The 57,671-nt window shown below is 50.7% G+C and carries 51 protein-coding genes and 5 pseudogenes (2 of these 56 cut by a window edge); 8 read left to right on the forward strand and 48 right to left on the reverse strand.

Annotated features, from left to right (window positions below; all coding sequences use genetic code 11):
- On the reverse strand, nt 1-389 hold the 5' portion of the coding sequence (hypB, locus tag ACESZP_RS06565; RefSeq protein WP_178038805.1) for a hydrogenase nickel incorporation protein HypB. Its footprint begins 283 nt before the window's first position; only the first 389 of its 672 coding nucleotides appear in the window; its start codon is at nt 387-389; its stop codon lies beyond the left edge, outside the window.
- A gap of 300 nt (nt 390-689) precedes the next feature.
- On the opposite strand from hypB, the gene ACESZP_RS06570 reads away from it, so the two are divergent.
- The 3 genes from ACESZP_RS06570 to ACESZP_RS06580 all read left to right on the forward strand — a co-directional run bounded on the left by ACESZP_RS06570 (nt 690) and on the right by ACESZP_RS06580 (nt 3,356).
- On the forward strand, nt 690-1,397 hold the full coding sequence (locus ACESZP_RS06570) for a GntR family transcriptional regulator (protein WP_178038804.1): 708 nt from the start codon (nt 690-692) through the stop codon (nt 1,395-1,397).
- 58 nt (nt 1,398-1,455) lie between these two features.
- Nucleotides 1,456-2,112: a type II secretion system protein gene (locus ACESZP_RS06575; protein WP_499708454.1), complete on the forward strand. Its 657-nt coding sequence runs from the start codon at nt 1,456-1,458 to the stop codon at nt 2,110-2,112.
- Nucleotides 2,113-2,384: 272 nt separating this feature from the next.
- Nucleotides 2,385-3,356: a calcium/sodium antiporter gene (locus tag ACESZP_RS06580; protein ID WP_499708456.1), complete on the forward strand. Its 972-nt coding sequence runs from the start codon at nt 2,385-2,387 to the stop codon at nt 3,354-3,356.
- A 117-nt stretch (nt 3,357-3,473) separates the two neighbouring features.
- Here ACESZP_RS06580 and ACESZP_RS06585 read toward each other — a convergent pair whose 3' ends face one another.
- Entirely contained in the window at nt 3,474-9,392 is a 5,919-nt protein-coding gene (locus ACESZP_RS06585; protein WP_499708457.1) for an MBG domain-containing protein, read from the reverse strand.
- A gap of 191 nt (nt 9,393-9,583) precedes the next feature.
- On the opposite strand from ACESZP_RS06585, the gene ACESZP_RS06590 reads away from it, so the two are divergent.
- Complete coding sequence (locus ACESZP_RS06590; RefSeq protein ID WP_499708458.1) at nt 9,584-10,852, forward strand: sensor histidine kinase; 1,269 nt, start codon at nt 9,584-9,586, stop codon at nt 10,850-10,852.
- 12 nt (nt 10,853-10,864) lie between these two features.
- A complete protein-coding gene (locus ACESZP_RS06595) occupies nt 10,865-11,581 on the forward strand; it encodes a LytR/AlgR family response regulator transcription factor (RefSeq protein ID WP_499708460.1) in 717 nt (238 codons plus the stop codon).
- Here ACESZP_RS06595 and ACESZP_RS06600 read toward each other — a convergent pair.
- The 7 genes from ACESZP_RS06600 to ACESZP_RS06630 all read right to left on the reverse strand — a co-directional run bounded on the left by ACESZP_RS06600 (nt 11,578) and on the right by ACESZP_RS06630 (nt 19,502).
- Nucleotides 11,578-13,017, reverse strand: a complete 1,440-nt coding sequence (locus ACESZP_RS06600; protein ID WP_499708462.1) for a glycoside hydrolase family 1 protein — start codon at nt 13,015-13,017, stop codon at nt 11,578-11,580. The genes ACESZP_RS06595 and ACESZP_RS06600 overlap by 4 nt on opposite strands.
- A gap of 12 nt (nt 13,018-13,029) precedes the next feature.
- Nucleotides 13,030-13,929, reverse strand: coding sequence for a MurR/RpiR family transcriptional regulator (locus tag ACESZP_RS06605; RefSeq protein WP_499708463.1), 900 nt, complete (start codon nt 13,927-13,929; stop codon nt 13,030-13,032).
- Nucleotides 13,930-14,014: 85 nt separating this feature from the next.
- Nucleotides 14,015-15,400, reverse strand: coding sequence for a PTS transporter subunit EIIC (locus ACESZP_RS06610; protein ID WP_499708464.1), 1,386 nt, complete (start codon nt 15,398-15,400; stop codon nt 14,015-14,017).
- Between the two features lie 30 nt (nt 15,401-15,430).
- Complete coding sequence (locus ACESZP_RS06615) at nt 15,431-17,320, reverse strand: oxidoreductase (RefSeq protein WP_499708466.1); 1,890 nt, start codon at nt 17,318-17,320, stop codon at nt 15,431-15,433.
- 476 nt (nt 17,321-17,796) lie between these two features.
- A complete protein-coding gene (locus ACESZP_RS06620; RefSeq protein ID WP_499708467.1) occupies nt 17,797-18,345 on the reverse strand; it encodes a hypothetical protein in 549 nt (182 codons plus the stop codon).
- 40 nt (nt 18,346-18,385) lie between these two features.
- Complete coding sequence (locus ACESZP_RS06625) at nt 18,386-19,063, reverse strand: hypothetical protein (RefSeq protein WP_499708468.1); 678 nt, start codon at nt 19,061-19,063, stop codon at nt 18,386-18,388.
- A 1-nt stretch (nt 19,064) separates the two neighbouring features.
- Nucleotides 19,065-19,502 carry a MarR family winged helix-turn-helix transcriptional regulator gene (locus ACESZP_RS06630; protein WP_349165146.1) on the reverse strand — a complete coding sequence of 146 codons (438 nt, stop codon included), beginning with the start codon at nt 19,500-19,502 and terminating at the stop codon, nt 19,065-19,067.
- 158 nt (nt 19,503-19,660) lie between these two features.
- Between ACESZP_RS06630 and ACESZP_RS06635 the strand changes: the two genes are divergently transcribed.
- Together ACESZP_RS06635 and ACESZP_RS06640 are read left to right on the forward strand one after the other, a co-directional pair.
- Entirely contained in the window at nt 19,661-20,011 is a 351-nt protein-coding gene (locus ACESZP_RS06635; protein ID WP_499708470.1) for a hypothetical protein, read from the forward strand.
- A gap of 169 nt (nt 20,012-20,180) precedes the next feature.
- Nucleotides 20,181-21,569 carry an MATE family efflux transporter gene (locus ACESZP_RS06640; RefSeq protein ID WP_499708471.1) on the forward strand — a complete coding sequence of 463 codons (1,389 nt, stop codon included), beginning with the start codon at nt 20,181-20,183 and terminating at the stop codon, nt 21,567-21,569.
- Between the two features lie 159 nt (nt 21,570-21,728).
- Here the strand turns inward: ACESZP_RS06640 and ACESZP_RS06645 are convergent, their stop codons facing one another.
- From ACESZP_RS06645 to ACESZP_RS06700, 12 genes are all read right to left on the reverse strand, one after another.
- Complete coding sequence (locus ACESZP_RS06645; protein WP_499708473.1) at nt 21,729-23,471, reverse strand: recombinase family protein; 1,743 nt, start codon at nt 23,469-23,471, stop codon at nt 21,729-21,731.
- 120 nt (nt 23,472-23,591) lie between these two features.
- On the reverse strand, nt 23,592-23,714 hold the full coding sequence (locus ACESZP_RS06650; RefSeq protein WP_256318028.1) for a hypothetical protein: 123 nt from the start codon (nt 23,712-23,714) through the stop codon (nt 23,592-23,594).
- Nucleotides 23,707-24,324 (reverse strand): hypothetical protein, encoded by a 618-nt coding sequence (locus ACESZP_RS06655; protein WP_499708475.1) that lies wholly within the window; start codon nt 24,322-24,324, stop codon nt 23,707-23,709. The genes ACESZP_RS06650 and ACESZP_RS06655 overlap by 8 nt, the downstream gene beginning before the upstream one ends.
- Nucleotides 24,325-24,370: 46 nt before the next feature.
- Nucleotides 24,371-24,748 (reverse strand): hypothetical protein, encoded by a 378-nt coding sequence (locus tag ACESZP_RS06660; RefSeq protein ID WP_015565829.1) that lies wholly within the window; start codon nt 24,746-24,748, stop codon nt 24,371-24,373.
- Nucleotides 24,749-24,757: 9 nt separating this feature from the next.
- The gene (locus ACESZP_RS06665; protein ID WP_015565828.1) at nt 24,758-25,789 is read right to left on the reverse strand and encodes a hypothetical protein; all 1,032 of its coding nucleotides are present in this window, start codon (nt 25,787-25,789) and stop codon (nt 24,758-24,760) included.
- Between the two features lie 9 nt (nt 25,790-25,798).
- Nucleotides 25,799-28,231, reverse strand: a complete 2,433-nt coding sequence (locus tag ACESZP_RS06670) for a DUF6892 domain-containing protein (RefSeq protein ID WP_249234842.1) — start codon at nt 28,229-28,231, stop codon at nt 25,799-25,801.
- 30 nt (nt 28,232-28,261) lie between these two features.
- Nucleotides 28,262-29,017 carry a hypothetical protein gene (locus ACESZP_RS06675; protein ID WP_249234843.1) on the reverse strand — a complete coding sequence of 252 codons (756 nt, stop codon included), beginning with the start codon at nt 29,015-29,017 and terminating at the stop codon, nt 28,262-28,264.
- Nucleotides 29,018-29,030: 13 nt separating this feature from the next.
- The gene (locus ACESZP_RS06680) at nt 29,031-30,122 is read right to left on the reverse strand and encodes an ankyrin repeat domain-containing protein (protein WP_177957994.1); all 1,092 of its coding nucleotides are present in this window, start codon (nt 30,120-30,122) and stop codon (nt 29,031-29,033) included.
- An 18-nt stretch (nt 30,123-30,140) separates the two neighbouring features.
- Nucleotides 30,141-31,523, reverse strand: a complete 1,383-nt coding sequence (locus tag ACESZP_RS06685) for a DUF6138 family protein (protein WP_249235195.1) — start codon at nt 31,521-31,523, stop codon at nt 30,141-30,143.
- Nucleotides 31,520-32,992 (reverse strand): DUF6138 family protein, encoded by a 1,473-nt coding sequence (locus tag ACESZP_RS06690; protein ID WP_499708478.1) that lies wholly within the window; start codon nt 32,990-32,992, stop codon nt 31,520-31,522. Before ACESZP_RS06690 ends, ACESZP_RS06685 begins: the two co-directional genes overlap by 4 nt.
- Entirely contained in the window at nt 32,989-33,180 is a 192-nt protein-coding gene (locus tag ACESZP_RS06695; protein ID WP_097777473.1) for a hypothetical protein, read from the reverse strand. The genes ACESZP_RS06690 and ACESZP_RS06695 overlap by 4 nt, the downstream gene beginning before the upstream one ends.
- 107 nt (nt 33,181-33,287) lie before the next feature.
- Entirely contained in the window at nt 33,288-33,830 is a 543-nt protein-coding gene (locus ACESZP_RS06700) for an SLOG family protein (protein ID WP_249234845.1), read from the reverse strand.
- Between the two features lie 61 nt (nt 33,831-33,891).
- On the opposite strand from ACESZP_RS06700, the gene ACESZP_RS06705 reads away from it, so the two are divergent.
- Nucleotides 33,892-34,302 carry a helix-turn-helix domain-containing protein gene (locus ACESZP_RS06705; protein WP_499708480.1) on the forward strand — a complete coding sequence of 137 codons (411 nt, stop codon included), beginning with the start codon at nt 33,892-33,894 and terminating at the stop codon, nt 34,300-34,302.
- A 189-nt stretch (nt 34,303-34,491) separates the two neighbouring features.
- Here ACESZP_RS06705 and ACESZP_RS06710 read toward each other — a convergent pair.
- The 27 genes and pseudogenes from ACESZP_RS06710 to ACESZP_RS06840 all read right to left on the reverse strand — a co-directional run.
- A pseudogene (locus ACESZP_RS06710) lies at nt 34,492-35,170 on the reverse strand (relaxase/mobilization nuclease domain-containing protein).
- A 138-nt stretch (nt 35,171-35,308) separates the two neighbouring features.
- Entirely contained in the window at nt 35,309-35,608 is a 300-nt protein-coding gene (locus ACESZP_RS06715) for a CD1845 family protein (protein WP_215629888.1), read from the reverse strand.
- Nucleotides 35,605-35,907 (reverse strand): hypothetical protein, encoded by a 303-nt coding sequence (locus ACESZP_RS06720; protein WP_249234847.1) that lies wholly within the window; start codon nt 35,905-35,907, stop codon nt 35,605-35,607. Before ACESZP_RS06720 ends, ACESZP_RS06715 begins: the two co-directional genes overlap by 4 nt.
- A 151-nt stretch (nt 35,908-36,058) precedes the next feature.
- On the reverse strand, nt 36,059-36,397 hold the full coding sequence (locus tag ACESZP_RS06725; protein ID WP_249234848.1) for a plasmid mobilization protein: 339 nt from the start codon (nt 36,395-36,397) through the stop codon (nt 36,059-36,061).
- Between the two features lie 2 nt (nt 36,398-36,399).
- Nucleotides 36,400-36,906, reverse strand: coding sequence for a DUF3849 domain-containing protein (locus ACESZP_RS06730; protein WP_499708482.1), 507 nt, complete (start codon nt 36,904-36,906; stop codon nt 36,400-36,402).
- Nucleotides 36,848-38,269, reverse strand: a pseudogene (locus ACESZP_RS06735) (DNA topoisomerase); the annotation flags it as partial. The gene ACESZP_RS06730 and the pseudogene ACESZP_RS06735, both read right to left, overlap by 59 nt.
- Nucleotides 38,250-38,942 (reverse strand): conjugal transfer protein TraG, encoded by a 693-nt coding sequence (locus ACESZP_RS06740; RefSeq protein WP_499708484.1) that lies wholly within the window; start codon nt 38,940-38,942, stop codon nt 38,250-38,252. The pseudogene ACESZP_RS06735 and the gene ACESZP_RS06740, both read right to left, overlap by 20 nt.
- Nucleotides 38,939-39,133, reverse strand: a complete 195-nt coding sequence (locus ACESZP_RS06745) for a hypothetical protein (RefSeq protein ID WP_062807353.1) — start codon at nt 39,131-39,133, stop codon at nt 38,939-38,941. Before ACESZP_RS06745 ends, ACESZP_RS06740 begins: the two co-directional genes overlap by 4 nt.
- The gene (locus tag ACESZP_RS06750; protein ID WP_249234853.1) at nt 39,130-39,885 is read right to left on the reverse strand and encodes a DUF4366 domain-containing protein; all 756 of its coding nucleotides are present in this window, start codon (nt 39,883-39,885) and stop codon (nt 39,130-39,132) included. Before ACESZP_RS06750 ends, ACESZP_RS06745 begins: the two co-directional genes overlap by 4 nt.
- Entirely contained in the window at nt 39,875-40,126 is a 252-nt protein-coding gene (locus ACESZP_RS06755; protein ID WP_249234854.1) for a DUF4315 family protein, read from the reverse strand. Before ACESZP_RS06755 ends, ACESZP_RS06750 begins: the two co-directional genes overlap by 11 nt.
- A gap of 29 nt (nt 40,127-40,155) precedes the next feature.
- Nucleotides 40,156-41,892, reverse strand: a complete 1,737-nt coding sequence (locus tag ACESZP_RS06760; protein ID WP_499708485.1) for a C40 family peptidase — start codon at nt 41,890-41,892, stop codon at nt 40,156-40,158.
- Nucleotides 41,885-42,064 (reverse strand): annotated as a pseudogene (locus tag ACESZP_RS06765) (DUF3851 family protein); the annotation flags it as partial. The pseudogene ACESZP_RS06765 and the gene ACESZP_RS06760, both read right to left, overlap by 8 nt.
- Nucleotides 42,065-42,725: 661 nt before the next feature.
- Nucleotides 42,726-43,211: pseudogene (locus ACESZP_RS06770) on the reverse strand (VirD4-like conjugal transfer protein, CD1115 family); the annotation flags it as partial.
- Nucleotides 43,208-43,708 (reverse strand): PcfB family protein, encoded by a 501-nt coding sequence (locus ACESZP_RS06775; RefSeq protein ID WP_109625040.1) that lies wholly within the window; start codon nt 43,706-43,708, stop codon nt 43,208-43,210. The gene ACESZP_RS06775 and the pseudogene ACESZP_RS06770, both read right to left, overlap by 4 nt.
- 86 nt (nt 43,709-43,794) lie before the next feature.
- Nucleotides 43,795-44,199 carry a DUF4313 domain-containing protein gene (locus ACESZP_RS06780; RefSeq protein ID WP_499708558.1) on the reverse strand — a complete coding sequence of 135 codons (405 nt, stop codon included), beginning with the start codon at nt 44,197-44,199 and terminating at the stop codon, nt 43,795-43,797.
- A pseudogene (locus ACESZP_RS06785) lies at nt 44,194-44,445 on the reverse strand (ParB N-terminal domain-containing protein); the annotation flags it as partial. The gene ACESZP_RS06780 and the pseudogene ACESZP_RS06785, both read right to left, overlap by 6 nt.
- Nucleotides 44,402-45,223: a ParA family protein gene (locus ACESZP_RS06790; protein ID WP_148337531.1), complete on the reverse strand. Its 822-nt coding sequence runs from the start codon at nt 45,221-45,223 to the stop codon at nt 44,402-44,404. The pseudogene ACESZP_RS06785 and the gene ACESZP_RS06790, both read right to left, overlap by 44 nt.
- A gap of 450 nt (nt 45,224-45,673) precedes the next feature.
- Nucleotides 45,674-46,537 (reverse strand): ParB/RepB/Spo0J family partition protein, encoded by an 864-nt coding sequence (locus ACESZP_RS06795; RefSeq protein ID WP_148337529.1) that lies wholly within the window; start codon nt 46,535-46,537, stop codon nt 45,674-45,676.
- Nucleotides 46,538-46,852: 315 nt separating this feature from the next.
- Nucleotides 46,853-49,483: a pyruvate, phosphate dikinase gene (gene ppdK / locus ACESZP_RS06800; protein WP_499708487.1), complete on the reverse strand. Its 2,631-nt coding sequence runs from the start codon at nt 49,481-49,483 to the stop codon at nt 46,853-46,855.
- A 770-nt stretch (nt 49,484-50,253) separates the two neighbouring features.
- Nucleotides 50,254-51,642 (reverse strand): glycine--tRNA ligase, encoded by a 1,389-nt coding sequence (locus ACESZP_RS06805; protein WP_499708489.1) that lies wholly within the window; start codon nt 51,640-51,642, stop codon nt 50,254-50,256.
- A gap of 19 nt (nt 51,643-51,661) precedes the next feature.
- Nucleotides 51,662-52,249 (reverse strand): hypothetical protein, encoded by a 588-nt coding sequence (locus tag ACESZP_RS06810; RefSeq protein WP_349165137.1) that lies wholly within the window; start codon nt 52,247-52,249, stop codon nt 51,662-51,664.
- Nucleotides 52,250-52,338: 89 nt separating this feature from the next.
- The gene (gene recO / locus ACESZP_RS06815) at nt 52,339-52,992 is read right to left on the reverse strand and encodes a DNA repair protein RecO (protein ID WP_178038107.1); all 654 of its coding nucleotides are present in this window, start codon (nt 52,990-52,992) and stop codon (nt 52,339-52,341) included.
- Nucleotides 52,931-53,119 (reverse strand): hypothetical protein, encoded by a 189-nt coding sequence (locus ACESZP_RS06820; RefSeq protein ID WP_499708490.1) that lies wholly within the window; start codon nt 53,117-53,119, stop codon nt 52,931-52,933. The genes recO and ACESZP_RS06820 overlap by 62 nt, the downstream gene beginning before the upstream one ends.
- A 106-nt stretch (nt 53,120-53,225) precedes the next feature.
- Nucleotides 53,226-54,140, reverse strand: a complete 915-nt coding sequence (era, locus tag ACESZP_RS06825; protein ID WP_178038106.1) for a GTPase Era — start codon at nt 54,138-54,140, stop codon at nt 53,226-53,228.
- A 53-nt stretch (nt 54,141-54,193) separates the two neighbouring features.
- The gene (locus tag ACESZP_RS06830; protein WP_499708492.1) at nt 54,194-57,118 is read right to left on the reverse strand and encodes an insulinase family protein; all 2,925 of its coding nucleotides are present in this window, start codon (nt 57,116-57,118) and stop codon (nt 54,194-54,196) included.
- A gap of 78 nt (nt 57,119-57,196) precedes the next feature.
- Nucleotides 57,197-57,481: a hypothetical protein gene (locus tag ACESZP_RS06835; protein ID WP_499708494.1), complete on the reverse strand. Its 285-nt coding sequence runs from the start codon at nt 57,479-57,481 to the stop codon at nt 57,197-57,199.
- On the reverse strand, nt 57,444-57,671 hold the final stretch of the coding sequence (locus ACESZP_RS06840) for a transglutaminase-like domain-containing protein (RefSeq protein WP_499708496.1). Its footprint extends 1,374 nt past the window's final position; only the last 228 of its 1,602 coding nucleotides appear in the window; its start codon lies off the right edge, out of view; the stop codon is at nt 57,444-57,446. Before ACESZP_RS06840 ends, ACESZP_RS06835 begins: the two co-directional genes overlap by 38 nt.

The following is a 57,671-nucleotide window of genomic DNA, read 5'->3' on the forward strand; positions in this document are numbered from 1 at the left end:
GCCGGACAAACCAGATTGCCCACATTTTCCAGAATCACCAACTCCGCGTCGTCGAGGCCGAACTCGTAAAGCCCCTGTCTCGTCATATCCGCGTCCAGGTGGCACATGCCGCCGGTGTGGATCTGGATGGACTTTACTCCCGCTTTTGTCATGGTCTCCGCGTCCACCGCCGAGTCAATATCAGCCTCCATCACGCCCATTTTGATACGGCCTTCCAGGGCCTTCGCCAGCGCCAGCAGTGTGGTGGTCTTCCCTGATCCCGGTGAGGACATCAGATTCAGCAGGAATACCTTCTTCTCCTTCAGCTCCTGCCGGAGTCTCTCCGCGTCCGCGTCGTTGTCCGCGAAGATGCTGCGCTTCACTTCTATGATTCGAATTTTATCTTCCATTTCATAACGCTCCCATTCTTTTTGATCGTATATTATCATTTTCTGACATTATTACACACTTGTAAAGTGGCAAAATTGCCAAAAAAATCACAATCTCTTTTATGGTCGTGGTCTGACCAGATTTTATACATCTTTTCCAGGAAGCCTTCCGTTATTCTCTGGTTTTGGTCTGACCAATTTTCATTGACTTACCCATGATTCCATGCTATATTGAAGCTGTTGAAGCCGCAGGGTTCAAAACCATCTGCGGTTGTTTTCTGTCCTGCTTTACAGGAATTTTATAGGAAATGAGGTGCTTACTTGGCTTTTAGGAAAATTGACGCGCCTTCGATTAAGGAGTTGTTTCTGAGCCAGATGGAGGAAATGATTCTCTCCGGCGAGCTGAAGCCGGGAGACAAGCTGCCGCCGGAGCGGGAACTGGCAGATACCATGGGAATCAGCAAAACTGTAGTACACGAAGGCATCCGGGAGCTTTCAAGACGGGGCTTTCTCGACGTGCTGTCCCGGAAAGGCGTCCATGTGGCCGACTATACCCGTACCGGCAACCTGGATACGCTCTTTGCCATGATCCGTTACCGGGGCGGTATGCCGGATCGGAAAATTCTGATCAGCCTTCTGGACACCCGCCTTTACCTGGAATGCCCTGCCCTGCGAATTCTCTGTGAGCGGCAGGATCCGGCAGACCTTGCGAAGCTCTCCGAAATTCTGGATGCTGTCCGGAAAGCCTTAGACCTGGATATCACGGACTTCGCGTCAGCCCTGTTCCTATATCGCCGGACCATCGTAACGCTGACCGGCAACTGCATCTCGCCGCTGGTGATGAACGCGTTTTTCCAGTCTTCCATTACGGCCTGGACCGATTGCTGCGAATACATCGGGCGGGAACGGCTTCTGGAGATTTTGTCAGAAACCAGTGATTGCATCCGTCAGGGCAATGCAGATCGGGCTGTGGAGCTTTTCACCGGGTGCATTGAACAATTTAAAGCGCATCTGAACGATGCTTATTAACCATGTCATTTATGAAAAATAGAAACACCAAAGACATACGCAAAAAAGGAGATTTTTTATGAAGCTGTTACATTGGATACAAAAGCAACGGAATCGAAAAGCTGGCTTTACACTGGTGGAGCTCATCGTAGTACTGGTCATTCTGGCTATCCTGGCTGCGCTGCTGGTACCGGCGCTGACCGGATATATGGATAAAGCGAAGGAGAAGCAGGTGATAGCGGAAACGCGGTCGCTTTTGACGGCGATTCAGACGGAAGCTTCTGAATTGTATGCAGAAGACAAAATTCCACAGGATAACCTGTCGCTTCAAAAATATCCTGCCCTTGCTTCGAAAAACGGCGCCGCCTCAGACGCCGGCACCTATTTTCTTACATCAAATGAGTTAAAAGAAAACTACAATAAGATAGTCTCTTTAAGCGAATTAAAAAGTCTTGAAAATGGCAAAGGCTCTTTTACCTGTGCCGTAGATGGTAAGGGGAAAGTACGCTCTATTATTTATAATGCTGGAAATGGTTATACCGGGTTATATTTTGCCGAAACAGCTGAATATATGGCTGTTAAAGCTTCAACAAGTGAAAATGCGGGCGCTTATGACCTTTATTTTAATAAGGTTATTGCGACCCATTATTATGCGGCTAATCCACAATTGGATCTCTGGGGACGCACTATGATTCTGTTTCAACTGGGATATGGAGATTCTCCCGAATATAATTAAATTCGACCGTGCGCTGCCTATTGAAAATATTTATTGACAAGCCCCGCCTCGTCTGCTATCATAGACCCAACATAAAAAAGGATTCCGTGAGGGAGTAGTTTGCACGCAAGTGTGGTTTGTCAACAACCTCGGTGCCTGTGGCACCTGGCAAATCTTAAAAAATGAGACTCATGTATACCGTTCTTTTCGGGAAAGGTATATAGGAGTCTTTTTTATGTGCCGGGGTTGTATCTGTGATACGGTTCCGATTCCATTTCCAAGGAGGATTTTCTATGAACACATTTTTTCAGAGCGTACCCTTCGCTGTGGTACTGCTCATCATTGGTTTTGCGTTTCTGGTAAAAGGCGCCGACGCCTTTGTGGAGGGCAGCAGCAGTATTGCCAAGCATTTCCACGTACCGTCGCTTATCATCGGCATGACCATCGTAGCCATGGGAACCAGCCTGCCGGAGACGGCAGTCAGCGTCACCGCCTCCATCGCGGGCAGCAATGCCCTGGCCGTCAGCAACGCCGTAGGCTCTAACATCTTCAACCTGATGGTGGTCATCGGCGTCTGCGCGGTTCTGACTCCGGTAGCCGTTCAAAAAAGCTCTCTGAAAATCGATATTCCCTTTTCCATAGTCTGCGCCCTGCTGCTCCTGGTGCTGGGCCACGATCGCATGATGCTGACTCGGGTCAACGGCCTGATTCTCATCGTTCTGTTCGCCTTTTTTATTCTGTATATGATCCGGTCAGCCCAGCACTCCATGAACACTGAGGACTCGGAATTTGCCGCAGAGGCCGCAGACATGAAGGTCATGTCCGTGCCTAAGAGCCTGATTTTCATCGTCATCGGTATCGCGGGTATCACGCTTGGCAGCGACTGGGTCGTGGATGGCGCCAAAACCATCGCTTCCGCTTTCGGCATCAGCGAGAATCTCATCGGCCTGACCATCGTGGCCTTCGGTACCAGCCTGCCGGAGCTGATGACCTCCATCGTGGCGGCACGCAAGAATGAGGTGGACATGGCGCTGGGCAACGCCGTAGGCTCTAATATCTTCAACATCCTGATGGTCCTCGGTATCGCCTCCGCCTTAAGCCCCATCGCCTTTATCCAGGAAAATATCATCGATATCATCATCCTGGTAGGCTTCAGCTTCATCGTGTGGCTCATGGCCTGGACGAAGCACAGGCTCGACAAAATCGAAGGTCTGGCTATGATTCTGCTGTATGCGGGATACGTGGTTTATATTTGTGTAAGATAAAGAAGGGCCGGAGATCCATTTTAACCAATGGTCTCCGGCCTTTCTTTTATCCTGCTATGTAACTATAATTTCATCTGTTTCCGTAATTTTAATATAGGTAGTTATGTCAATCCTCTTTTACTGTCTTTTCTTTCTCCGGATCGCCACTGCGATGATACCTGTCGCTGCCACGGCCAGGAGCATCCATGCCAGCGGCTGGTTCCGGTCGCCGGTAGCCGCGGAGGTTACCGGGGCTTTGGATGATCCGCCGGAGCTTCCGGTCTTCTTATCATCCGGCTTTGTCTCGATCTTCGTGTCCTTGCAGACAATCGCGTAATCGGAGAACTTGTCAGTCTCGAAGGTGTATTCCCTCGTATCCTTGTCGAAGCTTCCGTTCAGGACGGTCAGCTCCCCATCATGCATCCGAAGAATGAAGTATTCACGGGAAATGGTGCTGTCCGTGTTCACAAGCTCGTCCGGAATACGGATAGTCAGGCGAATCTTCGCGCCCGGCTCTGAAATACGCTCCACGTTCTCGCCTATCTGACGAAACAGCTCCGCACTGAAGTATACAAGCTTTGCGTTTTCTCCGGCTGTCTTCTTCGCTTCCTGTTCAAAGGCAGCTTTCTCTTCCTCTGCCAGATCGGTCTTCGTGATTTCCACCCAGACCTTCGCCTCTTTTCCTTCCGCTATGGCTGTCTTCTCTGCCTCACTAAAGATTCCCGGCGCGTCCAGCAGCTCCTTCTTTGTATTATAGATACCACCGGAAGCAATCGGCGCGTCCTGCGTAATCTCCAAATCCACGCGCAGGTCGCCCTGACCAGTTCCATCCTCATCCGGAGACTGTCCCGTCGCCGGAATCACCTCGTACATCTTCTGACCGCAGCCTTCCCGTCCGCAGGTCTTCTCCTGCCGTCCGTTCTCTGTAGCCGTGGCTTCCTTTACCACCTTCCATTCTCCGGTCCAGTCATGTCCCAGCGCCGGGATTTCCACGGACGCTATCATCACCTTTTCGCACACGGAGCAGCTTCGCTCCTCTGTGGAACCGTTCTTTGTACAGGTGGGCGCTGCCGCAGCCGCGGATACCTTCGCCTGATCGTGATCCCCGATGGTAAAGGCTCCTGCTTTGTCAGAAACTGTAATCTCATAATTGGGATTCTCACTCTCTGCGCCTGCTGCCAGACCTGCCATAATTTTGTAGGCTCCGGCCGTCTCGCCTTCCTCACGGCTCACGGTAATTCCCTTCAGACTGTCTCCCTCTGCCAGAGTTCCTTCTGTAATGCGGTAAGTCAGCTTCGGATCTGCCTTCTCTATATGCTTCCCTGCGTCATCTGCCTGAATGGTAACCGCCGCTTTTTGAATGGTAAATGCAGCGGTCTTCTCGTCCGGAAGCTGATAATTCGCGTTGTCCAGGGCTGCCGCTTCCGCCCTATAGATTCCGGCTGCCTTCTGCGCGCCCTTCATGCCTGTTACCTGACAGCTATCTCCATCGTAAAGGGAACTGCTGTCCACAGTCACGGTGGGGATTTTTTCGGTTCCGTCATAAGTAAACATCGTGGTTTCCCATGTAAGCGCCACCGTTTTCGGCGTAATCGTAATGGTCCGGGAGCCGGTCTCTGTCTCATAATTTTCGCTTGTTACCTGATAATATACGGTGTAGGTTCCCGCGTCGCAATACGTAACCGGAGCACTCTGCCAGGACGCGTCCTCAGAAGCCCGATAAGAAATCTCCGCGTCTGCAGGCTCAGTCACCGTCACGGTAATGCCATGCTTCTGTCCATCATAGGTTCCGCTGTAATCCTCAGCCGTCAACGTCATCCGCTTTTTCGTAATGGAAAATTCCTTTGTATCCACCGCCTCTGTATGGCTGTCATCCTGCGCCACCGTAACACGTACCACGTAGGTTCCATAATCCTTCGGGGCCTCTTTTGTGTAGGTGCTGTCATCCGCGCCCTTCACCTTGTATACAATCGTTACGTTGGCGTCATTTGTACCCCGCTCGTTGTCGGTGGTAATACTCGGCTTGCTGACCGGTCTGCCATCGTATACCTTCGACTGTTCGCCAAGAATGGTTACAACGCCCTGCGCTCTGCTGACCACAACCGTAATCGTAGAATCCGCAGGCTTCTCACCCTCGGCTCCATCCTCCCAGGCATGGCCGTTGGCGTCGTACGCTGCGGTCAGGGTATGGGCTCCGTCTGTCAGGGACTTCAGGTAAGCTGCTGTCAGAATCAGGTGCTTCTCTCCGTTTACCTCTTTTATCTGATAAGCTCCCGCTGCTACATCCTCTGTTCCTTCTTTTATAGAAGCAACCGTATTCTCCGCCACCCGGATTCCGGTATCCTGATCCGCTGTGGTCGTCTTTACGAAGCTCACTTCTCCGGTGGCTGTGGCGTCTGTGTAGACTACCACGCCGTTGGAATTCAGAATGGTAACGTTCCCGGCGTTATCGGTGATTTTGAAGTAAAGAATCTGGCTGGCATTGGCCGGTATGGCAAGACGGTTTGAATCATCCAGTTTTTTCCAGTATCCATTTTCCTGATATCCGCCGGGCACATTCACGCTCTGGTACTCAATCCTCGCCGCACCGCTTACTTCGTCCGCCGCCGTTACCGTAATTTCTGCTTTCTCCCTGAAAAACCATTTCCACAGAATCCTGTCTGTCTGCTCAATCTCTCTTGTGTTAATCTGAAGCTTACCGGTGGGCGCTGTCAAATCCACTTTGATAACCGGCAATGCTGTCGGAGCTGTAATATATCCGGTAGCTGTCTGTCTCAGACAATACGTCTGCTTTTCATTATGGCTTCCTGAAACAGCATAGACAAAACTATCCTGCCAGGTTGCTCCGTCATCGGCAGAAATCTGGTAACCGTCAGCCGCTCTCAGTGTTACCTCTGACACGTACCAGCCGTTCTGCCCCTCTGTTCCGGTCACGCTGAGCGGGCTTTCCGGGGCTGTGAGATAGGCGATACTCCAGCTCTGGGATGTATTTGCGGCGCTATCCAGGGTGTAGTTGGGATTGCCCAGCGCTGTCACCCTTGCTGTATAATTTCCTGCCTCTGTTTCTGTGTTTCCGATATATTCCAGTTTAAAGCTATCATCTGTATCCGGAGAAACCTTATTCGTTACAGTGGCCGTGACAGACTGGGCGTCGCCCTTATAGGTTAGCTTTGTCTCACTCCACTGAAGCGCTGCAGGTCTCGGAAGAATCGTAAACTCTGCCGTTTTACTGCAGGCTTCATACAGATCCGTAGCCGCGTAGGTGGCCTTTACTGTGTAGGTTCCCGCGTCGTTCGGCTGGGTTGCGGCTGCCTGTTCTTCGGACTGGCTGCTCAACCAATAGGTGTAGGACACATCCTGATTTGTCGTGCTGCTTGTGGACGCTGTCCAGGTATCGCCGTAAATAATATCGGTTTTCGCCGAATCGGTATTGGCTACCGTTACATCCCCCATGGAACCGGCTGCCTTCTTCACGGTCAGGGTGGCGACGGCTTCTCCTTCACTGTAAAGCGGATCTCCCGCAGTATCGTTGACTGCCGATGTGGTGACCTTGATTTTGAAGGTGCCGCATTTCGTTACTGTCAGCCTATGATTTTCATCCAGCGTTCCGGTGCCGGTCACGCCCTCTCCTGTCAGAAGCTCATATGTCACGGTAACCTGGTCCTTATAGGGCGCCAGGCGGGAATCCAGGGTAAAGAATCCGGTTACATCGATCGGATTTTGCGCGTCATAAGTGACCTCCTCGCCCTGCGGCTTCACTACCGTATGCACGATTTGGTAAGAGCCCTTCGGAATCGTAATCTCCACCGGCGCGCTGGCGAAATTGGACTCATGCTCGCCGTTTACCTGCTCCGCGATCAGGTAGGCATGATAATCCACGCCACACTGTTTATCTCTTAAGCCTTCCGGAACCGTGAAGCTCTTTTTTCTGGATTGATCCACGTAAATTCCATAGTCATTTTTATTGGAAAATTGCTGCCCCTCTATTTTCTCATACGCAAGCAGCTTTGCGTCACTATCCTCATAGGGCTTATCAAAAAACAATACGGACACCTGGTTAATTCGGTAGGTGGTCCAATTCGTATTACGCAATGTATAAGAAACCGTCACCTCGTCCTCTGTTCGCTTAATGTCAGTAGTATCCGGCTCAATCTTTATATTTTCTCTGTCATAATCATTCTTCCCTGCCAGTAGCGTCAGTTTATACTCTGCACCCAGTTTTCCTGCTTCGCCTGTTACCACCTCGGAAAGCAGGATCTTCGACAAATCCACATTGGTCGTCATACCGCCGCCGGCAGTCGTATCTTTCCCCTGTACGATGGTTCCGTCCGTCGTCACGTAAGACTCCCCGCCGTGCAGCCACCATTTAATTTCTTTGCCAGAACCGATAAGACTCTTTCCTCTTCCCGCACCGGTATCTGAATTGCTATAGCCATACCGTCCGGATTTGGCCTGCTCCGGCGTTAAAATAAAGAACGGGCAATTCTCTCCTCCGGTTTCTGTGATCGTACTGACCACAAGTGCGTTCTTTTCTGCAGTCTTTGAGTACCCGTAAAAGTCAGACATATAAGAAATAACCGGGTAACCTGACGATTTATCGCTGCTATATTTTCTTTCGTCTACCTTCAGGCCTTCACTGTCCAAAAACAGGGTATGTTCTCCGTTTTTGCCCAGCTCCGTGGTATCCTTGGACAGCACGCGGTACTTTACCGGTTTTCCCGGATTATTCAAAGCATTATAGTTAAAGCTATACCCAAACCACACATAGCTTCCGCTCCAGGCGTCTGTTTCCGTCGGAATCGCCGGATTGCGCATAATGGAAGTACCAAGCCCCAGGCTGCGGCTGGTTACCGTACCGTCTGCGTCTGTGGCTGTGATGGCAGCAGTGCGGGGAATGAGGGTCAGATTCGAATATTGTGTATCCTGCACCGTCCCCATATCGTATTCCTGATCGCTGAATACATAGTTCGCGTTCGTCACATTTCCAAATTTGGTAATCGTAACCGGCTTTTCTTCTGTCGACGCCACATCTGTGGTAACACCAATCCGCATCTTCTCACCGGGATCCTGCACATAAATCCTTTGATTCTTACACAGATATACATTATCTGGCGTCGTTCCGTCTAATGCGGTATTTCCGTCGATGACGGTATCACGGGATACCTGAAAGGAACCTTCATCCGCGTTCTCGCAGTAAATACCGCCGCCTTTTTCTGCCTTATTTCCTGTGATTTTTATATTATATAAATAAACCTTTCCCTCATCGTCGCCCTTACTGCTGCTGCCGCTGATCGCAATACCGCTTCCCTCATATCCTTCTGCATGGGTAATCCGATTGTCCGCTTCCTTACAGTCTGTCAGGTGGAGCTTTCCCTTCGTTGACACGGAAATCGCAGCGCCATTCCCCTTCATCGTGATACTCTTTCCGCTCAGGCACAGATATGTCCATCCTGTCGGCACATTCCAGGTTTCGGTTAATTCCACATCATTTACCAGATAATAATTTCCTGCTTCTGTGGGCAGGGAATCTGTCCTGTTCCAGGGGGTAAACGTATAGCTACTGTATTTCCACCCACATGCCGGATGCAGCTTTATATGCTCATCCCAGCTTGTACCTGTGTACCCGCACATATAATGCGTCTCCGACTCCCCCACCTGTACCTCATAGGGTTCGCTGGCGTAATCGGTTCCATATAAATCATTGTTATACTGTCCGGAGGTCTCGTCCGTTCCTTCCGGGTCTGCCGATGTCTCGCCCGTTCCTTCCGGGTCTGCCGGTGTCTCGTTATCCTCCGGAGCGTCCGTATTCTGCTTCGGAGCAGAGCCTGGCTTTGTATTTTCATTCACGCCCGGCTGCTCTCCATCGTTCTCCGGTTCGTCCTGTCCTTCGGTCTCTCCGGACACAGCCGCCCGGCCTTCTGTATCCTCCGGCTCCACGGCTGTCTGCTCCGCCGCCGATGCCAGCGCTGTCACATCTACGCTTCCAAGCGTCAGTGCCACCGCCGTCAGAATCGCCAGAAAGCGCATTCCGCTGTTTCCTCGTAAGTATTTTCTCATGTCCCCGCTCCTTTGTGTGATTTTAAAATTGCATTACCCATATTTTAACATAAAATAATTTTTTATATTACTTTTTGGCGCGAATTGCACATATACGGCGCGAACAGTAATTTCTGCATTTGCTTTACTTCCGAAAATCCCATATAATAGAAATAATATGATTTTTATCCATACACAGGAGGATTTCCATCATGCTGCTTCAGGCTCTGACACTTACGCATCACATTACCACCATGCTGTTCGGCATCTTTTTGTCGGCCTTTTTCCTGGGCGTAAAACAGGAGCGGAAAAATGTCCTGCTGCTCCTGTCGGTAGGACTGATTTGCCTGCTGCTCTATATCCCTTGCACTCTTCTGCTGGATGAGACTTACACAGATCCCATTTACCCGCTACTGGTACATCTCCCTCTGCTGCTGGTGCTGGTTTTCCACTATAAGTTCCGCTGGCTGCCTGCGTTCATATCTATTCTGACTGCCTATCTGTGCTGTCAGTTCAGCAACTGGATCGGTATCCTGTTTCTGTCCCTGTCCGGTTCGGAAGTGCTCTACTACCTGAGCCGGATTCTGGTGACGCTGAGCGTATTCTTCTTCCTGAGCCGGAACCTCTGTCAGACCACGGCGCTTCTTTTTTCCAAGTCCAACCGGGAGTTGTGTATTCTGGGCGCTATGCCGCTGGTCTACTACCTTTTCGATTACGCCACAACGAAATTTTCCACACTGCTGTATTCCGGCAGTAAGGTAATCGTGGAATTTCTGGCATTTTCCATGTGCCTCTCCTATGTGGTATTTCTTCTGGTGTACTTCCGGGAATATGAAATGAAACACCGCGCGGAACAATACGGAGAACTAATGGATATGCAGCTTGACAGCCTGCGTACCGAGATTGACCAGACACGCGTCAGCGAACACCGCCTGGCGATTCTCCGGCACGATATGCGCCATCATCTGGCAGCGATTGAGACCTTCATCCGGCAGCAGAAGACAGATCGTGCCCTGGAATATATCCAGGAAATCAACCGTCACTATGACAATACGGTCATCCGCTCCTTTTGCAAAAATGAGTTGCTGAACTCGGTGCTCTCTATCTACAGCACCCGATTTTCGGAAAAGGGCATTTCCTTCGACTCACAGATTCAGGTGTCGGAAAGCCTGCCCTGCCCGGAGCTGACCTGCTGCGCCATTCTCTCAAATATCCTGGAAAATGCCATGCACGCGGTCGAAAAGCTGCCGGAGGAAAGACGTCAGATCAGTCTGAATATTTTCGAAAAATCCGGTCATCTGCTGATGCTGGGAAAAAATTCCACCGATGTACCGCCGGTTTTCTCCGATGATGTTCCGGTTACGAAAAGAAGCGACCACGGTATCGGCGTGCAGAGTATCATTTACTATGTAGAAAAAGAACAGGGTCAGTACCAGTTTTATATGGAAGGCCGGGACTTTGTCGTCCGTATCATTCTGTAAGGGGAGTTTTATATGATTAAGATTGCCATCTGCGATGATGAAACTGCATTTCTCACGGAACTATGTGCGATGCTTCGCTCCTGGGCCGCGTCCCGGGAGCTTGTGCTGCAGCTTTTTCCCTTTACCAATGGAGATAAGTTGATTGCCGCCTGCGAAGAAAGCCCGGCGGATCTGGTGATTCTCGATATTATGATGCCGTTTCCCGGCGGAATGGATACGGCAAAGGCGCTGCGGCAGAAGGAATCTCATGTGCCGCTCATCTTTCTGACCTCCTCCCCGGAATTTGCCCTGGAATCCTACGAGGTCCGGGCTTTCTGGTATCTTCTGAAACCTGTTTCGGAAGAACGGCTTTTCTCTGTGCTGGATCAATGGCTCACCTCCATGCAGGCGTCTCTTCGCCATTTCGCAGCCCGGACAATCTCAGGCTATCAGAATATCTACCTCCGGGATGTGGAATATCTGGAGGCCCGCAATAAACTGGTTGCCGTCGTGTTCCGAGACGGCTCTGTCCTGGAAATCAAAGAGCCCTTCCACCGGTGCGAAGAATTTTTCACACCGGAAAAGGGCTTCTACAAATGCCACCGCAGCTATCTGGTGGCTTTAAACTGCGTCGAGACCTTCTCCAAGGCCGAGCTGCGCACCAAATCCGACGCACGGATTCCCATTTCCCGGGATAATGGAGTGGCCTTTAAGGACGCTTACTTTGCTTATATGTTTCCGGAGCGTTAGTCGGTTAAATCTTCTCCGTTGGTACGGATTACTTTCTGATACCAGTCAAAGGAATCCTTCTTTTCTCTGGACAGGTCGCCGGTTCCGTCGTCGAATTTATTTACATAGATGAAGCCGTAGCGCTTGGCCATCTCGCCGGTGGATGCGGACACCAGATCGATGCAGCCCCAGGGAGTATAGCCCATCAGGTCTACGCCGTCCTCTGCGGCCTCCCGCATGGCTTCGATGTGCTTACGCAGGTAATCGATCCGGTAGCTGTCATGGACACGTCCGTCCGCGCCCTTCTCGTCTCTGGCTCCCAGACCATTTTCCACCACCATAATCGGCAGCTGATAGCGCTCATAGATCTCATTCAGCGTATAACGCAGGCCATCCGGGTCTATCTGCCAGCCCCACTCCGAAGCGGTCAGATACGGATTTTTCGCGCCGCCCGCCAGGTTGCCTGCCACCTCTTCCGAATTTTCGTGGGTCGTGATACAGGTGGACATGTAGTAGGAACAGGTGTAGAAGTCTACGGTTCCCTTTTTCAGAATCTCTTTTTCTTCCTCTGTGATCTGCAGATCGATCCCATTTTCCCGGAAATACCGATCCATATAGCACGGATACGCGCCGCGGATCTGCACGTCGGAACAGAACCAGTTCAGCACATTGTTATGCTGCTGGGTCGCCAGGATATCCTTCGGATCACAGGTCAGCGGGTAGGCGGTCAGGAACACGTTCATATCGCCTAACTGAAACTGGGGATAATGCGCATGGGCGTAAGCCACCACCTTCGCGGAAGCCACCAGCTGATGATGCAGGGCGGTATAGCGAAGCTGCGGCGTGATCTGGATGCCGTTTACCGGGCCGCTATAGCCTTTCACAGTTCCCAGTGACAGGGTCGTGCCAAGCTGGGTGGTGCCGCCGTTGATCTCATTGAAGGTCAGCCAGTACTTCACCAGATGCTGATACCGCTCAAAGACTACGTGGCAGTAGCGCTCGAAATGGCCGATAACCTCTTCCCCCGCCCAGCCGTTGTAAGCCTCCACGAGACCGTAGGGCAGCTCGTAATGGCTTAAGGTCACCAGAGGCTCGATGCCGTATTTCTGACACTCTTTGAATACATTTTCATAGAACTGAAGACCCGCCTCGTTGGGCTTCTCCTCCATGCCGGTGGGGAAGATTCGGGTCCAGTTGATAGACGTACGGAAGACCTTGAAACCCATTTCCGCAAATAAGGCGATATCCTCTTTGTAATGATAATAGAAATCAATGGCCTCGTGGCTGGGATACAGCCGTCCCGGCTCTACCTTTGTGGTAATGCTTTTCGGACATTCTTTGGTGCCGTTGGTACAGAGATCCGGCACAGACACGCCCTTGCCGTCCACATCCCAGGCTCCCTCAAACTGATTGGCGGCGCAGGCGCCTCCCCATAGGAAATCTTTTCTAAATGACATGATTCTGCTCCTTTATCGCTTTTCACTGCTTATGAAATCGGGATTTTTCTTGATCAGTTTTTCGTTCTCTTCATAGATAATCGACGCCTTTTCCCGGGTCAGCTTCTCATTTTCCTCGTAATCCATCTTGTACAGGAAGGAAAACAGGCAGTCCAATACGAAATGAAAGGCGCTGTACACCGCGAAGGTATCGATCTTGGCCGTATAAGAGCGTTCTTCCTCCAGTTCCACCAGGATTACCTCCTGGCACATCCGGGCCACCGTGCTGTCCGGCGTGGCTGTGATACCCACGCAGGAGGCCTTCCGCTTCTTCAGAAGCCGGAGACTTTCCACCACGTCCCGATTCTCCCCGGACTGGGAAATCACCAGATTGACCGTGCGTTCCGTTCCGGCCAAAGCGTAGCCCGGCAGAAAGCAGGAGCTCAGGTTCAGATTTACGATATGGCCGAACCGCAACATTTTTTGCTGGAAATCCATGGCCACCGTGGCGGAAGTTCCCACACTGAAGATATTGACCATATCGGACTGGCTGATGCGCCGTACAATCCGGCGGAACTGATTGTAATCGAAGCCGGAAATGGTTTTACTGATGGTATCCGAGTTAAGTTTCGCTAACTTTCTGGCTATCTGCTCAAAGGAATCATTTCCGGAAAACGGATAATTGGCGTCCACAGCGCTTTCCGTGGCGAACGCGTCGTACTCGGAATTGAACAAAATCTGGAACTTTTTATAGCCGTCCAGATCCAGTTTTCTGCAAAATCGGGTAATGGTGGCCGGTGAAGAATAGGTCCTCTTCGCCAGATCTGAAATAGACATATTTTTTACTTCATAACCGTTCTGCAGCAGATAATCCGCGATACTCTTCTCCACATCGGTGAAATCCGCCTGTCTCATAAGTTTTTCTATGATCATAAGTTCTCCCCCATCCTTTTGATCTATTTTAGCAAAAATCATTTTCCATGGAAAGGGGAGAATCTTATCTTATGGGTTTCTATATTTAGTTATACTCGTTTACCTTACCGCTCTTCAGCAGTACCGCAGTCAGAATGAAACCAAGGGCGATGGCTGCCACGATGCCTACGCAGTACATGGGGAAGTTTACGCATCCAAACCAGCCGCTGAAGGCCAGAAGTCCGGAGAAGGAGAAGTTGGTCGCCGCCACGCCGCCGATTCCGAGAATCAGGCCTGCTGCCGCGCCGGATACAATCATGGTGCCCAGGAGCCATTTACTTCTCAGGATGATACCGTAGAGACCCGGCTCTGTGATACCGCAGAGGGCGTTGGTGAAGGCTGCGGATCCTGCTGTGGCCTTATCGCCTGCATTTTTCGCGAAGACTGCCACGGCCAGGCAGATACCCAGAGCCGCGTAGTTGCCCATACCGCCGGCTGCCAGCGCCGGCTCAAAGCCCTGCTCTGCCATGATACCAAGCAGAATCGGGGTAACTGCCCAGTGCATACCAAGCAGGATAACCAGGGAGAAGAAGCCGCCGAATACGATGCCTACCAGAATCTTGCTTGCTCCTACCAGACCGTATACCGCGTTGATGGCGTTTGCAACCAGGCCGCCGATAGGTCCGAATACCAGGATAGTCAGCGGTACAAACACGATCAGGCACAGAAACGGAACCAGAATAAACTGGGTCATCTGGGGAAGAACCTTCTTCAGCCATTTTTCGAAATAGCTCATACAGAATACTGCCAGCAGAATCGGAATAAAGGAACCGCTGAAATTGTACGCTGTGAAGTTGATACCGACAAGGGACGCCTTTTCACCGGTTACCAGGAGATCTGCCACGCCCGGATACATGATGGCCGCGCCCAGTGTCACTGCTACGTACGGGTTACATTTGAAATGCTTTCCTGCTGTAAACGCCAGCAGAATCGGGAAGAAGTAAATCAGCGCATAGAAAATCGCGTAAAAGGTCTGGTAGGTCAGGCTCGCGCTGTCTACTACGCCCATATTGGCCAGAAGTCCGATAACGCCGGACGCGATACCGCCGGTAGCCAGAATCGGGATGTACGGCGCGTACACGTCGGACATCATCTTGGTGAAGCGGTCCAGAAGGCCGGTCTTCTTATCCCCTGCTGTAGCCGGATCGTCGATGGCGTCGCTGGCCTTCAGACCCTTTGCCTTCATCTCCGGCGCGTTCATCAGCTCCGCATAAACGTCGCCTACGTGGGTTCCGATGAGTACCTGGCAGTAGCCGGAGCTTACCAGGGTTCCCAGTACGCCGTCTACCGCTTTCAGGGCTGTCTGGTCGAACTTGGACTCGTCCTTCAGGGAGAAACGAAGTCTCGTTGCGCAGTGGATACAGTCGTTGATGTTGTCAGCCCCGCCGACTCCGGCGATGACGGACTGAACCAGTTTCTTGTAGTCTTTCATTTGTCTATCTCCTTTTTATTTTTATCACATTCAGATATTCAAGGCGTTTACGAAACCTTCAAAGTTCGCGTTCATGATGCTGGACGGGCGGATGCAGTCGCCGATGGCTATGGTGTCCCGGCAGATGCCGTAGAAGCTCTCAGTCAGGGCTATCTGGGGAACCAGGCCGGTGGAAAGAATCAGATTGTCATAGGCAATGACTTTTTCCTGGCCGTCCGCGTCTTTATAATGAATCTCCTCATCGTCAATGCGGGTGCAGCCGCATCTGGTAAGGCTGTGAATGTTGTCGTGAAGCAGGAATTTCTGCCGCAGCGCCTCCCGATACAGGGAATTAGCGTTGGCTGCCAGTGTGTCTGTAACCTCGATAATCGTAGCCTCTTTTCCCTGCTCGGCCAGTCCCAGGGCAATCTCACAGCCGATGCTGCCGCCGCCCAGGATAGCTACCTTTTCGCCCAGCTTCTCCGGATGGGTGATGGCGTCCGTAGCCAGAAGCACCTTCGGATTGTCGATGCCCGGAATCGGAAGCACGCGCTCCACTGCGCCCAGGGCAATGAGGATGCTGTCCGGCTTCATTTCCCGTACCATGTCCGGGGTGGCTTCGGTGTTCAGAAGCACCTTTATCTCACGCTTCGCGATCTGGGTTTTGTACCAGGTCAGCAGGCGTTGTACTTCTTCTTTGTGCTCTTCTCTGACAATGATCTTCAGCATACCGCCCAGTTCTGCGCTCTTTTCAATTAACGTAACCTTGTGGCCTCTGTCGCTGGCGGTGATGGCCGCCTTCATGCCTGCGGGACCGCCGCCGAGGATGACTACCTGTTTGCTTTTTTCTGCTTTTTCAAGCTCTCGCTCAGATGGAACGAAGGCTTCGTTATGATAACGGGGATTTACGGAGCAGCCCACGTTCCAGTGATCGGTGGAAATGTGATAACAGTTGGAGCAGCGCAGGCAGGGTACGATATCCTCGGGACATCCCTCCTGGGCTTTTTTCGGCCAGTAGGGATCCGCCAGCAGGCTGCGGCCAAAGGCTACCAGATCCACATATCCCTTCGCCAGAATCTCTTCCGCCATCTGCGGCGTAGTGATGGCGCTGACCAGGGAAATCGGTATGTGAAGCTGTTTTCTGGCTTCCTTTGCCCATTTCAGGTTCGGCATGGTTTCTTCCATGTTCGTGGTGATGCAGTGGATGTTGGCCTCGAAAATCTTATCGATACCGGATGAAATCTGTATGGTGTCCACATAGGGCTCCGCCGCTTTCAGGAAGTACATAACGTCCTCAAAGCTGATGGAATCCTCGATCCACTCGTAGGCGCTGACACGAATATCGATGGGATAATTTTTTCCCACTGCCTTTCTGACGGTCTCCAGGATTCGAAGCGGGAACCGACAGCGGTTCTCGATGCTTCCGCCGTATTCGTCCGTCCGGTGATTATAATGCGGAGACAGGAACTGGGCCGGAAGCCAGCCGTGTCCGAAATGCAGGAAGATGGAATCAAAACCGATTTTCCGACAGCCTGCGGCTGTCTCGGCGTACCAGTGCAGGGTCTCCTGCATCATGGCCTCGTCCATTTCTTTTACCTCGACGCCGTCCGGGCGGATGAAGCCTGACGGGCCTTTGGCATAGTCTACAGTTCTGGCGTCCTGGCCTGCGTGGAATACCTCGATGGATGCTTTCGCGCCGCCCCGATGAATCTTCAGAACTTTTTCCCGCGTCTTTTCTCTCTCATATTTCGCAAAGGGCCAGGGTTCTGCACCGCTTGCGAAGCTGGAACGTCCGGGCTCCACGATGCAGTGTCCCGCCACGACCAGACCCGCGCCGCCCATGGCTTTTTCCTCGAAGTCGTCTCCGGTTGGCGTGGCGACGATTCGGTTTTTCAGAATCATACCATTGATGGTAATCGGCTGAAATAAATGCTCAAACACGTTTCTTCCTCTCTTTCTTTCGTAAACTCGGTTTGCTTTATGGCTATCTTACCCTGCCCCGCGCTCACGCACAAGCCCGCCCGGCGAAGCTGAAAATTATTTTCAGGATTCGTCCGGGCGGGCTTTGGTTTCGTGAAATTTATTAAATTTTCATAAAATGGAGTGCGCTGTTTCAAACTGCCCATTGTCACTGAGTTCATCATATTCTTTCCAGTAATCTAACTTCGGAAGCAGTCCAGCCAAGACCGCCGTGTTTACCTGTCTATCTTTGAACGCTCCGGGCATCTGTTGATGCTGGAAAAAAATCCCACCGATACGCCTCCCGTCTTTTCCGACGGTATTCCGGTCCTGCCCGGGAAGGGCATGGGATTGGCGTGCAGAGCGTCATTTACTATGTAGAACAGGAACACGGCCAATACCAGTTTTACCTGGATGGCCGTGATTTCACTGTTCGTATTCTTTTATAAACAGCCTTCTTATACCCGTTTATACCGGATGGGATCGTCGTATCCAAAGGTTCTTCTTCCGTTTACTTCTATGCTCTCAGACACCTCCAGGCATGCCTCGGAAAAACGTTCCCAAAGCCGGAACTTCATAACCGGGGTAAACTGACTTGTACTGCCGCCTTCCCAGACTCCGTCTTTCTCCCGGTAAAGGGCTGGTGTGAACTTCTCTGATTTTTTTAAATCTCCGTAGTCCACCGGCTCCATGGAAGCATAGGTAAAGCTGTTTTTATCCTCTCCCTCCGGTATCTCATAGGAGGTAAGCAGAACGCCGTCCTGCTCCTCTGTAAACAGAAACAGATGGGCTGAGGCGTGTTTCTTCCCATTGGTTTCATAATAGCTTTCTTCCACAAGAAATTTTCCCCGGAAATCTGCGGGGAGATTCCGGATTTTATCGTTGCAGACAGTATTGACATGCTCTGCCAAAGGATATGCCTTTTCCGCTTTCTGCATCTGATTAAACTGTTCTCTGTTGTCAAAATGTCCTGTCAGTAATCTCAAAAACTGTTCTAAGTTCTGCATCATTCTTCCTCCTGTCTTCTTTCCTGTCTGCAGTTTCATTTTACAGAAGCTGCAAACCCATAATAATGATCCACATATAAGCGCAGGTCTTGGGAATCATCAAAATTCCGACCATCGGCTTCTTCTTGCTGAAAAGCGTAACCGGAAGATAGCAGCCAAAGGAGATGAGAATCGCAGCTACCATTCTGGTCATATGATATCCGCGGGCATTTCCGGAAATAGCGTACAGAATGATCACGCCGATACCGGTAATCGCGAACACGCCGTTCCGAATAATGGACAGCTTCATGTTACCCTCTTCGGTACACCAGTGATTCTGGGGCAGCATGCAGATCGCAATACGGATAATCGCGGAAATCCATATGAGCGCTTCCATAGCAGCCGGCGCCTGCAGTCCCGGGAAAGTAAGCTTCCAGATATACAGCAGGATTACATAGAAGGCTGTCATCGTAATGGAAGAAATCTGCAGACCTCTTCCCAGCATATGTTCGATTTTTTCACTGCTTCCCTTTACGGCCCGGATCACTCTCGGAACCAGATGAAAAGCGTCTCCGCCGCAGAGGGTCAGGGTCAGAATACCGTACAGCACATACAGGCTGTTTCCCTTTGCCGCTGATAAAAATACAATTCCTGCAATCAGATCAAACAACAGGTATCCTGTGTCAAATACCGCCTCCATCAAATCCGGCATCTTCGGTTTATAACTTGTGTTGCTCATTTTATCTTTGTCCTTTCTCTTTGATACATCTTTCCGCATTGTCACATATTTTCTGAAATACCTGCTTACACAGAGCAATTTCTTCCTTCGTCAGTCCCCGGAGCATATCTTCCGCAAATTGTTTCTGTACCCGAATTCCATCCTGTATCAGCTCATTGGCAGAATCTGTCAGCAGCAGATTCACATGCTTTTTATTGTCCGCCGCTGTCTCTTTTTCAATAAATCCTTTTTCTTCCAGCACCTTCAATGCTGTGGATACGTGGGACTTCGTTGATTTTCTGATTCTGACGATATCTGCTGCTGTATGATACTTGGGATTGTGATACAAAAACAATAAAATATCATATTCCAGCTTTCTCAGGTCATATTTTTCGCATACAGACGCCATCAGGATCTCATAATAACAGGTAATCGTCTTATGCCGATCCCAGAAATGCATAGGCCTCCTCCTTTTATATCGTTCTATTTAGAACGATTATAATGTGTCGCATACTTCCTGTCAACCAGAAAATAAATTTTTCACCTGAAATGAAACTTTTTAACGGTATAGAGCGTCCAATAAATTGGAAACATAAATAACGAACAGGAGGTTTTCTTATGAAAAAGAAATTAACTATGATGATACTTCTCACTGCCATTACCGCATCCCTGATCGCAGGCTGCGGAACCAAGGGATCCGGCAACGGTAATTCCGCTTCCCAGACCACCGGAAAGGAAGACGCGGAGGACGCTTCTGAATTTACCGGAACCCTGGATGAGGTAAAGGATTTCATGTTTGTCGTAACCGACGCTTCCGGCAGTTCCTACGCATTTACCTTCGAAAACGAAAAGCCGGAAGGCTTAGACAAGGTCAAGGTTGGAGATAAGGTCACTGTAACCTATACCGGAACCATCTCCGAGGTAGATCCCTTTATGGGTGAGGTGCTTTCCGTTACTGCAGCGGAATAAACGAAGAACATGGAAAAAGACCGTTTTAAGGACTGTTTGGTTCTTAAAACGGTCTTTTACATTTCTATGTGTCTTCTCTTGTAAAACTTAAAAAGAAGGTATAAAATCCTGCGGAAATATGTTATGCTGAACAGGGATGAAAAAGGGATTTATGTAAAGGAAGGGATTTATGTTAGAACAGCTTCGCAGGAAATATATCGGAGACAGAAATTTTTATAAAAGCTACATCGCACTGGCGTTGCCGATGATCCTACAAAACGCAGTCACAAACCTGGTTAGTTTTCTTGACAATATTATGGTTGGACAACTTGGTACAGAGCAGATGTCCGGAGTAGCTATTGTCAATCAGCTGATCTTTGTATATAATCTGGCCATATTCGGGGCTGTATCGGCAGCCAGCATTTTCGGCGCCCAATATTTCGGAAAAGGAAATCACAAAGGGCATATGTATTCTTTCCGTTTTAAGCTATATGCGGCTTTGACGGTTACAGCACTTACCATTTTATTATTTGTAACGAAAGGAGAAAACCTGATTTCTCTTTATCTCACAGATACTTCCGGAAGCGGTGCGACAGGTGCTGCATTACAGTATGGATTAGAGTATCTGATCATTATGATGGCAGGACTGATTCCCTTTGCTGTAAATCAGGCTTACGCGACCAATATCAAGGAAACCGGTCAGACCCTGATTCCTATGATCGCAAGCTTTGTAGCTGTCGGAAGTAATGCCATTTTGGACTATCTTCTGATTTTCGGTATCGGACCATTCCCGGAGCTTGGCGTACAGGGTGCAGCTCTGGCAACGGTTATTGCCCGTTACATAGAAGCCCTTATGATTATCATCTGGGCGCACAGACACGGAGAGAAAAACCAGTATCTCAAAGGAGCGTATACCGGCTTTGGTATTCCCGCAGACGAATTAAAGGCTATCATCATCAAAGGATTACCGCTTATGATGAATGAAGTTCTGTGGGCTGCGGGAATGACAGCCGTAATACAGTGCTACTCGATCCGCGGCCTGGAAGTAGTTGCCGGACTTAACATTGCTACAACCATCACCAATCTGTTTAACATCATTTATCTCCAGCTTGGCGCCTGCATCAGCATTGTGGTTGGACAGTATCTGGGTGCCGGTAAACTGGAAAAAGCAAAGGATGCGGATAATAAAATGATTGTATTCAGTGTTTTTTGCTGTGTTATTGTAGCTGTATGTATGCTTTTTATCGGCAGATTTTTCCCACAGATCTACAATACCTCTGAGGAAATCCGTGCACTGGCAACCAAATTTATCGCAGTATCCGCAATCATCATGCCTTTCTGCTCCTTTAGCCATGCATCCTATTTTACACTGCGCTCCGGCGGAAAAACAATGATTACCTTCCTGTTTGATTCTGTTTTCACCTGGATTATCATTGTTCCAATTGCCTTTTTACTGGCGCACTTTACAGGACTTGGTATCGTAAGTGTGTACTTCCTTGTTCAGGCAACCGAATTGATCAAGGTTGTAATCGGTTATTTTATGGTACGCAGTAATGTATGGCTGGTTCAGATGGTATAAAAAGTTAAAAAGACCGTTTTAAGAACCAAACAGTCCTTAAAACGGTCTTTTTACATTTCAATCTTTGATTCCTTATTATTTATCCGCAATTGCTGCCTGCGCCGTACATACCTTGTGTATATAACGATGTACATTTTGAATTAGAGCTGTCCGGGCAGCTCACCGACGCAGGCTGCCCGGAAAAGGGATGGTGTGCCCCTCCTCATCAGCAAAAGGACCAAAGTGTAATTTACTATCCATAGAGCAGGTCGTGTACTTCCTCTGACCGGCTAAATTCAGAAAGGCAACTGTGGGCTGCGGAGAAAAGTCCAAGCACCAGGCAAAGCGGGAATCAGACAGTGGTGTAACCTGTGAAACAAAGAGATCAATGAAATCCTCGCTTACCAGACCGTCATGCATTTCAACTGCCTCGCACAACGCTGCTTCAATGGCTTCCATATCCAGGCGTCCGGGATTGTAGTCCTCTGAAGCAATTTGAGCTTTGCTCTGACGAAGGGCCTCCATCTGCTGCTGAATTTCTATGGTCCGCTGGAGGAACTTATCCTGCTCAATCTCTCCACGGGCACGGACCACAACCAAGTCATCCAGCTGTTGTTGGAGCAACTGAACAGAATCATCTTTCGCTTTCATCAAATCTGCTCGACGATCTGCGTCTGGCTTGTAGCAAGCATCCAGCATTTTGCAGGTCTGGAGGACGATTTCTCTTTGGTCTCCCCATACCCTCTCAAATATTTTGGAGGCCATCAGTTCCAGTTTGCTTTGTCCAACTGGCTTGATCTCACAGATAGGTGTTGGATTGCCTTGTTCATTCTGAAGGCGGATGCGAGGGGTATCATGGTGTCGCTTGCATTCATATCCATAGATAGGCTTTCCTGTATTATTGGTTCTCCAACGATGTCGAAGCATGGGAGAACCACAACGACACCTCATTTTTCTGCCCCACACATTCTGAGCCTGCTGAATACCAAAACTCCGTGTATGGCCTTTCTCATCAGTCAGCCGTTTGGTCCTACTGCGACGAATGGCATTACACCGCTCGTACTGTTCCTCCGAGATAATCTGAGGGAAGCCACCTTTTACATAGACAAACTCGCTCTCGTCACGCTTGATTCTCTTTTGCTCCAAATAGTTATTGGAATAGGACTGACAGTAAACTGTGTACCCCAGATAGTTTTTTCGCTTGATGATCTTTGATACTTTTCCGGCATCCCACTTGACCTTACCTACTCCGTTTTTGCGTCCAAGGCGGGTTAGCTCTTTTGCTACTAAGGTTTCTCCCATGCCGGAATCATAGAGGTCAAAAATCATTTTTACAGTTTCCGCCTGATCGGGATCAATTTCAAACTGCTTGGTGAGTTTGTTCCTGGTATATCCGAAAATGTTCCCGTTTCCATAGAGGACTCCTTTTTCGCGGCTGACCCGTTGTCCTGCAAGAGAGCGTTCACTGATTTTGCGGCTCTCTTCCTGTGCCATAGTAGCCATAATGGTCAGCCGCAACTCGCCATCACCGTCAAGAGTCCAAATGTTATCATTCACAAAATAGACTTCAATCCCTATGGCGGCGAGTTGGCGAACACAGACCAATGCATCTACCGTATTTCTGGCAAAGCGGCAGACCTCGCGAGTGACAATCAAATCGAATTTTTGCTGTTTGGCATCCTCCATCATCCGCATAAAGGCATCCCGCTTATAGACCTGAGTTCCGGTAATGCCTTGGTCGATGTAGCGGTTGATAACATTCCATTGAGGATGAAATCGAGCAACATCATCATACCACTGCATCTGATTTTGCAAGGCTTTGACCTGGGCCTCGTGTTCTGTTGAGGCACGGCCATATATGACTGCCCGACAGGGTTTGTCCCGAAAAGATCGAGATAATGAGTACGGAGACATATTGTACATAGCATCTTCCTCCTTTAGTGTTCCTGATTTCTTCTGACAAAACGAGAATACTCAAAAAATCTTTAATCTGCAATGATATGGACGCTGGGCTGACATCCTTGACAACCCAGCGCAAAAAACCTACTTGTTCTGATAGGTTCGTTTCACATTAAAATAGGTTGCTTCGTTGATAAGTCCCTTTTTGTAGAGCATATCAATCAGCTTTAAGCACACATAAGTGCGGTCAATAATTGTTTCATTCATGGCTCATATCCTCCGGTAACAGGGTAAATATCCAAGCAAAGGGTGCGGGAAAGGGGAAGCTTTCTACGATGCTCCAGTCAATCTTGGGCTTCAGCCCATCAAACTCCTCGCGCTTGAGCCTTTTGAAGTTAAACACCAATGCTGCCCCAATCCCATCGAACAGCAAGTCTGCGTATTCTCTGGGGGTGATGCTCTCGCTTACATTGGCGGCTTTGATGTCCACATTCAGGACCTTGTCGCCGCAGTTTGTCCATATTTTATTGGGAGAGAACCAGGTAGTCCGCTCCTTGCCGCCTACAAAATCCTCACGGAAATAGCTTCTGTTTGCGCTGTCCATCTCGACACCTTCCCGAAGCGGCCCGTTGTACGGGGAAAGCGGATAATATCGGTGTTTTGCTGGGTCAAACTGGTCAAACGAAATGTCCAACAGATACCCATGCTTCTCACTGCGCATAAGCTTGTGTGGCTTCACAATGTTTTCTTCGATGAAACTCCAAATGTACTCGTCCACATGAATAGATACACGAGGGCGACTGAATAATGTGATTTTGTAGTGATCCTCTCTGTCCATTCTCTCCGTATTGAACCAAATACGATGAATTTTAACCATAGTTATCCCCTCGCATGATTTCTGCCAACGACACTTCTGTTTCCGCCTAAAAAAGCAGTTCACCGAAAAACAGTCTGAGAACCACGGCAGATAATGATTCAAGCTGTGGCTTGCTGAGAGGAGTGTAGTGAAGGACGATTTCTCCATACAACTCCGTGTTGATGTGGTGTTCTTCCAGATACCGCAGAACTTTTCGGTTGTTCCGCACGATATTTAGACGAAACCTGGTATTATCAAGGGCATATTCAAAACAGTCCGGGTCAATCAACTGACCATTGGCTGGATCATTCATTTCCAAGCGGAGTGTTTCCGCGCCGGTCTTGCGGGAGAGTGTAAAGTAGCCATCCTCCAGTTCAAAGGACAGGCAGGACAGTCCTTCCTCATTGTCCAGCTCCCAAGTCATTCTTTTTGCAAATAATTCCATTGGTTTACCTCATAACTGTTCCAAGGTCATTTCACAAAGAACCAGCTTGTTTTTCTCATCGCTGAGAAATGCCCGGTTTCCCCATACATCCAGCACATGGAAGGAAGCGTATCCACGGGGCATGGCAAGGTCGATCAGCACCAAATCTGAAAGGCGCAGCACCTTTTGTTTACCCTTCCAGTCATCATTCTTAAAAATGGGAGACAGGATCAGGCAAGTCCTGTCACCGGAGAATTTTCCGCGCATCCCGTGTTTTCCGGGCAGGCGGCTTAAATTATCTTTGCCCCACAGTTTCTTTTTGAATAGTCCGTTTTCCTCCAGTTCCAGATACCAATAGTAGCCCATGAGAGAAAGACCTGCCGGATTGATGGTGCTGCTTTCCAAAAAGGCATAAAACTGTCCATTCTGTTCCAGTATAGAGCCAATCATAGGATAGTTGTAGTGAAAGTCTGCCTGGGCAAAATTTCCGCCAGCACGCTCTACTGCCGCCAAATGGGTCTGTCGGGTTCCTGCTTTGCTGTATACACAAGAGCCGCTTTCTGCCCAGTGTGCAGTCATGGTTTCAAGGTCTACCGTCAGGCTGGTAAAACTGTTGGTCGCATCAGCGGAGTTGTCCACTCGGCACACAATAGGGAAAACGCCCTGGCTTCCGGTGACTGCTACCGGCTTGGGAATACCCTGGGCACACCAGTTATCCATGGGGATCGGAATCCACTCTCCATCCATCTGCGGCATCCACCAAAGGGATTTACTGGCCGGGCAAACCAACAGTATTCCTCTGTCGCATGAGAGCAAGACAGGATCTTCCCAAACATCTTGCTGCTCTTTCGGCTCCGGGCTGGGAATCCACCTGGAAACTTCGCCTTTGACCCACAAAACGCCGCTGCACTTTTGCGCGAGATGATAGGTCCAAAACACAATTTCATCCTCGCTGCGGGCCACCATACCTTTGCATCCAGTCGGGCTGTATTTGAAGGAAGTTCCCGTCAGTTCAAATTCCTCGAACTCCCAGTCCTTTATCACTTTTAGTTTCGCTTTCATACTTTCACCTCACAGCAAGTCTACCTTGATACTGCACCGTTCCAGAACCGGCAGCACCTGTTCCGGCTTGGAGGACATGAGAGTAATATGGTTGAGATTGGGGAACTGGCGCAGTTCCGCCTCCGTAATGGTATTAAGATCAAAGGCTCCATCCTCGCCATCCCAGAACGGACAGAGCTGGGTATAAATCTCGCTGCCGCCATCCATCTCAATTTCTGTGACCTCCGGGGCCAGCCGCTCCGGGACAGGGTATTTCTCCAGCCACTTCCGAATCTCTGGGATGGGTTCATACCCTTCCGCGTCAATGTCGATCTTGCGTCGGCTATACTCTCTGGCAAACTCATGTGCATCCAGTTTAGGAGCCAGTAAGCCTTTCTCGTACATCAGGACTTCCATAACCGCCAGCTTGAAGTTGAAGCTGGTAAAGGTGAGCACTGGTTCAGTCGGCTTGGATAACTTGTATTTCTGCGCTTTCGCCGCCTTATTCTCTGGCTCTTTCCAGCTGATCTGTACCATGGCGGAGAGGGCCTCCAGCTTTGCTTTCTGCGCTGATTGCTCCTCTGGAACAGGACCCGGCAAGCGGGTATAAACGGTAAAGCCGCCTAATTTGAGGGTATGGGCAAATCCGGCGAAATCCTTCCAGCTGGCCTCTCGGTAGTCCTTGGACCCGATCCAAACCGCTCCGTCAAATGTCTGCCGGACCGCATACTCTCCCTGTGCCGCTACCCGGACACCAATGGTTTTGATGGTCTGCTCATCTTCGTCCAACCAGCCCTGTAGTCCAAGTTCGTCCCACAAAGCAAGTGCCTGGGTATAGGGACTCTCTCGGCCTGTAATGGGGCTTTTTCGTGTTCCATTTTGCAGGACAATGCGGGCGGGCCCCAGCTTTTCCGAAAGCTGCGAAAGGGTAAACGGCGGCGTAAATACCGACCCCAGGATAGTCAGGCTGTCTTTTTTGAGAATGATTTTTCGCTCCGTGGCCTTGGGCGGTAGAAAGATGGGCAGATTCGGGTACACTTCTTTGTACTCTCGCCATTCCAGCTTTTTGGGCTTGTTTGCCGTCCGCAGGAAGCCCCAGAAGTCGATGGGATAACGAAATACCGGCCCAACCCTATCCCGCCGGGTGACGATGACCACCGTGCCATCGGTGAGTATTCCAATGTGCTGCATGTTCTCCCCGCCGAACATTCCCGGACGGATACGCAGCACTTCACGGGTGTTCCTATTGATGAGCTGGGCAAAGTCATCGGAGAGGATCTCGCCGTTTCCCTGCACCAGCAGCCAGTCCCCGGTAAACCAGCGAAGTTTCAGCCCCTCGCCCATTCCAGGCAGGGGGGCAATTCGGCACCGCCCGGTGTCCATATCCAGTTCCAGCAGGCATTCTTCCATCCGCCCCTTGCCACTGACTGCGTGGATCATGGTAATGCGGCCTGTGCCGGGAACGGGAACGGCCTCGGAGAGATGGTCGTATCCATCCAGTGAGAAGGTGTGTTTTGTTACCTTGCCGTTTTCCCAGCGGTAAATCTGCCCCTTGTACCACTCGTTGGAAAAGTAGACCCGGCCCAGACCGTCTGTCGTAATGCCGCAATGGTATTTGGTGCTCCATCCATCTTCCGGCAGAGTCCAGTTTTTCACATCCTGACAGGTGCCCCGGTCTGTCAGTTCAATCCGTGTAGCGTTGGTGGGATCACCCACCCAGAGGGAATGGTCAGCCCAGCACAGGGTCTGGGGTGGACCGTCATATCCAATGGGGGACGGTTCGACCCAGTTAAGCGTGGCTGGATTCTTGCTCAATAATGCTCGGCCAATAGTCCCGCTGCCAGCGGCCCTGGACGCGGCATAGAGTCCATTTTCTGCGGAATAAGTGAGGCACCCAAGGTGCGGCAAGCTGTGGGCGCGGGTCACCTGGGGCGGACGCTGGCGCAGATCGGCCACACAGCCGTTTTTCCATTCTTCTGCATCCTGGTTTTTCCATTCGCCCGCCGCAAAATCACCCGCCAGGGAGTTGAAGAAATAATCGTACTCATCCTGAAGTATGTATTCCTCGCAGGGCATTAGCTTTCCAGGGTCCTGCTCCTTGGCATGGTCGCCCCATTTTCGTCCTTGCTGTTTCATCAGGTGACAATATTGCCCCTGCTTTTTGCAGTAGCGTTCCCATTCGCTGCGTTCTTCCTCTGGGATCAAGGCAAACAGATACTCGTCCTCATCGTCCAGGTTATACAGTGCCCAGCCGAAGGCAGACAGCTCCTGCCCCAACGCCGCCGCCCCTTTTTCATGGGATAGTTTCATATATTGAACGCCAACGGCATCAAAGCGTTCATCCAGCAGCGCCGGGACCTGCGCGCCCCATTTTTCTCGCAGTTCCGCCAGAGTGTCCTGTACGGCTCCGTCAAATTTCAAAATGTCCAGCTCATCATCTATGATTTGTTTGAACTCTGCCATAGGTAGTTTCTCCTTTTCCCATTTCCTACATCATAGCAACAGCCATGTGGTCAAAGCACTGATTTCCTCCCGCAGCAGCGGGGACTTCCCAGCGGCGGCAAAGGCTTTTTGGACACCGCCATAGCGCCGCTCGGAGCGATCCGCCAGCTGGAGCGCGGCTGCCTCCAGATTGGGAATCGCCATCACAGCATCTGCCAGCGCCTGGGCGGAGAGTTTATCCCCGATCAGAGAAGCGGCAAAGTAGCGCAAATGGCTGTGAGAGAGGGCGGACAAATCGTTTAGTTTATGCAGCTCATAGAGTTTCAGGGCATAAAGGGAAGGAAGCCCATCCAGAGCCGGTAGTTCCTGCACAGCTGGGAGTGACTGGAGATAGAGTTTCTGAAGCCGGGTCGCTGGAGTCAGGAAAGCGGCAAGATCTTCCGTTTTCCGCATTTCCTCCAAATGGAGATAGGTAATGCTGGTGAGAAGTGGGGTGATGTCGCCATTCTTTTCCCCACGCAGGTGGAGAACACGCAGGCCGGGGAGAGAAACATTGTCCCAGGAAACAGGGGCCGACAGCCATAGGGACAGTGTATGAAGCTGCTTTAGCCCGGAGAGAACTTCTACACCCTCACACTTTTCCATTAGGGTTAGTTCCTCCAGATTGGGATAATCTCGCAGGAAGGACAGATTCACCTTCCGCTCTCCCGTCACAGATAGGCACCGTACCGCATCCGGCTTTCGCCCATTCAGATCAATCTTTTCTCCGCCGCGCCAGAAAACTGCGGTGCAGTATGCCTGTTCCATTTTGCTTCTCTCCTTATTCCTCAAACTCTCCCTCAATCATTCCATTAAGATATTTTCCGGGATCAGCAATAAATTCCTCCCATTTGGTTAACGGATGAAACTCCTTATGCTCAATGTCCAGATACCAGAGTTTCTTATCTCTGGGACTCCACAGCAGCAAATAGTCGCTGTAATTGTCCATTTTCGCCATAAGGGAGAGCAACTTTTTCCGTTTCCAGGTCATCTCCTGTACATCCATGTAGGGGTACAGTTCCGCCCATTTCACCAGTTCCCGCTCTGGAAATTCCAGACGCAAGGGGCCGGTCTTTAAGTATTCCACCAGCTTGGCAGGCAGCTTGTAAGGCGTGAGTTGACGCGCCTTTTCCTGTTCGTTATGCCATTCCTCCGGCTCCAGAGCTTTTAAGTAGGCGGCCATTTCCTGATTTTTGTTCTGTACTGCCACGGTGTAGGGCCGGTCACCGTATTTATCCGGGATGGTGATGTCTGCACCCTGTTCCACAAGCCAGCGCACCATAGAAAAATCGTTGTGCCGTGCAGCTTCAGTGACAGGAGTCGAAGCGTAGGGAAACACCATATCTGGCTTGTGATAGTTGATGTCCGCCCCGTTTTGAATCAGATACTCCACCAGCAGCTGATTTCCATGGCTCGCCATACTGCGCAGGGCTTCACCGCCGTATTGTTTCAAATCCATGCCCATCCTTTTCAAAATGGGGAGTACATTAGGCTCATCCCGATCCACCAAGTGGAGAAACAGCCTGCATATATCCCTTTGCGTTGCGGGGATTCTGACTCCCACATCTACCAAAAAGGAAAATAGGGTCAGGTCTTGACTGCGCAGGGAACCACAAAGCAATTCTTCCGGGTTATGGGTCAAATCTGCTCCGCATTCGATCAGGAGCTGTACCATGTCCATCCGATTTTCCAGTACAGCCAATTCCAGCGGAGAGGCTTCGTCATCCCGAGGCCAATCTCCAATCATTACCTGATAGCATTGTGGCTCATTGGGAGAATGCCCTGCGTGAAGCAGGGAACGAATCGCCTCTATGTCACCACTTTTGATGGCAGCCATCATGGGAGGTACATTTGAATAGCTTACTTCACTCATCCGAGTCCTCCTTATAGTCTATTGAAAAATTTCCTGATACCTTTCTCTCAGTTCCTTCGGAGCCGTCTTAATGACCTTGCTGCCGCCGTTTTCAGAGGCTTGCCCCCAGATGGCCCAGAGCAGGCTCTGCCAAGCGATGGCCCGGAATTTCGGGTCTTCGTTTTCTTCCGGCAGGAGATAAGCGGAAAAGCGGCGCTTGACTGCCAGCAGTGCATCCAGGCTTTCCCCATTGGCGATCAGGCTGCGGAATTCTCTGGCAGGCTCCAGCCACTGCATAGATAATGCGCCCCGCACCAATACCTCCAGCGTCCATGGTTGAAACCCAAACTTTCGGATCAAGGCATGAAGGAATTTCTCTTGCAAAGAGGAGTGCTCGTCATCGCAGAGATCCAGATATTCCGTCACCAGCGGTGCCCACGGTTCTCCCTCCAGTCCCAGGGCAAACACGGCGAAGGTACCGGGCATCGCACAGGCTTCATCCGCAAGGTTTTGATACCACTCAAACTCCCGCATAGCCAAACGAGCGTATCGCTCCATAGCCGGATGAAGAGCAGGGTGCTGCACAGCACAGGCAAAGAGCTGATTGACGCCCTTTTTGGGCAAGCCGGGAATGGGCAGATAGAGTTTTTCCTTCCCACGGAACTCCACCGAGTAACTGCGGGGAAATTCCTCCTGTTCCAACACCGCACACAGGTAGTCCAGGATTTCAGCATAGCACTCCTCGGTGGAGTCCCTGGCGGTGATGCGGATGGCAGCAAACACATCATTGGCCGATGCGGTGAAATGCTCCGTCTTACGCCGCTGAATGTCCTTTGGCAATTTGCCGCTGCCATTGGTTTTCAGCTGCTTCACCATATCTGGGCGGAGCTGGGAAACCAGATCAAGGTAGTGTTCAGTTGTAATGGTATTATAGCTGGCTCCATATACCGTATAACAGACTGCGACATAGCAAGTAAAGCGCAGCAGGTTTTCGTCCACATCCTCTGGCCGCAGCTCCGGCCACACAGTGCAAGGCGGGAAAGGAGTAAAATCGTCCTCTTTTTCTCCAGCCTCAAAATACCTTTCCTGCACCTGTTTTTTGATATACTGCTCCAGTGTGTAATCAATCTCTTTCCAGCCCACCAACCGCCGCAGTGCATCGCAGAATACAACCGCTTCCTCATAGGGGAATCCCTTCAAAGGCAGTTTGGACAGATACCGACCCAGCAGCTGGCTGGGAAGAAAGGGCGTTCCACTTTGGTTCCGAACGACCACCGGATAGCCGGAATGGTTTTCTTTTGCAGTTCCATCCAACACATCCTGGATGCACTGATCGGCGTGTTCCAGCACTTCGGGGTTCGTATCTGGTTTCTGGATCAAATAGTAACGGCCTTGTACGCCGTCGCGTTTCGGCAAACTCATAGCAGGCCACCACTTCCTTCCTGGTTCTTCGTTATCGGAATAAAAATCTGTCGGTAAAGTTCCTTCAGTTCCTCCGGAGCTGCTTCCACCACTTTCTGACCACCCTTGGCGCTGGCTTTGCCCCAGATCACATAGCAGACCGTTTCCCATGCGTATTGCAGCACTTCCTCCGGGCTGGCTTCTGTTTCCTCGGCGGGTTCCTCGTCCTCATCGTCATCCTCGTCGGAGGAAAAACCGCTTGGAACGATCTCGGGCAGGTGGATTTTTGCCTCCAGCAGAGCGTCCAGGCTTTCTGCGTTTGCCATCCACGCGGCATAATTCTTGGAATACTTCATGTTCTGCATGGACAGCACCCCACGGACAAATACAGGGACGGTATCGGCGGTAAATCCGAACTGTTTCACATACTCCCGGAGGAATTTTTCCTGTAAGTGGGAGTGCTCATCATCGCAGAGATCGAGATAATCCCAGAGGAGCTGCCGCCACTCTTGCCCCAGCATTCCCAGGGCGAACACGGCAAAACTTCCGGGGAGCGCGCACTGCTCATCGCTGAGATTGGTGTACTGCTCATATTGCCGCATGGCAAGCCGGGCGTACCGTTCCATCAGGGGATGGAGGCCGGGGTACTGCACGGCACAGGCAAAGAGCTGGTTTACTCCCTTTTTGGGCAGTCCTGTGATGGGAAGATAACTCTTTTCCGGCCCTTTGAACTCCACCGCATAGCTGCGGGGAAAATCCTCCTGCTCCAGAAGCTCACACAGGTAGTTCAGTACTTCATGGCAGCACTCCTCCGTGCTGTTCCTGGCAGTAATACGGATCACAGCAAAGGCATCGTTGGCCGATGCGGTGAAGTGCTCTGTTTTCCGCTTTTGCAGGTTGAGCGGCAACCTGCCGGTCCCATGTTCTTTCAGCTTTTTCACCATATCCGGACGGACTTTCTCCACCAATCCAAAGAGGTAATTGGCGTCCAGATACTGAAAGTCCATACCATATACCTTATAGCTCACCGCCACATAGCAGGCGAAACGCAGCAGCGGCTCCGGGACCTGCTCTGCACGAATGCCTGGTTTCAGGGAATACTCCCGATCCCAAAAGTGGTCATCTTCATTGCCTGTTGCATCAAAATACTTCTCTTGCAGCTCCCGTTTGAGCATATCAAACAGATGGTGGTCAATTTCACCCCACCGGCTCTGGCGGCGCAGGTTTTCGCTGAAGGAAATGGCCTGTTCCGCGTCCAGAGTCTCGGCCCGCTGTATTTCGGTCCATGCCCTAAGCAGTTGCCACACCTCAAAGGGTGCACCTTGACTGCTGACCACTACCGGCGGCCAGTGGGAATCATCAAGCCGCGTGATTTTCCCGTCAATGGCATCCTGGATGCACTGGTCAAAGAGCGGTTGCAGTTCCTCCTGTACCTCGGGCTTCATCCAGTAACAGCGCCCGTCCGCACTATTTCGTTTTGGTAAATTCATATCAGGCCACCTCTTTCCGAACAATAAAAAATGCCCCACGCCGCACTGTCATAAAGACAGGCTGACGCAGGGCATGAAGAAGCCGCGTTGAAGGAGCCGCATCCACCAGCGGATGTAGTTTCTTCAACAACCAAAATATTTTTTTCGTATCTTAAAGCAGCAAATTGCTGTCCAATATATTTGTTCATAGCGGCACCATTTGTTCTGAGCATAGTTTTATATTTTATTATATCACAGCACTCCTTCAATGAAAATATTTTGTTGGAAATGCCAATGAAAAATTTTTGTGAATTTGTTAAGTCGTAGGGGTTGTTATTTCCATAGTATCTGGATGAATCAGAGTGATTGCTTTTCCGTTTCGTAAGGCATAATTGACTGTCTGTGCTGTGCCTGAGCGCAGCTTTTTCTGATTATCAAACACACCGATGATGTACTCTGCATGATCGACCATATAATAATTTCTTTTTTTATAACTGGAAACATCCGCAGAATGTGAAATAACAATAGAATCGTTTGCGTTTTGGATTAGTTTTTTCAATCTATGTCTACTCTGATCCGGCCATTTAGAGTCATAGCCGATGAAGGGAATTACAACGATAATTTTAATATCCTCGTATCCTGTTTGTGCCCTCAACGTCAGCAGCTGTTCTCCAGCCCACATATCCACACCAAGAGCACCGCCGACAAAAAAAGTACGGACAAATTTCTCGTCATGGAGTATGCGAAACTGCTCTATGAGACATTCTTTTAGCTTTTGACATAGGGGATCTTCCTCATTATATCCAAAGCAAAACCTTGTCGGTCTGTGGCCGGTAATGGCACAGGCATACTGATTCATACAAATCACCTTTGATAGCTGCCTTGATTACGCATATAAAGCAAAAATAACGCAAATAATAATGCGTATAAAGGTTATATTACAAAATTATAACACAACACATACGAAGTGTCAAGAATTGCTTTCTGCTATGCTAAAAGAGCAGAGAGGTGAGCGTATGGACGAAGAATTTATCCGCAATCGAATCACAGAATTACGATTGAAAAAAGGCGTTTCAGAATATCAGATGAGCATGGAGTTAGGGCAGAACAGAAGCTATATTCAGGCAATTTCTTCCGGGCGTTCTATGCCGTCTATGAAGCAGTTTCTCAACATCTGTGAGTATTTTGAAATCACGCCGCTTCAATTTTTTGATGCACAGGAGAATAACCCTCAGCTTATCAAGAAGGCTTTGGACGGAATGAGAAAGATGTCAGATGACGATCTGATTATGCTGATTGGTTTTATAAATCGCTTAAACACAGAAAACTAACGATAGGAGGCAGTAAGCATCCCGTCGTTAGTTTTTTCATTTTATGCGCAGCATATTGTGGCAAGCAATGCTTGTGGCTATCCATTTCGCCACAAACTGCTTGTTGAGGGCAGTGCCCCCAAGCCCCTTTGAACACGGAATTTCATTCTGTGGCTGCGCGTTCTGCGAACGCTTTTGACCAGGACCAGCTTATCGCTGGCCGTGGTCTTTTTCTTTTTCAACATCCTGTTCTACCTCCATTTTCAGCACTCGATCCACATTGGCCTTTGCCGTTAAAAGCTCCCGCATTTCCTCACGGGAACGCCGGTACTCGGCATAGGTCTTTTTCTTTTCTTCCAGCAATTTTGCGTACTCCGTCTGCAACTCTTTGACCTTGGGCAGCTTCTTGACGCCCATCTCATTAAAGGCATTCTTAGCAGCTTGGTGGAGCAGAATTTCTTCCTCATGTTCTTCCCGGAATTTCTTAGAATAAGCTGACCGATGACCAGATAATGTGATTATGAATGTGCGATTTGTCTATGTGAGTACAGACCACAAAGGCATGATTGCCCTTGGTAAAACGCTTGGCAAATTCTACGCCCAGCAGGTTGGCTTCTTCCGGAGTGATCTCTCCGGGGCGGAAAGACTGGCGCACATGATAGGCAATCACATCGTCCGCACCTCGCACTCGTCCGGTCGCGGCAAGGTACTGTCGCTTTGCCAGAAGGAACTCTGCATCCGCAGTCCGACTGTCACACGCATAGCCGGTAATGAGCCTGCCGTTATCTGTTTTTTGGGGATTGGCCACATAGTCGATGATGTCACTGATCGCCCGACTTTCTGTGCGGCCCTTGCCGACATGAAGCGGCATGATTCTTGTGGTTGCCATAGGTCAGACCTCCTTTCCGAAAAGAAAACGGCCTGCCGTAGCAGACCGCGTTCTTTTAACCTTTTTGACTTCCAAAAATATTGCAGTTTCACTTCCGATTTTGTAGAGACAGGATGTTAAATCTGACATCCTGTTTCTTTATCCATACACCCTATCCTGAATGGCAAATTTCAAACTCTGCACCTTGCCCAGCAGCCAGATTGCAGCCAGTGGCAGACCCATGGGACTAATCAAAAATGCCATGACTAAAAGGATCACACCATTTTGCAGGGAATAGGTAATAAGCACAGCCACGCCAAGCAGAGCAATCACAATGCTGAGCAGGCCAAGCACCAGACCGGATATGTAGATCAGCCCCGTGCAGATCCAGACAAAAAGTGTCAGCACCAAAATGACCGGTGCAGTTACGATCATCAGCAGGCATTTCAAAATCTTCATTCCAGTTCCTCCTTCCAACGCTCCAGATGCCGTTTGCATAGGGCATCCGCTTCTCTCTCATCATCTTCCGTCACTTCTCGTTTGCCTTTAGTCAGTTCAATCTCCAGATAAGTCCGGTAATCATCGGCTAAGAGGTCGAACAGCTCCTTGGGAGTATGGCACACCTCGCCGGTGCAATAGTGAAAGTCTTGGTCAAATTCAACCCTTACACATCCATGACAGCTGATATAAACTTCGATGGTCTCGTCTGCGGCCAGATAGTCCGCAAAAATCTCCAACACTTTTTCAAAGGTCTGCATCTGTTTTCACTCCTTTGCTACACTGCTATTCTATTTCATATTATCCAGTATGGACAGTCAAAAGACAAGGATACCGGCAAAAAGAAAAAGCGGAGGGAGGTGCGGCGAAGAAACGCCTTTCCTCCCTCCGCAAATGGAGTACCTATCCCTGTTATGAAAGTTTAGAAAGCTGGGTAAGGATTTCCTTCACACCCTCCCATAACAGCTCCTGACGCTGGGACATATCCTTCAAATCAGCGTCGTAAACCCGCCCGGTCTCATGCACTTTACGGGTCAGCTGATTCAAGTTGTTGCTGCTTCGGCGCATTAGGGAGACCAGCTCCTTCAGCTCTGGCAGTTCCAGCTTGACCACATACCCATCCAGTGCCATTTTTCTTAGATAGGCTTCACGGTTTGAGGTTCCAAGCTGAGACATTTTTTGCTCAATTACAGCAAGCTCCTCCGATGAAACTCTAAAGTTTAATTGCATATCCCTCTTACGCTTTGCCATAGTTATCTCTCCGGTCCCTGTTTCTTCGGAGCGGCAGGCTTATGGGCAGGCAGCTCCTGCTTGAGCTTTTGCAGGACAGAGCTTTTTGCTTTCTCCTGAACGGCCCTTCGAGCCTGTCTTGCAAACAGGTCTACAAGTCCCGGATTGACCTGATCTACTACCAGATAAGCATTGCGGCGAAACGATTCTTTGTCCTCCGGCATAGGAATGGTCTTTGCCCATGCTTTGTTGTCACGGGAGATCCGCTCATCTGCATCCTTATGCTGAATGGTATTGGCGAGAATAAAGTTCATCCGCTCTGCTCCAAATTCCTCCAAAATCTCTTGCACCGCAGAAGCAGTATCCAGCCTGTTATCCCTATAATGGGCACTGATTGCCTGCTCAATGGCAACTTTACAGGAAAAATTCGCCTGGTCAGACAGCCAATATGCGTCTGTTTCTCCATGCTTAGTCGCGTATAAAGTGCTGAGGCGGACTGCTTTTGCCTTCTTTGATGATTGCAGCAGCAACCGAAAGGGTCTGTCCTTCGGTCAGTTCCGGCAGGGCTTTCTCTGCGCCCTCTTTTTTCGGCTCTGCATCCTTCATTTTGGCACGGTAAGCGTCCTCCAGTGCTTTCCATCCGGGGTGCTTTACCGTTTTTCCTTTTGCGGTAAACTCCCCACCGGCACACGCTGCAATCACAACGGTTTCCGAATAGATATGGGGCTGGGCTACGGCGCACAGCAGACGCAGGGCCACCAGCTCCAGCACCGCTTTTTCTCCCGCAGGAAGGGCAGAAAGGTCTGCATCCTTGAGATTTCTGGTAGGGATTACTGCGTGGTGGTCGGTTACTTTCTTATCGTTGATGACCGTCTGCGGATCACAGGTAATGGCGATCCCTTTGCGAAACGGCATAGCATTGGCAACCAGATTCACCAGCACCGGCAGGCTGTCTGCCATATCGCCAGTCAGATAGCGGCTGTCAGTACGGGGATAGGTGCAGAGCTTCTTTTCATACAGGCTTTGCAGATAGTCCAGGGTCTGCTGGGCTGTAAATCCAAGCAGGCGGTTGGCATCTCTTTGCAGAGTAGTCAGGTCATAGAGGGCAGGCGGCTTTTCGGACTTTTCCTTGCACTCCACCTTTTTGATTGTGGCAGCTGCACCCTGACAGGCTTCTTTCAGCTGCTCGGCAGCGGCCTTATCCGCCATGCGCTCCCCGGATACGGTAAGACCGGGCAGCTCCAGCGCCACGGTATAAAAGGGAACCGGCTTAAAGGTGTCGATCTCAGCTTCTCGCTGGACAATGAGTGCCAGCGTTGGGGACATAACACGCCCGATGTTGAGTGTGCGGTGATACAGCACGGAAAAAAGCCTTGTGGCATTGATCCCCACCAGCCAGTCGGCCTTGGCACGGCAGAGGGCAGCATCCCGAAGTCCGTCATAGTCCGCACCGGGGCGCAGGTTTGCAAAGCCCTCCCTTATGGCGGAGTCCTCCATCGAAGAAATCCAGAGCCTTTTCATCGGTTTTTGACAGCCTGCCAGCTCATAGACGCTGCGGAAAATCAGCTCGCCCTCGCGTCCGGCATCACAGGCATTTACCACCTCCGTCACATCCGGGGCGTTCATCAGCTTTTTGAGAATATCAAACTGCTTTTTCTTATCCTTTCCCACCACCATCTGCCAATGCTCCGGCAGAATAGGCAGGTCATCATATCGCCACTTTGCGTACTTGGGGTCATAGCTGTCTGCGTCCGCAAGACCGGCCAGATGGCCCACACACCAGCTGACACGCCAGCCGTTGCCCTCCAGATACCCGTCCTTACGGGCAGTTGCACCGATCACCGCCGCCAAACTCTGGGCAACTGATGGTTTTTCAGCAATCACCAGCTTCATATTCTTCAACCTCCCATTCTTCCCGCACAGGCGTGTGCAGTTTTTTCTCAATGCTGTTTTCCTCATCCAGAAGCAGGTTATAACTAAACCGGTAGTCATAGCGGTACAGTTTCCCCAGCAGGTCATTGATGATGATGCGGCAAGCCAAAATGACACGAGTTTTATCCACCTGCATCAGCTGGTAGCGTTGATAATTGCTGTAATATTCTTCATGGCGGTGGGTATTGCGGACAGCATCTTCAAGCAAACTTTCTACTGCATCCTGACAACCATCCTCTTTTTCACCCTCCATACAGTTCAGAAGTTCCATTACCATAGGAAAGCTCTGTTCATCCATAGGAGCTTCTGCTGCAAGAAAACCGATCAGGGCAGATAAGAGCAGACGGGCTGCTGCCTGTTCCTGGTCCGTCAAAACAGCCATCGTTTTCTCCGCATTTGGCAGAATCTTATCTTCCACAAAATCTGCCGCGTCACCGGAATAAAGCTGACGGACAGAATCTATGGATAATGAAACCATCACGGCATCCTGAGAAAAGTCAAAGGAATCTTCCTGTTTTGCTTTTCTCCGAAGTTTGTTTAACATGGTAGAAAGAATGTCTCCGCCAAAATACACGGCGATCACCAGCAGGTCAAAAACAACAATCAGCTTGATAAATATAATCAGAACACTCATTTTTTTCGTTTCCTTTCTTTGAGCCATCGTTCCATTTCCCGGTGGCAGACGCCTACGCAGGGACTTCCATAATTCCCGCAGCCATAACAGGGGTGGCTTGGGGGTAAAGAAGGAGGACGGGAAGTTTTCTTCCCGCCCTCCGGCCTGCGTGTCATCATGCGTTCATAGGGACTGTCTGTGAAACGGGTCATTTCATGCTGTCCTCGTCATCATTTTCTGCGCTGCCCCCGTCAGCGTCAGGCTCGTCCGACTCCTCATCCTCGGTTTCCCATTCCTCGGAATCTTCCTCGCCATAATCATAATCGTCCAGACTGTCATTCCCCTTGGTCTTAGGCTTGTTCTTAACAAGCTTCAAATAGGCAAATACGCCACCGCCGCCCAATAGAGCCAGCAGAAGGATCAGCGCAGCCGGGTTCAGTCCGGCAGGCTTCTCTTTTTCCGGCTCCGGTGTTTCTGCCGGAGGTTCCGGTGCTTTTCCCGTACATTTACTCTTATCCGTTACACAGACCGGGCAGGCCGTATTGACTGCCCCTGCTTCACATTTCTTTGTGCAGCTGCACACCGCAGGCGGCTCCTCTTTGGCATTTCCATCTTCCATCAGCGCCATCAGGTCTGCTTCATCCACCTGGTTCAGAAAGTGAACAGCAGTCTTTTTATCCTCGTTGACCCTGTCGATCAGGATATAAAAATAGTTGCCTGCCTTGGTGGTAACAGTAATGAGCTGCTTATTGCCACCAAAATCATCCACCAGAGCGGCGTTACCCTCCGGGGTCAGCGCAGGTGCTTTTTCGGGTTCTTCCACCACCACATTGCTGTCATTGGTGGTATCCTCTGCCGGGGGCGGCGCTGCGCCCTGGGCAAAAGCGGGAACGGTAAAGCCCGATGCCAGAACCAGCGTCAGGCAAAGGGCGGAAAGTGTTCGGAGCAATCCTTTATTCCTCATAGCTGTTTTCCTCCTGTTCGTTGTTGTCATCCACCATACTGCCGGGAACTGCGCCGCCGGACAGCATGACGCTCAGCTGAGCCGGGGTCATACGCAGTGCGCGCACCATCTGAACGATCTCCAGATTTTCTGCCTCGGTTTTCTGTGCCTCCAGCGCCTTGAGCTTTTCCTGATACTCTGCGATCTTCTCACGGACCTTTGTAATCTCCTGGTCAATGCGCTCAATTTTGTTCTTTGCCATCGTCTATCACTCCTTCTAATAAATTTCGGTTACCAGTTCATCAGGCCGTAGCCCTTAATGCTTTGATAATTCAGGTCATAACTCTTGATCTTGCAGGCATCACCGGAATTTCCCTCCACGGTATAAACACGGCTGCCATCGGTGCCGACAACAATTCCCACATGGTCTGCGGAACCATCCAGATCCCAATCAAAGAAAATGGCATCACCGGGGGCGATGTTCTCATATCCTCGTGCGCCCCACTGTCCATGAGACTGGAACCACGGAACACCCTGCCACTCACAGCCTGCAAAGCGCGGCTCACTTTTTCCTGCTTGGTTATAGCACCAGGATACGAAGCAAGCGCACCATTCCACGCGGCTGTCAAAGCCATACCAGCTCCAGTAGGGATAACCGCCCACATTGCCCACCTGACTTTTCGCCAGTTCCACCAGCTGCGGATTGCCGGGGCGGGTGCCGTTAATGAACTGCACACCGGACAAATCTTCCGAGCCGCTGGTATCAGGGGAACCGCCGCCAAACAACAGCGGCTTATTGCCCGTGGTCTGTCGGTAGACCTGATACATTTCCATCTGCTCCGGGGTCAATAGCTCCGACGCCACAGCGGAAATGGGCTTGCTGGTGAGTTTCACATTCAGAATGTAATACTCATAGGGGACTTCTTCTGAGGTGGTCTCGCCGGTCTCCGGGTCGGTGGAGGTCTCCGTGCGATAGCGGATCTCCACTTCCTCGGTAAGCGTCAGCTGATACTGTGCTGCAAACACACGCGCCAGCTCTGCCTGGGCGCTTTGCCGGGTATAGCCCTGCAAGACAGCAGAGAGAAATGCCGCCAGCTCATGCGGGTCATGGCCGATCATGTCAAGGTCATAGCGATACTCGTCATACCCTGGGTGGCTGTTTTCGATGTTGTCAATTTCCTCCTGCAACTGGGCTTCTCTGGCTGCATAATCTGCCTCCACCGCCAGCATTTCCGGGTCATCTGACGGATAGGTGGTGCCGGAGAGAACGGAACCGATGCTCTGCGCCATCATGGAGCAGGAGGACATGGTATTCATCAGCATACAGGCGATGAGGAACAAAACTCCTGCGATCAGGAAGCCCTTCTTGTGGCGCATGACGAATGCCCCTGCCTGCTGTGCCTTTTCTTTTACCGTCCTTGCGGCCTTTCCTGTTTTGGACGCAGCCTGGGCGGTATTTCCGGCAGTCTGACCGGTGCGCTTGGCGGCGGCATACTGCTTTTTGATGGCCTGCTTTTGCTGCCAGCGGGAAAGAGGATTGCTGGAAAACTGAGGATTTTCCTGCAAAGATTTCTGGTACAGGACATTTACATTAGCCTTTTCCAGTTGACGCTCTGCCTGGGCTGCTTTGCGGTACGACTTCAGCTTGTGACTACGGTAGCCCTCCCGCACCAGATAAGCGCCGGTCTCCACCGCCTCCTCGGACTTGTGGGCGCTTTCCACGCCCACATTGTCCTGCTCTGTTTCCCGGATCTCTTTGTGGAGCTTGCCCGCAACCAGATGGACGGGAGCTTCCCTGACTCCTTGAGAAACTTTGGAGGGTGGCTTTTTCTTGTCCTCAAAGGTCAGCTTCGAGGTCTTTTTTCCGGTATCTGGGTCAATGACCGTCTGCCTGACCTTTTTCTTTGGGATATTTGCCTGCGCCTTATCTGCTCTGGCCGCAGCTTTCTCCGCTTTACGGATCGGCTTTTCCAGTGCAGGGTCAGACCGTTCCTCATCAGTAAAGCGCAGGCGCGGTTCCTTATTCAAACCATTCTCCCAGCATGAGGGAGGACATCATGTAGTGCAGCTCTGCATAAATGGCCATTCCCACAGGATCGTTGAACATACAGCCGGACAGGTAGGCATAAAACTGTGCCACCACATCGGACAGGATCTTCGCTTCGGTTCCTTTCAGAACCAGACCACCCATACCTTCCTTGCGATATAATCTTTCATATTTGTTGTTACTTACACTTGCCTTTTCTTCAAGGCTTTTCAAGACATGAATCGGATTTCTCATAGTGTCTCACACACCATCCTTTCTGTTTTGAAAATGATTCACTGTTCCCCTTTGCCATGTAGACGGCTTTCCCGTCCGCAGACTACTATGGGAACTCTGTTGCCATGGTGAATATTCAGAACCCCGCATTTCAGCGTTTTCATAGCCTTTCGGCATTTCACTTTAGGCAATCCCCGTTTAGTACGGTATAAACAAGCGTTCCACGTTGTCGGTATGTGACGTTCGCCTTTTTCCACTTTCCCGTGGCTGAACCTGCTCCGAGTATCAGCAGCCGCATAGCCAAACAATGCGACTGTCAGGAACACTGACGAGTACAACCTCTCTACGTCAGGGGTACGCTCTTGGTCCCGATTTCAGGCTGTCATTCAAGCAGTCTAGCTTCCATCCTCATACGTGGATTTTCATTCCGTCACGCCGGCGCTTCTGAGGCTTCAGCGCCCCGTGTCCTCCGTCATGCTATGGTCGCCCTCCGGTTTCCCTTTTGGGGTAAGACGGGGAATGATAGGTTGCGGCACAATGCCGCTTGATACTTTTACCTACTACTTGCTCAAGGTAGGATTTATACCGCCCTTACGGGCGCACTTGGTTTGAGCCAGAAACGGGTCTTACCGGAACCGGAGCCGCCGATCACCAGCACATTTTTGTTTCTGGCGGTCTTTGGGGCCTTGGGGCGGCTGTTCATGGTCAGGCTTTCGGTTTTTGTGAGAATGACATTGTTCTGGAACACCGGGTCGATGTAGGGAGCAATATCCTCACGGGTTCCCCAACGGGCAGAGCCATACTCCATACCGTGACGGTACTTCTTGGCGTTTTTACTTTTGAGATACACCGCCAGACGCAGGCCAGAACCGCAGCACAGCCCCACCAGCAGATCCAACGGGTGCAGGCTGGGCCAGAAACTTTGCAGCGCCCCAGGCAGGACAGCAAACAGGGAAAGGAATTTCTCCGAAGCATTTGTCCCCTGAGCCAGTCGCCATGCCTCCCCGAAGTTGGTAGCAAACAGCCCCATCAGGAGATAGGGCAGGTTCAGCAAAACGAGCTTTTTGATGTCAAACTGCTTTTTCATCGTTCCAGCTCCTTTCGCTTGGTGCGGTCCACCACGGCATTTTTGACCATCTCTTTGAACTGACTGAGTTTTGCCAGCACAGACGGGCGTTCCGTTTTCTCGGCCTTCTTGACCTTTTTGCTGGTGTACTCAGTAAATGCAGCGGTCAGCGCATCGGCGTCACGGCCTTTGAAAAAGATCAGGTACTTGGGCGGGGAGCTGCTGCGGTCTTTCTTCACCGCATAATCCACACCATATTTCCGGGCGATCTTCTCAAATTCCTTGATGGAAGGGTCTGTGATCTCAATATTGGAGATCCCCTGATTCTGACCAATGAGCTGCTTGACGGTCTGTTTGCCGTGGGGTGTCACAGGAGCGTCACGGCTTCTCTGCTTTTGCAGCTTCTTTTCCTTGCAGTGGGCAAGGTACTTGGTGATGGCGGCCTTAAACAGCCTGCCAGTGAACTTTGTTCCGCTGACAACCAGCGTTAAAGTCCTGTTTTCCACTTCTTCCTGCATTTTCAACGCCTCCTTTCTACAAAATGTGCAGGGGTGGTGCATTTTCTTCTAAGGCGGGACCACCAGCCGCCGGAGAAAATATTTCTTCATCGCTCCATCCCGCGGCTCTTTTTCTTTACCGGCTTCTTATCCGGCAGATTCCACTCTTTCCGAAACTCCGCCACACCTTTGGGGTCAAATGCCTTCAACTTCTCCAGATCAAAGGCAACAGCAGAATATTTCCCATAACCGGACTGCACCTGATAGGGAAGCACCTTCCCCAATTTGTTCTCTTTGATGAATCGCAGCAAGTCCTTGCTGATGTCACCGGAAATAAACGCCTCTCCGGGGTCCAGGGAATACCCCGGAAGGTTCACCGTCATATCTGCAAACGGTTCTGCCCCATCTTCTGTATGGGTAATCATGCCGATATAAAGCCGCTGATTATTCGCATACATCCCAAGTTGCAGCGATATGGTTTCTTCCCCATATTCCCACTTGAAGGGTACCAGCTCATAACTGCCATCAGGCAGAGGTCTGGCAATCGCAGGAACCAACACGCCATACTTTTTGATGCTGTCTGCGGTTTCTATCATTGCATCATCATCCTTGACCTTGAAGGGGTGATCCTTGAACGGATGCAGTTCAGATAGGGGAATTTCCTGGATTTTTTCCAGTTGCTCGTCTTGCCGACTTTCTTCAGTAGAAAACAGGTCATCTACTGAGGCCAGCTCTATTTTTTTCGCGCTGCTTTTCAAGTTTCATCACCTCCTGGGTCAGATTCTTGTAACCCTCGGCCACTTTGCCCTTGGGGTCATGGGCAAAAATACTCTTGCCCTCGGCACTGATTTCCTTTGCTCGGACAGAATGGGGAATCTCAGTTCCGAACACTTTGATTTTGCTGCCGTAGGTTTCTCGCAGCAGAGCCGCAATCTCCTTGGCAAAGTTGGTGCGGTTGTCCACCATCGTCAGCAGGATACCGTCGATCTGGAGCTTGGGGTTGATCTGCCGTTTCACCTTATTGACCGTCTGGAGCAGCTGTTCCAGGCCCTTGGCGGGCAGATACTCCGCCTGGACGGGGATTATGACCCTGTTGGCCGCCGCCAACGCATTGACCGTAAGCATCCCCAGGGAGGGCTGACAGTCAATCAGGATATGGGAATACTGTCCCTTGAGCGTGTCCAGGTATTGCCGCAAGATGGTCTCACGGCTCATGGCGTTCACCAGGGAGACCTCCATGCCGGAGAGCTGGATGTCGGCAGGCATCAGGTCAACGCCTTCCGGGTGGTGCAGGATGCCCTCGCCGGGGCGCATCGGCTCGTCCATCAGGATACGGCCCATCGCGTCGGACAGAGTAAAGGGCAGCTTGTCCGGCTGGGGATGGCCCAGGCTGATGGTCAGGCTGCCCTGCGGGTCTCCGTCGATCAGCAGAACTTTCTTCCCCGTCTGCGCCAGCCCGATACCCAGATTTGCGCAGGTGGTTGTCTTGCCAACGCCGCCTTTCTGGTTGGCGATGGCGATAATTTGTGTGTTCATTTCAGTTTCCTCCTGTGTCTTGAACAGAAGATGGAATGTAAAGAGGGTAAACTACCCCCTTGGGTTTTCTTAAAATCAAGAACATTTCGGCATCCTTTTGATTTAGGATTCATTTATCACGGTTCTGTACCGGACACTCCCATTGCCTGCGACGCTTTTAACGCTCGGACTGTGGCTGAGTGTAAGTTTTCCCCCTGTCCCTGGATCGTGGCCTCAAGTTATCAAGCTCTTTACCGGCGATAGGGAAGTCGCTCGACCCGTAGGCGTCATGGCGTATCACCGGAGTGGCTCTCCGAGGGACGGTTGTACCTGATGTTCTTCTGAATTTTCAAGGTCCACGAGATGTAACTCTCACTTGTAGGCCACGGCAGAGGCCGTTTGTTGCGCAAAAAATAAAAAAAGGAGCAGAAAATTTTTCTGCTCCCTGTTGTGACAAGGTATAATGACCTTTTATTGTGTGTAGCCACGCTTTTTACTCCAATTTCTAATCAACAGTAAAATCGTGTTGTGCATCTGTTCACTATTGTAATGCGAGGGGAAATACTGCTTGATTTCTTCTTCTTCAACAATCATCGGCTCTCTCTGGTTTGGTTTCTTTTCCGATAAGATACAAACCAAGTAATCTTCTGTAAAGTCTGATTCACTGGCCTTTTCTCGGATGGCTTTTGCCTGAGAAATAGATGGGGTTGCTTTTAGTGCTACCATTACCTTATATAGTAGCCTCTGTTGCTTCTTGTCCAAGTAGGAAATAGATACTGCTGGATTCAATGCCATTTTTCGATTATCAACCATTTCAAGGATTTCTGGTATCAATTCAGTAAGACGGATATAGCGAGAAATTTGGTTGCGACTTTGACCGACTTGTTCAGCAATTAACTCTCTGGATTCTTTTCCGACACACTTCCGCCCAAGTTGGGCGGAAGTAAATCCTTTACGCCCCTGATGGCTCATAGCTACCAACTTCATTTTGTATGCAAAGGCTCTTTCACTTGGGAGAATCGTTTCACGCTGAAGGTTTGCATCTACCATGTTTACAACTGCCTCATCATCCGTCATAGACCGGACTAAAACAGGCATCTCAGAGTAACCCAATACTTCACAAGCCGCTTTGCGTCGATGACCAGAAATTAGTTCATAACAATCCTCACCAATCTGGCGAGCCACCGCTGGATGAATTACACCGTGAATTTCAATGCTCTCAACAAGACGCCGAAATTCCTCATCGTCTCGTACCTGAAAGGGATGATTCTTAAATGGCTTCAGTTGTTCCAAGGGAATGTTTTTTACTGCTTGCCTTTGATCGTCTCGTCTCATAATGGCCTCCTTTACTGAAAGCTGAATTCGTCCAAAATTACGGAATTGGCTGCTGTGAAAATAGCAGCGAGCATGGACAAAATGTATTTTTGAAATCAGAATACATTTTTGCGTTCCCATTTAGATTTGTACAAACAGCCCAAAATAACAACAAAAAACCCCCGCACATTGCCCAATTGGGAATGTACGGGGGTTTTGGTGATTAGATATAAACCTCCACGGTCAAATCATGCCATTTTGACGGTTTTATGCCGTATCCATGGGATTTATAGAAGGTTTGCGCTTCATCAAATCCAATGGTGAATGACAGAACTCTTACTTGCGGGGGTTCTTGATAGCAGCCTGTGCTGCCGCCAGTCTTGCAATCGGTACACGGAACGGTGAGCAGGATACATAGTCCAGGCCAATCTTATGGCAGAACTCTACGGAAGACGGGTCTCCGCCGTGCTCGCCGCAGATACCTACATGCAGGTTCGGATTTACCGGCTTGCCAAGCTTGATAGCCAGCTCCATGAGCTTGCCTACGCCTGTCTGATCCAGCTTCGCGAACGGGTCGTTCTCCAGGATCTTCTTATCGTAGTACGCGTTCAGGAACTTGCCTGCGTCGTCACGGGAGAAGCCGTAGGTCATCTGGGTCAGGTCGTTGGTACCGAAGCAGAAGAAGTCCGCATCCTTTGCGATAGCGTCTGCGGTCAGGGCTGCTCTCGGGATCTCGATCATGGTACCAACCTCATACTTCAGGTCGATGCCTGCTGCCGCGATCTCAGCGTCTGCAGTCTCTACTACAACCTTCTTTACAAACCTCAGCTCTTTCTCCTCACATACCAGCGGAATCATGATTTCCGGTTTTACATTCCAGTCAGCGTGTGCCTTCTTTACATTGATAGCCGCGCGGATGACAGCTCTGGTCTGCATCTTCGCGATCTCCGGATAGGTAACAGCCAGACGGCAGCCTCTGTGGCCCATCATCGGGTTGAACTCATGCAGGGACGCAATGATGTTCTTGATGGTCTCTACAGATTTTCCCTGTGCCTCTGCCAGCTTCTCGATGTCAGCTTCCTCAGTCGGAACAAACTCATGAAGAGGCGGATCCAGGAAACGGATGGTAACCGGGCAGCCCTCCAGAGCCTCGTACAGCTTCTCGAAGTCTCCCTGCTGATAGGGCAGGATCTTCTCCAGTGCCGCTTCTCTCTCTTCTGCGGTATCGGAGCAGATCATCTCACGGAATGCAGCGATTCTGTCTTCCTCGAAGAACATATGCTCGGTACGGCACAGACCGATACCCTCAGCACCCAACTCGCGTGCTTTCTTCGCATCCGCCGGTGTATCCGCGTTGGTACGAACCTTCAGGGTTCTGAACTTGTCAGCCCATGCCATAACGCGGCCGAACTCGCCTGCGATCTTCGCGTCCGCGGTCGGGATCTGTCCATCGTAGATATTGCCTGTAGTACCGTCGATGGAAATCCAGTCTCCCTCATGGTACTCCTTGCCAGCCAGTGTAAACTTCTTATTTGCCTCGTCCATAGCGATATCGCCACAGCCGGATACACAGCAGGTTCCCATTCCACGGGCAACAACTGCCGCATGGGAGGTCATACCGCCACGAACGGTCAGGATACCCTGTGCAACCTTCATTCCTGTGATATCCTCCGGAGAGGTCTCCAGACGAACCAGAACAACCTTCTCACCTCTCTCATCCCATTTCTCAGCATCCTCTGCGGTAAATACGATGCGTCCGCATGCTGCTCCCGGAGAAGCTCCCAGACCCTTGCCGGCCGGTGTAGCTGCCTTCAGCGCTGCAGCGTCGAACTGCGGATGAAGCAGAGTATCCAGGTTACGCGGGTCGATCATAGCTACAGCCTCTTCCTCTGTACGCATACCCTCGTCTACCAGGTCGCAGGCAATTTTCAGAGCTGCCTGTGCGGTTCTCTTACCGTTACGTGTCTGCAGCATGTACAGCTTGCCGTGCTCTACGGTAAACTCCATATCCTGCATATCTCTGTAATGATCCTCCAGGATCTTGCAAACCTTATTGAACTCCTCAAATGCCTCTGGGAACTTCTCGCCCATCTCAGAGATGTGCATCGGAGTACGAACGCCTGCTACTACGTCCTCGCCCTGTGCATTGGTCAGGAACTCACCGAACAGTCCCTTCTCACCGGTAGCCGGGTCACGGGTGAAGGCTACGCCGGTACCGCAGTCGTCGCCCATGTTACCGAATGCCATGGACTGTACGTTAACTGCCGTTCCCCAGGAATAGGGGATATCGTTGTCACGACGGTATACGTTCGCACGGGGGTTGTCCCAGGAACGGAATACAGCCTTGATTGCTCCCATCAGCTGCTCCTTCGGATCATCCGGGAAGTCTGCGCCGATCTTCTCTTTATATTCTGCCTTGAACTGATTAGCCAGCTCCTTCAGGTCTTCTGCTGTCAGCTCTACGTCCTGCTTAACGCCCTTCTTCTCCTTCATAGCGTCAATCAGTTCTTCGAAGTACTTCTTTCCTACTTCCATTACAACGTCAGAGTACATCTGAATAAATCTTCGATAGCAGTCCCATGCCCAGCGGGAATTGCCGGATTTCTCTGCGATTGCGTTTACTACGGTCTCATTCAGACCCAGGTTCAGAATGGTGTCCATCATACCCGGCATGGATGCACGAGCGCCGGAACGAACGGATACCAGCAGCGGATTCTCAGCATCACCAAACTTCTTGCCGGTGATCTCTTCCATCTTGCCGATGTACTCGTTGATCTGTCCCATGATCTCTTCGTTGATTTCCTGTCCGTCCTCGTAGTACTGGGTGCAGGCCTCTGTTGTGATAGTAAAGCCCTGCGGTACCGGAAGTCCCAGACCTGTCATCTCTGCCAGATTTGCTCCCTTTCCACCCAGAAGATTACGCATCTGCGCATTACCTTCTTTGAATAAATAAACCCATTTTGCCATTGCCCTGTTTTCCTCCTGTTAATTATGTTTGATCCCGGCTATCTATGCGTTCTCTCCCAATGCATAAAAATAGCGCGGGATCTGTGGTCAACGACCAAACCCTGCGCACATGTATAGTGTAACACACTCGTAATATTTGTCAAGCTTATTTCGTGGATTTATCATAAACTTCACCCGAATTGCGGAACTGTTTTTGTTTATTTTTTAACTATCTCACAGGAATCCACATATCCAGATTTGGCGGATTGATGCTATGTGCAGAGAAAGAGGCTGCCGGTCTGCCCGTCGGAACACGCAGATTTTCCTACTCCTCGCAGGCGGCTTATCCGCGCCCGACCGCCAAACTCGGCCTGCGGCCTCAAACAGTGGCTCCTTCGGGCGCTGCCAGCCTGCTCGTCCCTACGGAAAATCAGCTAACGTTCCGACGGGCAGACCGGCAGCCTCTTTCTCTGGGATGGACGTCATCGTAGACCGAACCCCCGTCCTTCATAGTCAGAAACAGGAAAAATGCACCCCTGGCTGACGTTAGCTTATTTTCCGCTGCTTCTGTCTGCGCTAGGCAGCACCCATCGAGCCGAGTTTTTCATAGAATCCTGCTTGCAGGATTCCCCCGCCTGTGGCAATTTCCTCTTGCCACAGTGCGATCCTCCCGGAGGGAATTGCGCATTTATGCGCAGTCGGGTGCGAATAAGCCTCGCGGACAGAAGCAGGAAAATAATGCGTGTCAGCCAGGGGTGCATTTTTCCTGTTTCGTCCTATATGAAATAAAATTAGAATGTGAATTTCTCCGCAAAGTAAGCATCCAGCTCGTCAATCTTCACACGAACCTGCTCCATGGTATCACGATCACGGATAGTAACCGCGCCATCTGTCTCAGACTCAAAATCATAGGTCACGCAGAACGGCGTACCAATCTCATCCTGGCGGCGATATCTCTTACCGATATTACCTCTGTCGTCAAACTCACAGTTATACTTCTTGCTAAGCTGCGCGAAGATCTTCTCCGCGCCCTCGTTCAGCTTCTTGGACAGGGGCAGCACGCCGATCTTCACCGGTGCCAGTGCCGGATGGAAATGAAGCACGGTACGCACGTCGCCGCCCTCCAGCTCCTCCTCGTCGTAGGCTGCGCACAGGAACGCCAGAACTACGCGGTCCGCGCCCAATGACGGCTCGATAACGTAGGGGATGTATTTCTCCTTGGACTCATCGTCAAAGTAGGACATATCCTGTCCGGATACATTCTGATGCTGAGTCAGGTCATAATCGGTTCTGTCTGCGATGCCCCACAGCTCGCCCCAGCCGAACGGGAACAGGAACTCAAGGTCCGTAGTCGCCTTGCTGTAGAAGCACAGCTCCTCCGGAGAATGATCGCGGGCACGCATCTCGTCGTCCTTCATGCCGAGGGACTTCAGCCAATCGATGCAGTACTGCTTCCAGTAAGCGAACCACTCCAGGTCAGTACCCGGCTTGCAGAAGAACTCCAGCTCCATCTGCTCGAACTCCCTGGTACGGAAGGTGAAGTTACCCGGTGTAATCTCGTTACGGAAGGACTTACCAATCTGTCCGATACCAAACGGGATCTTCTTTCTGGAGGTTCTCTGTACGTTCTTGAAGTTTACAAAGATACCCTGCGCAGTCTCCGGACGGAGGTATACGGTATTCTTCGCGTCCTCGGTAACACCCTGGAAGGTCTTGAACATCAGGTTGAACTGACGGATATCGGTGAAATCATGCTTTCCGCAGGACGGACAGCAGATATTGTGCTCATCCACATAAGCCTTCATTTCTTCCGGGGACCATGCGTCTACAGAGCCCTCGATCTCAATGCCGTTCTCAGCCATATAGTCCTCGATGAGCTTATCGGCACGGAAACGCTCCTTACAGCTCTTGCAGTCCATCAGCGGGTCGGAGAAGCCGCCCAGATGTCCGGACGCTACCCAGGTCTGCGGGTTCATCAGGATGGCACAGTCTACACCCACGTTGTACGGATTCTCCTGTACGAATTTCTGCCACCATGCGCGCTTTACATTGTTCTTAAGCTCTACGCCCAGATTGCCGTAATCCCAAGTGTTGGCCAGACCGCCGTAAATCTCAGAACCCGGATATACAAAGCCTCTTGCCTTTGCCAGAGATACAATTTTGTCCATTGTCTTTTCCATTTGCTTTTCTCCTCTTCGCTTATTTATAAATGATATATGACAGTCCGCCGTCTGCGACAGCCGCCTGCTTTTTACCGGTTACATTTACATTGCCTCCTGCGGATACCGCAAGAATCGTGCCGGGAACCTCTACCTTCACAGTCTCATCGGTCTCCATCACCAGAACCTTCGCCTCGTCCGCGCCGTCCAAGTCACCCAGTGAGAGCTTCGCCCCGTCTGCATCAAGCAGTTCGCCGTTCAGCTCATAACCCCCGGCCTGCGCTTCCGCCACGGTTCCGTTGAACAGCGTCGTCTCCGTGTAATCCTCATAGTATTCGCTTCCGTCAAAGACCAGCTGCAGGGTCGCAGTCCCGTCCTTTACCTCGAACTTCTTCATGGTAATATGGTCGGTGGCATAGTTCTTATTATACTCTGCAAGCTCCGACTCTATCTCACCTTGAAGCTCTTCGGAATCGTAGAAATCCTTGTCAAATTCCTCCACAATCGTGTCGGTTATCTTTCCTTTTTTGTCTACCGCAATCGTACTCTCCTTGGGGACAGAACCGCCGCAGCCGATCAGAACCGATAACATACAGATCAGGAGACAGAAACAGACTGATTTTCTCATCGATACTCCTCCCACTTCTCTTCTGAGGTAATTACCTCAGGGAATCCCATATAGTATAGCGTCTTTCCCGGCATTTTTCAACTGAAAATTCACTTCACACAGGTCTCCAGAACATCCAGCGACTTAAAATGCCCCTCCATATACCGCTCCCGGTACCGGTGCAGCACAAACCGCAGCTCTCCCAGCACCTGCTGCGACACGTTAAAGGTATATAATTTTTCGATGGATGAGGCCGCAATATACTGTAAGGTATACAAAGTGGATTCGCAAATGTCCAACTGCCCGAAGTCCGGCGGACATTCGCCGTTCACCACCAGCACCTTCAGTTCATATATGTAACGGATCAACTCGTTGGGGATGCTTGGTTTACATAACGCTCTCAAGGACTGATACAGAAGCTTCAGCATCTGCAGCTCATCGTTGGCCTCTCTGGTATAATATTCCGCCAGCTCGCAGAAATAGAACCCGTAGCAGGCCCCTTCGAAATCGCCGCTGAGCTCATGAAAGTAATTGGAGGCCTTCGCCTGCATCAGATTATAAGAGGTACGGCCCTCGTAGACCGAAAATTCGCCGAAGACAAAGGAATTGCAGACCGCCAGAAGGGGACTGTTCTGCCGCCTGGCCCCTCTGGCAAAGGCTGTAATCTTGCCCCGTTCCCGGGTCAGAAGGATGATGCGCTTGTCATAATCCCCCTGGGGATAAGCCGCCAGCACCAGGCCGGTCACTGTGATCATTTGTCCCATATTCCGTATCCGCCCTCCGGCTTTCTCCTTTCTCCCGTGCGTCATCTGACGCCCGATCCCGGGTAATCCCTTTGTAGCTTAAGTAGTCTTCCACCGCTCCGGTCAGTTCAAACTGTTCCCATGTCATGTGCTTCGCCCCTGTTATCACGTAATTCTGAATCTACTCTTAATGTATCCAGATTCCGCACAGGTATGCCCGCAAATAAATGGTAAACGGCACGGTTCGTTACTCCTTACATTTCCAAATCTTTCTTATCATAACCAAAGTTCTTAATCAGAAAATCGCTGTCCCGCCAATCCTTCTTGACCTTGACCCAGAGCTGCAGATTCACCTTCATCTCCAGCATATCCTCGATCTCATAGCGGGCTGCGCTTCCGATTTTTTTAAGCATGCTTCCCTGCTTTCCGATGATGATGCCTTTATGGGAATCCCGCTCGCAGATGATGGTAGCGTCGATATCGCAGACCCTGCCGTTTGGCCGCTCCTTCATCTTGTCGATGGATACCGCGATACCGTGGGGAATCTCCTCATTCAGGCAGCGCAGAGCCTTCTCCCGGATAAGTTCCGCCACGATCTGACGCATGGGCTGATCGGTCACTGTATCCTCGTCATAGAACTTCGGTCCGTAGGGCAGATATTTGAAAATCTGCTTGATAAGGGTGTCGGTATTATCGCCGCTTAAGGCGGATACTGGTACAATCTCGTCAAACTCGTGGAGCTTCCGGTAGGTATCGATGACCGCCAGCAGCTCCTCCTTCTTCACCGTGTCCGTCTTATTGATAACCAGAATCACCGGAGTCTTTACTTTCTTCAGCTGCTCCGCGATATGCTGCTCGCCTGCGCCCACGAAGGTGGTGGGCTCCACCAGCCACAGAATTACATCGACCTCTTTCAGCGTCCGCTCCGCCGCATTGACCATATACTCGCCCAGCTTATTCTTGGCCTTGTGGATACCCGGCGTGTCCAGGAATACAATCTGTCCCTCGTCGCAGGTATAGACCGTCTGGATACGGTTTCTTGTGGTCTGGGGCTTATTGGATGTGATGGCGATTTTCTGGCCGATCAGCTTGTTCATCAGGGTGGACTTTCCCACGTTAGGCCGGCCAATCAGAGTGGCAAAACCGGATTTACAATTGTTATTTTCCATATACATTCTCCATTTTATGTACGGCGGACGCAGAGGCGCCCACCGGTTGTCTCTTAGTGGAACAGACTCTCCGTCATCTCAAACAGATCCTTCTGTTCCTCCAGCTTTTCCTCATTTCCAATGACACAGATATGGTTCTGGGAAAGCATTGCTTTCAGGTAGGGCGCCAACGCGCGGATCTCTTCGATACCACAGCCAAGCACCTCGTCCCGCTCCTTCTGTACCTGTTCTTCGGTGACTCCGGTCATCCAGGCGCTTAAGGAACGCATGCCCTTGGCTCTGGCGTTCAGCGGCGTATCCATGGAACTGATGGTTCCGATGATATACTTGGTCATATCGCGATCGGATACATCGAAATGCTCTGTGTAATCCACGCTCTTCTCAAATATCTCATTGGTCTTCCGAAGGTTCGGATCCCGGTAGGATACCAGATAGCCGCTGCCGGTGCGGGTGTAATTGTTCATGCAGCCGTAAGCGCCGCCCTTCACACGCACATTATTCCAGAGGTAATCGTAGCTCATGATGATCCGCAGTACCTTCAAGGCTCCGATGTACGGAAGTCCCGCTGCCCGGAAGCTTCCGGCCCGGGCCACATACTGAATCTGCGCTGAGGTTTTCAGGCCCTCATTCTTATGCTCCGGAACCAGCGCCCACACCTTTTTCTCTGCGCCGGTATTCGGATGCAGTGCCGCCGTCAGCTTCGTAACCTCCTTATCCAGCCCCGTGAGGCTCTTTTCCTCGCCGGTATAGCTGACCAGCAGATTTTCCGGGCAGAACAGCATCCGCGCAAGCTCTGCAAGCTTCTCTGCCGCCGTCTCCCATTTCTCCTCGAAGTTCGTATCCAGATCTTCAATGAAATGATAAAAGTCCACGCCGCCGGTCATATCGGAAAAGGCCGCGCTGGATGAGAAATAGGACATGGCACGAAGGGCCGCCATGGAGTGTCCGGAGGTCTGAAACGCCATCTGCTGACGGGATTTGGTCTCCGCCACGATTTCCTTAAGGCGCTTCTTATCGTGAAGCTTCGAGGTCATCAGCATCTCCCGCAGCATAGCAAAGGCCACGGGCTCCTCCTCGTAGAGAGCCTTACTCTTCACCTCGAAGACTGCCGTATAATCCCGGGGGTTCTGTACGCTGTCGTAGCTTCCCACACTGCAGGAGATACCGCCTGTGTGCAGATTCAGCTCATTGGCAAAATCACCGTAGGTGTAATGCTCTGTGTCTAGCTGACCGAGGGCCGCTTTCAGAAGTCCCAGATAGGGAATCAACTCCACCGGAATACCGCCTGCCCGAAATACCAGATCCACATAACCGATGCCATTGGTGAACAGATCATGGTAGAGCACGTCGGTGTCTCCGGCCTTTCGCAGCTCATTCTGGAAGGGCTGTGCTTTCTTGTCGATATCCTCCCGGGCAAGAAGCGGAATCTTCGCCAAATCCTCCTGGGGCGACGGCTCGCTCTGATACTCCTTCAGATGCTTTGTAAATTCCACAATCTGCTTCTTTTCTTCCGCGCTCAGGCTGTTCCTGTATGCCTCCAGCTTTCTCTTAAGCTTCTCATCCTGCTCTGCGGTCAGACCCTTCCTCGGGCGAATCAGTACCAGCGAACCATGGGGATTATCCAGCAGACAGGTTTTAATGAGACCTTCAAAATAGCCCTTATCCGCCTGTTCTTTTAAGAACGCGAAATTGTCCAGCGCCTCCAGGTGGAGGAACGCACTGTCATCCTTATAAAGCCAGCTGTCAAAGGCCTGTAAGCCGTACATCAAACCAGCCGGATAATTGCCGAAATCAGCCTCCCGGTAACGGAATTCGAAATAGTTGATACCGGCGCGGAGAGCCTTTTCATCCAATCCCTCCTCCGACAGCTTCTTTAAGGTACTCTCAATCACTTCTACAAATGCGTCTTTCTGATCTTCATTCGCGTTTTTCGCGATAATTGAGAAAACAGGCTGCTTTACGCCATTGTCGTAGGAGCTCATAATATCGTGGCCGATACCCGCGTCCAGAAGCGCCTGCTTTAAGGGCGCACCAGTGGCAGATAAAAGCACGTACTCCAGCACCTGCATAGCCAGATAAAGCTTCGCGTCCAGGGTGTCGCCCACAGATTTATTGTAGGAAAGGTAGGTGTTGTCCTCCTCGCTCTCTTCTGCGGAAATGGAATAATCCTTTATCAATTCGCGCATTTTTTCAAAGGGAGCCTGAGTCTGCACCTCGGAATCAATCTCCTGATAATCGTAGTGGCTCAGATAGTTCTCGTCAAGCCACTGAAGCTTCTCGGCCATATCACAGTTTCCATACAGGAAAATGTAACTATTAGAGGGATGATAATAGCGGCCATGGAAATCCAGAAACTGCTGACAGGTCAGATCCGGAATAAACTCCGGGTCTCCGCCGGACTCATTGGCATAGGTGGTATCCGGGTAAAGGGAGTTCAGAATCTCCCGCTCCAGTACGCCCTCCGGGGAGGAAAACGCGCCCTTCATCTCATTGTAGACCACGCCGTTCAGAGTCAGGTCGCCGTCCTCGCTGTCCATCTCGTAATGCCAGCCCTCCTGGCGGAAAATTTCTTCTTTATTATAGATATTCGGGTAAAATACCGCGTCCATGTAGACATGAATCAGATTCTGAAAATCTTTATCATTGCAGCTGGCAATGGGGTACACCGTCTTATCCGGATATGTCATGGCGTTCAGGAAGGTATTCAGGGAGCCCTTCGCCAGCTCCACAAAGGGATCCTTTACCGGGAACTCCCGGGAACCGCACAATACGGAATGCTCCAGGATATGGGCCACGCCCGTATCATCCGGCGCCGGGGTACGGAAGCCGATATAAAATACCTTATTTTCATCATCGTTGGATAAGAGGCATACCTTTGCCCCTGTCTTTTTATGCTTCAGATAATAGCCGACGGAATTTAACTCCGCAATCTCACGCTTTTCCACCAGCTCATAGGACTGTAATTCTTCTATGGTCATCGTTTTCTCTCCTGCCTTTCTATTTGCCTGCCATACAAGCGGGCATTTGTTAAATAGTATACCACTTTTTTCCGAAATTTATTTTTTTTTAAAAACCAGATATCGGATCCGCAGCCGTACGGCCAGACCGGTGCTTCTTGCGGCCTCCGTCAGCTTATCCAGAAAGCTGTACAGGGTACGCTCCTCGAAAGGCTCCAGAAAAGCCTCTCCATAGACCGCTTTTTCCAAAAGCTGGCTGGCCCGCTTGTATTCCCCGGTTTCTATCATACGGAATCGCCCGGCCAGTTCCTGATCCACCTCGTCGGCGGCCCATCCCAGACTTGCATCAATGCCCAGAAGCTGCGATATGATATCCTTCCACATAACGTGCCGGGACTCCATGATACCGAAGGGCCTGAACTGCTGCGGACGCATATTGCACCGCATTTCCCTCCCGGCTTTCGGTCAGGAACCACCGTACCGCATCTTTCCCTTCCGGAGTTGCTTTGGGATTATCTGTATATTGGGCGCCCTCCTCCAGTTTCTTACGGATATGACTGATCGCGCTATAAAT

The sequence above is a fragment of the Candidatus Dorea massiliensis AP6 genome (assembly GCF_964245105.1).
Taxonomy (GTDB): domain Bacteria; phylum Bacillota; class Clostridia; order Lachnospirales; family Lachnospiraceae; genus Laedolimicola; species Laedolimicola intestinihominis.

Coding starts and splice junctions, on each gene's coding strand:
- ACESZP_RS06575 (WP_499708454.1), top strand. CDS start 1,456: ATGAAGCTGTTACATTGGATACAAAAGCAACGGAATCGAAAAGCTGGC.
- ACESZP_RS06580 (WP_499708456.1), top strand. CDS start 2,385: ATGAACACATTTTTTCAGAGCGTACCCTTCGCTGTGGTACTGCTCATC.
- ACESZP_RS06585 (WP_499708457.1), bottom strand. CDS start 9,392: ATGAGAAAATACTTACGAGGAAACAGCGGAATGCGCTTTCTGGCGATT.
- ACESZP_RS06590 (WP_499708458.1), top strand. CDS start 9,584: ATGCTGCTTCAGGCTCTGACACTTACGCATCACATTACCACCATGCTG.
- ACESZP_RS06595 (WP_499708460.1), top strand. CDS start 10,865: ATGATTAAGATTGCCATCTGCGATGATGAAACTGCATTTCTCACGGAA.
- ACESZP_RS06600 (WP_499708462.1), bottom strand. CDS start 13,017: ATGTCATTTAGAAAAGATTTCCTATGGGGAGGCGCCTGCGCCGCCAAT.
- ACESZP_RS06605 (WP_499708463.1), bottom strand. CDS start 13,929: ATGATCATAGAAAAACTTATGAGACAGGCGGATTTCACCGATGTGGAG.
- ACESZP_RS06610 (WP_499708464.1), bottom strand. CDS start 15,400: ATGAAAGACTACAAGAAACTGGTTCAGTCCGTCATCGCCGGAGTCGGC.
- ACESZP_RS06620 (WP_499708467.1), bottom strand. CDS start 18,345: ATGCAGAACTTAGAACAGTTTTTGAGATTACTGACAGGACATTTTGAC.
- ACESZP_RS06625 (WP_499708468.1), bottom strand. CDS start 19,063: ATGAGCAACACAAGTTATAAACCGAAGATGCCGGATTTGATGGAGGCG.
- ACESZP_RS06630 (WP_349165146.1), bottom strand. CDS start 19,502: ATGCATTTCTGGGATCGGCATAAGACGATTACCTGTTATTATGAGATC.
- ACESZP_RS06635 (WP_499708470.1), top strand. CDS start 19,661: ATGAAAAAGAAATTAACTATGATGATACTTCTCACTGCCATTACCGCA.
- ACESZP_RS06640 (WP_499708471.1), top strand. CDS start 20,181: ATGTTAGAACAGCTTCGCAGGAAATATATCGGAGACAGAAATTTTTAT.
- ACESZP_RS06645 (WP_499708473.1), bottom strand. CDS start 23,471: ATGTACAATATGTCTCCGTACTCATTATCTCGATCTTTTCGGGACAAA.
- ACESZP_RS06650 (WP_256318028.1), bottom strand. CDS start 23,714: ATGAATGAAACAATTATTGACCGCACTTATGTGTGCTTAAAGCTGATT.
- ACESZP_RS06655 (WP_499708475.1), bottom strand. CDS start 24,324: ATGGTTAAAATTCATCGTATTTGGTTCAATACGGAGAGAATGGACAGA.
- ACESZP_RS06660 (WP_015565829.1), bottom strand. CDS start 24,748: ATGGAATTATTTGCAAAAAGAATGACTTGGGAGCTGGACAATGAGGAA.
- ACESZP_RS06665 (WP_015565828.1), bottom strand. CDS start 25,789: ATGAAAGCGAAACTAAAAGTGATAAAGGACTGGGAGTTCGAGGAATTT.
- ACESZP_RS06670 (WP_249234842.1), bottom strand. CDS start 28,231: ATGGCAGAGTTCAAACAAATCATAGATGATGAGCTGGACATTTTGAAA.
- ACESZP_RS06675 (WP_249234843.1), bottom strand. CDS start 29,017: ATGGAACAGGCATACTGCACCGCAGTTTTCTGGCGCGGCGGAGAAAAG.
- ACESZP_RS06680 (WP_177957994.1), bottom strand. CDS start 30,122: ATGAGTGAAGTAAGCTATTCAAATGTACCTCCCATGATGGCTGCCATC.
- ACESZP_RS06685 (WP_249235195.1), bottom strand. CDS start 31,523: ATGAGTTTGCCGAAACGCGACGGCGTACAAGGCCGTTACTATTTGATC.
- ACESZP_RS06690 (WP_499708478.1), bottom strand. CDS start 32,992: ATGAATTTACCAAAACGAAATAGTGCGGACGGGCGCTGTTACTGGATG.
- ACESZP_RS06695 (WP_097777473.1), bottom strand. CDS start 33,180: ATGAACAAATATATTGGACAGCAATTTGCTGCTTTAAGATACGAAAAA.
- ACESZP_RS06700 (WP_249234845.1), bottom strand. CDS start 33,830: ATGAATCAGTATGCCTGTGCCATTACCGGCCACAGACCGACAAGGTTT.
- ACESZP_RS06705 (WP_499708480.1), top strand. CDS start 33,892: ATGCGTATAAAGGTTATATTACAAAATTATAACACAACACATACGAAG.
- ACESZP_RS06715 (WP_215629888.1), bottom strand. CDS start 35,608: ATGAAGATTTTGAAATGCCTGCTGATGATCGTAACTGCACCGGTCATT.
- ACESZP_RS06720 (WP_249234847.1), bottom strand. CDS start 35,907: ATGCAGACCTTTGAAAAAGTGTTGGAGATTTTTGCGGACTATCTGGCC.
- ACESZP_RS06725 (WP_249234848.1), bottom strand. CDS start 36,397: ATGGCAAAGCGTAAGAGGGATATGCAATTAAACTTTAGAGTTTCATCG.
- ACESZP_RS06740 (WP_499708484.1), bottom strand. CDS start 38,942: ATGAGTGTTCTGATTATATTTATCAAGCTGATTGTTGTTTTTGACCTG.
- ACESZP_RS06745 (WP_062807353.1), bottom strand. CDS start 39,133: ATGACCCGTTTCACAGACAGTCCCTATGAACGCATGATGACACGCAGG.
- ACESZP_RS06750 (WP_249234853.1), bottom strand. CDS start 39,885: ATGAGGAATAAAGGATTGCTCCGAACACTTTCCGCCCTTTGCCTGACG.
- ACESZP_RS06755 (WP_249234854.1), bottom strand. CDS start 40,126: ATGGCAAAGAACAAAATTGAGCGCATTGACCAGGAGATTACAAAGGTC.
- ACESZP_RS06775 (WP_109625040.1), bottom strand. CDS start 43,708: ATGCAGGAAGAAGTGGAAAACAGGACTTTAACGCTGGTTGTCAGCGGA.
- ACESZP_RS06790 (WP_148337531.1), bottom strand. CDS start 45,223: ATGAACACACAAATTATCGCCATCGCCAACCAGAAAGGCGGCGTTGGC.
- ACESZP_RS06795 (WP_148337529.1), bottom strand. CDS start 46,537: ATGAGACGAGACGATCAAAGGCAAGCAGTAAAAAACATTCCCTTGGAA.
- ppdK (WP_499708487.1), bottom strand. CDS start 49,483: ATGGCAAAATGGGTTTATTTATTCAAAGAAGGTAATGCGCAGATGCGT.
- ACESZP_RS06805 (WP_499708489.1), bottom strand. CDS start 51,642: ATGGAAAAGACAATGGACAAAATTGTATCTCTGGCAAAGGCAAGAGGC.
- ACESZP_RS06810 (WP_349165137.1), bottom strand. CDS start 52,249: ATGAGAAAATCAGTCTGTTTCTGTCTCCTGATCTGTATGTTATCGGTT.
- recO (WP_178038107.1), bottom strand. CDS start 52,992: ATGGGACAAATGATCACAGTGACCGGCCTGGTGCTGGCGGCTTATCCC.
- ACESZP_RS06820 (WP_499708490.1), bottom strand. CDS start 53,119: ATGACATGGGAACAGTTTGAACTGACCGGAGCGGTGGAAGACTACTTA.
- era (WP_178038106.1), bottom strand. CDS start 54,140: ATGGAAAATAACAATTGTAAATCCGGTTTTGCCACTCTGATTGGCCGG.
- ACESZP_RS06830 (WP_499708492.1), bottom strand. CDS start 57,118: ATGACCATAGAAGAATTACAGTCCTATGAGCTGGTGGAAAAGCGTGAG.
- ACESZP_RS06835 (WP_499708494.1), bottom strand. CDS start 57,481: ATGTGGAAGGATATCATATCGCAGCTTCTGGGCATTGATGCAAGTCTG.